We start from the raw sequence: 57,185 nt of genomic DNA, 5'->3' as shown, positions 1-57,185 counted from the left end.
CAACCTGGGTCTTTTGCCTTTTCTCACCCAGGTGAATCCGGAGCATATCCTGGGAGGACCAGGTGTAGAGGGTGTGCGGGGCAGGGATATAGATTTCCGCAAGTTCAATCTTTCCAGAGTGGATCTATTGCTGACCATCGGCCTGGAGCAGCATGCCGGGGGTCCGGGGTCGGTGGAAATCAGAGCTTTCGAGGTATTTGACCAGAGGATGATACTGGGCAGAGCCTATGACCTGCAGGACTTGGACCAGGTGCCTTTGATGCTCAGGCGCTTTTGCGCAGAACTTATGGAATACCTGACCGGCAACGGAGACTTCTTTCGTTCCAGGCTTGCTTTTGAGCGCAAAAAAAACGGAAACAAGGATATATGGTCTGTAACCCCCCAGGGCAACGACCTGACCCGACTGACGGACTTAAGAGGCATAACCCTCAGCCCTGCCTGGTCTCCAGACGGCAGCAGAATCGCCTTCACCCTTATGCGGGACAATGAGCACCACCTGGGAATATGGGACCTGGAAAAGGGTGAGGAAGAGGTTTTTTCCATGCCTGGAAATACTGTGATTTCACCTGCTTTTTCGCCGGAGGGCAGGCTGGCGCTCAGCCTGGATCCCATGGGTCGTCCGGACATATACTGGCTTGATGACGACTACGGCGTTGATGAGACTATAATGGAGCACTGGGCCATTGATGTGTCACCAAGCTTTGACGCCAGCGGCACAAAGATGGCTTTTGCTTCGGGCAGGCTGGGCAATCCGCATATCTTTGTCCATGATTTTGAAAAAGGTCAGATACAGCGGGTTTCCTACGAGGGCCGTTACAATACCAATCCCAGCATAAGTCCGGAAGGTGATTTTGTGGCCTTTACCCGGCAAACACCGGACGGGCACCGTATCTTTGTTGTCGACCTTGAGACCGGGCGAGAGAAGCAGATTTCCTCCGGTCCGGGCAATGATGAGGATCCGGCTTTTGCCCCGGATGGATACTTTGTGGCCTTTTCCTCCAACCGCAGCGGGGAGTACAGGCTGTACCTGACAACCCGCAACGGTGATGAACCAAGGGAGATATCCACCGGGGAAGGTAACGCCAAAGCCCCGGCATGGGGTCTGGAAAAGGATTTTTAGGGTTATTAAACCTTCAACATCATTTACAGGGAGAAGTGTATGAAAAACAGGACAGTCATGCTGCTGGCTCTGCTTCTGGGGCTGATCATGTTTGCCGGTACCGGATGCGGCAAGCGGGCAGTGGAGGCTCCCACGGATCCTGCCGCAGAAGAGCTCACAGAAGAGGAAAAGGCCAGGCTTGAAGAAGAAAGGCTTAAAGAAGAAATGGAAAGGCAGGCCCTGGAGGAGCGAAGGCTTCAGGAAGAGCGCATGGAGCGGGAAAGAGACGAAGTTGATGCTGAAGCCAGGATTCAAGATGCAATGGAGGAAATCACCGCAAACCGCATCCATTTTGCCTTTGATTCCTACGAGCTCGATGCTGATGCCCGTTCCGCCCTGCAGAAGATTTCCGAGCACATGAAAAGGTTTGACGAGTTGCGCCTGGTCATTGAAGGCCATACCGACGAAAGAGGTACGGCGGAATACAACCTGGCCCTGGGGGAAAGAAGGGCCAGGGCGGCTTATGAATTCCTGGTTCTGCTGGGAGTCTCCTCGGATCGCTTGCAGATCATAAGCTACGGCGAGGAGAACCCCTTAGTGGATGAGTCCAATGAGTCAGCCTGGGCTCAGAACCGCCGGGCGGAATTCAAAGTCCTGGATTAGACCGGGGCCTGAGCAATTGTTTCAGCAAGACCTGCTCCGGCGAAACAACTATGATGGGGGGTTGAAAAGACCTTCCATACGAGGGAGATTGAGCTTGGGGCAGGTCGGGGCAAGGTAGCAGACCTGACATCCGTTTTTGTAAGGATAAAAAGTCAGGGTGGAATACTTGTAATTGAGAGTCCCCTGGTTGGAAAATTCCAGCCCTACCCGGGACAGGGATCTTTTCATAATCTTGTTGGGCTTGGGCACCGGTGCGCACTGATCACGGCCTATGCTGGGGATAAGTTCCTGCAGGGCGCAAGTGATCATGGTCTGTACCAGGGCCTGGAGCTTGAACCCCTTTGAAGGCGAGTCCGGCCAGATTTCATCGATTTTTTCCTCCACTGACCTGTCCATAAACACGGCCAGATAACCTTTTTTTCTGCCGAAGATATAGATGCTCAGTGCAGGACTCCATTGTTCCCAGTAACCAAGCATCTCCGCCACTTCCGGGCCGTCAAGGTCCCCGGTCTGGGCCAGAGCCATATATGTGGGCAGGTCAAAGGATATCTGGGGGTCGATTTTCCGGGCTTCCAGTAATTTCACGTTATTCTCCCTTTAAAAATTTTATCCCGGGTAATGCAAACCCTGCCTCAGGGTCAAGGGGCAGGATATGTCAAGGACATTTTTTCTGCACCTGCAAAAGGACTTTTTGCAGGTGCATCCGGTGGATGTCTGGTGGATTTCTATCCCCGTGGATCAACTATTGCTTATGGGCATAATTAGTATTAAACATGCCTGCATCGCAGACGTTTATGATCATCAGGAAACAGGAAACGACATGAAGCAAAGGCCCATGGAAACTATTCAGGAACTGCAGGCCCTGGATAAAAAGCTTGCTTCCCTTATCGCCAGACGCAGCAGGCTTTTGGGAGATCTGTCCCGGAACAGGCAGGACAAGAACAAGAGTCTCGCCGATCCGGAACTGGAGAAGAGGCTCTGGCAGGTATGGAAAAAGGAGCTGCAGCCCAGCAATCCAAGCCTGGTGCGCCAGGCCTTCACCCTTTTAAACAGCATGGGGTATTTCGAGGCTGAAAGACCCCACGGGGACAAGCCTTTTTGCCTTTATCCCACCAGAAGGCCGCTTGATCACGAGTTTCCGGGGCCTCTGGACCTGGAGCTGGTCAGGGGCCTGGTGTCCATGGCGGCACTTACCCCCCGGCAGTGCATGCTGGAAGGGCTCAACGTCAATGATGAAATCCTGGAGCTGGTCAAGGCGGCCAATCAGTGCGGGGCAAAACTGTCATGGAGGTCCAGCACCCTTCTTGGGCAGGGAATGGGTGATGTGGACCTGGACGGACAGAGTCTTTTTCTGGGGCAAAGCTCCTTTAATTTTTATTTCTTTTTCTGCCTGGGTCTGGGGCATCCCTGCAGGATCAAATTCTCCGGATCGGCCACGCTCAAAACCTTGAACCTGCGTTTTCTGCTGAATCTGGCACCGGCTCTCGGGGCCAGGCTCAGTTCCATAGAGCCCCAGAGCTACAGTCTGCCGGCCAAGCTTGAAGCAGGCGGCAATCTTCCGGAAGAAGTGGAGATACCTGAAGATGCAGACCCGGAGTTTGTCCGGGCCTTGATGCTGGCGGCAACTACTTATTCCAGCCCACTTCGCATCAAGTATCCCCGGGCGGCTGAAGTCCAGGTCACGGACTGCCTGAAAATTTTTGCCGCCTGCAGAATCAGAGCCCAGGAGCAAGGACAAAGAACCATAACCGTGCAGCCGGGGCAGCCTGTTCTTGAGGATCATGCGGACATACCCCTGGATCCCCTTCTTTCGGGTTTTCTGCTGGCCCTGGCCAGGATGGGTAAAGGCCGGGTGCGGCTTAAAGGGAACTGGCCCAGGAAGTGCGCCAGGGCTGAAAAAATCCTGGACCTCATGCGCAGGTCAGGCCTGGATATAGAACTGGAAGAAAACGGCATTGCAGCCAGAGACGGGGAGCCCAGGCATAAACCGGTCTTTGATCTGAGTAGTTTTCCGGAAATAACCCCCCTGATCTTCCCCCTGGCCCTTACCAGGGAAGATGACGCGCCTGTAAGACTGCTCCTGCCCCGGGAGAGCATTCACCTGGAAACGGTCTTGGACCTGCTGGTCCTTCTGGGATACCAGTTCAGCCAGGATGATGAAGGCCTGAGCATTTTCAGCAGGCAGGCACATCATGATAAAAGTCCGGCATGGACAAGCCCTGGTCCCTGCTGGAGCCTGGGGTACTGCCTGCTGTCATTCAGGTTCCCCGGGATATGTCTTTGCAATCCCGGCAATCTGGCCGCCCTTTGGCCGGGTTTCTGGAAAATATTTACCAACTTGTCCCCAAAAAAAGCACAGGAAAGCGATGAACATTTTCAAAAATCAAGAAAACGGATCCGTATCCAGGGAGATTGAGCGCCTGGATGCTGAACTGGAAGAGATAAGGCAGCAAAAGGACATGTGCCTTAAGCGCAAAAAAACGCTCATGTCCGAGGAAAAACCCAGTGAAGGTGTTTTCTTTAACGATGAAATTCACTCCATGCAGATGGAAGCCCTGCGGCTGGAGGTGGAAGCTGAAACCAGGCGCAAGAAGATAAACCGCCTGCGCCTGGGATATGAATCATAGGAGGAATAAACGTGCACAAGAATCTTACCCGGAAAATTATTGAAGAGCATCTGGTGGCCGGAAGCCTGACACCGGGAGAAGAAATCCAGATTAAAATCGATCAGACACTTACCCAGGACGCTACAGGCACCATGGCTTACCTGCAGTGGGAAGCGCTGGACCTGCCCAGGGTAAAGACCGAGCTTTCAGTAAGCTACGTGGATCACAATACCCTGCAGATGGGTTTTAAAAATCCTGATGACCACAGATACCTGCGTACTGTGGCCGCCAGGTACGGAATTGTGTTTTCCCCTCCAGGCACTGGAATATGCCATCAACTGCATCTGGAGAATTTTGCCGTGCCCGGCAAGACCCTCATCGGATCGGACAGTCATACTCCCACAGCTGGAGGAGTGGGCTCCCTGGCCATGGGTGCGGGAGGGCTTTCGGTCGCTCTGGCCATGGCGGGAGAGCCCTACAGCCTTTATATGCCCAGAGTGGTCAAGGTGTACCTGGAAGGAAAGCTGACAGGTCATGCAGGAGCCAAGGATATCATTTTGCATATCCTGCAGAGACTGAGCGTCAAGGGAGGAACAGGCAGGGTCCTGGAGTATACAGGTCCTGGAGTTGCAGACCTTTCCGTGCCTGAGCGGGCCACCATTACCAATATGGGGGCGGAGCTCGGCGCGACCACCTCGATTTTTCCTGCAGACGAGACAGCCAGGCGGTTTCTGCGCAGCATGCAGCGTGAAGGGGATTTTTCCGAACTTGGTCCCGACCCGGAGGCATCATACGACCAGGAGCTTTTCGTGGACCTTTCCAGTATAGAGCCCATGGCGGCCAGGCCGCATATGCCGGATCTGGGCACTACTGTCAGGGAGCTGGAAGGCAGGAAGGTGGACCAGGTGGCCATAGGGTCCTGTACCAATTCCTCGTATGCGGATCTGAAGATTACAGCAAAAATACTTGCAGGCCGCAAGGTGTCCGAAGATACGGAACTGCTTATATCTCCGGGCTCCAAGCAGGTACTTAAAATGCTGGCTGCTGAAGGCCTGCTGGAACCACTGCTGGACTCCGGGGCCAGAATACTGGAATGCGCCTGCGGGCCATGCATCGGGATGGGCGGATCACCTGTTTCCGGCGGGGTCAGCGCTCGCACCTTCAACCGTAATTTCGAGGGCAGAAGCGGAACCCAGGATGCCGGAGTTTACCTGGTAAGCCCGGTGACAGCGGCCCATACAGCCCTGGAGGGCGCATTCACCTCCCCGGAGAAATGGGGGGAGCCGCAGCCGCGGCCGAGCCTGCCGGACAACGTGCCTTCCATCAGGGATCAGTTTATCTTCCCTGAAGACGCTGATTCACGGGAGATATACCGCGGGCCCAACATTGTCCCCCTGCCGCAGTTCGAGCCTTTGCCCCAGAACCTGGACCTGCCGGTACTCATCAAGTGCGGGGACAATATCTCCACGGACCATATCCTGCCCGGAGGGGCTCAGGTTACGGCCCTCAGGTCCAACATCCCGGCCATAAGCGAGTACATTTTTTCGCGTCTGGACGAAGATTTCGTGCCCCGGGCAATGCAGGCCGGACAGGGACTTATCCTGGGCGGGGAGAATTATGGGCAGGGTTCCAGCCGGGAACACGCGGCCCTGGCTCCAAGATATCTGGGGGTAAGGGTGGTGCTGGTGAAATCCTTTGCCCGCATCCATAGAGCAAACCTGATCAATTTCGGAATACTGCCGCTTATACTGACCAACCCACAGGATTACGACAGGCTGGAACAGGACCAGGCAATCAGGGTGAATACCACGGATCTTGTCCCCGGGGGGGAATGTTTTCTGGAAGCCGGCGCTGGAGACAAAATAAAGGCCGTAAACGATTTGACCCCGGCAGAGTTGGAGATTATAAAATATGGAGGCCTTTTGAATCTGGTGCGCGAGAGGAAAAAGGGTAAGGCCTGATTTCATGTGCGTTTATGTCTGCTGTGAAAGTTCCTGAAGTCCAGTCATAAAAAACAAGAAAATTTGAACCGCAAAGTCGCTAAGTACGCAAAGTTAAAGACGCGAAGCAGGTGTATTGTCCAAAACTGGGACACGGTTTTGGACAAGGCTGCCTTTTCATTTGCCGTACACCCGGCAAATGAAAAAAATCTTCCTGCCTTCCTTTGCGACCTTTGCGTCTTGAGTGAGTCTTCGAACGGGCGGTTAAGGTTCCTTTATTTCTTGGGTTGCGGGCATGGCCCACTTTAGTCTTAATTTAATTACATCAAATATAAGGGAGTAATGATATGCTGGATATAATGCGCCGCAATGCACAGTCATGGATTGTCAAGGTGCTGTTTGGCGTCATCGTGATAGTTTTTGTTTTCTGGGGAGTGGGCAGCTTCACCGAAGATGATCGCGAAACTCTGGCCGTGATCAATGGCGAGCCCATATCCATACAGGAATTCGCCAGGGCCTATGAAAGTACGGCTCATTCCATGCGGGAGCAGAATCCGGGGCTCAGCCGGGAGGACATGCGCTCCATGCAGCTCAGGGAACAGGTATTTAATCAGATGGTGAACTCCAAGCTGCTGGTCCAGAAGGCCAGCCAGCTGGGGCTGTCTGTCAGCCGGGAGCAACTGCAGCAGGAGATCACCAGTCTGCCGGCTTTTTTCGACGAGGAAAACAGGTTTGATCCCCAGCGCTATGAGCAGGTGCTTCGTTCCCACAGGCTGACGCCTTCACAGTTTGAGCGGGATTTCAGGCACAACCTGCTCATGGAAAAAATGGAAGAATATGTGTCTTTGCCTGCAAAACCCAATGAGCATGAAGTTCAGGAATTTTTCAATTATGTACGGTCCCAGGCAAAGATAGATTACAAGCTTTTCGAAGCAGACGAGTTCCACGACAAGGTAAGCATTACAGAGGAACAGATCAAAGAGTATTACCAGGACAACCAGGACAGGTTCATGGAACCGGAAAAAATCCGGATAGCCCACCTGGAGCTATCCCCTGACGCCCTGGCCGGGGCTCAAAGGGTTTCTAGCGAAGAAGTCGAGGCTTATTTCCAGAGTCATCAAAGTGAGTTTGAGCAGCCAGAAGAGGTTAAGGCCAGACATATACTCGTGGAGGTCGAAGAAGATGCACCAGAGTTGGAACAGGAGCAGGCCCGGGAAAGGATTGAACAGATCCTGGCAGAGCTTGAGATGGGCCAAAGTTTTGAAGAACTGGCCAGGGAACATTCCCAGTGCCCCAGTGCTGCTGAAGGAGGAGACCTGGGCAGATTCGGCCGCGGCGAGATGGTTGAGCCCTTTGAAGAAGCCGCTTTTGATCTGACCCCCGGAGAAGTCAGTTCCCCTGTACAGACCAGGTTCGGCTGGCATCTTATCAAGGTGGAAGAATACGTGGAAGCTGCAAGCCCGGATCTTGAGGAAGTAGAGGACGAGATCCGCAGAAAGATCGGCAGGGAAAAGGCCGCGGACCAGATAGGGGACTATGCAGACGATGTCCTGGAGATCGTGGTGGCCGGAGGCAGCCTGAAAGAAGCCGCCGACAGCCTGGGGCTGGAACTGAAGGAAACTGACTATTTTTCCAGGGAGCAGGGCCCTGAGGAGCTGGAACTGCCCGGGGAAGCCCTGGACAGGCTCTTTAATCTCATGGAAGGCGAGGTCACAGAATCTCCCATTATGCTGGACAATGGATATCTTTATGCCGAGAAAACCGGGGTGAGGGAAGCCAGGAGCCTGGAACTTGAAAAGGTGGAAGACGAGATAGTTGAGGAACTTACCCGGCAGAAGTCGATGGAGATGGCTGAGAAAGCAGCCGGAGACAAACTGGACAAAATACTGGACGAGGCAGTAGAGCCGGAAGAACTGGATCTGGTCACCAGCGAGCCTTTTGACAGGCAGGGTTTTATTCCTGGCCTGGGCATGAATCCGCAACTTGCGGAGCAGGCCTTTGTTCAGGACACGGGAAGCTGGTTGCCAGAGGTCAAGTCAACTGATGCAGGCTACATCGTGGCCCGGGTAAACGAGCATATAGAGCCGGACATGGAGCAGTTTGAACAGGAAAAGGATCAGTGGATGCAGTCATACGCCCAGATGCAGAGGCAGCAGGTCTTTAATTCATATATCACCATGCTGCGCTCCAGGGCGGATATAAACATGGTCCGCCCTGAGGTGCTGGACAACTGATCAACTGAGCGTCAACGGGAAAGGATGCCCTTGTCCCGGAAATACTGCATGGCTTCTTGGGCCCCGGTGAGAACCTTTTTCTCATCGGGGCCTTTTTGTACTATGGTTATCGGTACTCCCCTGAAACCCTGGACTTGGAAATAGAACCTGGCCTGGAGGATGAGTTCCTGCAGGTGGCCGGGTATTTCCACGTCCGGGGTCCCTGGGTACTGTTCCATGAGCAGGATTTCATAGAAGGGGTTTTTATCCGAGAGATCCATTTTTTTCAGGGCCGCTATTTTTTTCAGGTCGTCAGGTTCTGTATCCAGGGGGATGAAGTTCCAGGTGTAATCCAGCGGTTCTGAGCCCTCCTGGGCCAGATGCAGCATGATTTCGGTGCAGAGGGGACAGTGCATGCTGAAAAAGAAGTGAAACCTGGGCCAGTCTTGAGCCCCGGTATGGGACCACTGGATTACCGCTGTATTTTCCAGGTCCGGCCTGTCTGTTGCAGTGGTTGCAGGGGGCTGCAGGATACTCCCGGCTGCACCGCCGGCAATCCATACGCAAAGGCCCAGAAGGAACAAAAAGGCCTTTTTGCGCACCAGGGCGAAAAGGGCCAGGATGAGAAACAGGGAACAGGCCACTATTATGCACAGCAGGCAGGGTTCCTGAATCACCAGGAACTGAAAACCCATGAGGCTTCCGTCAAAGGACAAGGCGCCCATGAGCATTACTGTCGCCAGACCCCAAAGCCAGGCCCGGTTGTAACGCCGGGCAAAGAAGTACGCCAGCCAGAGAACCAGCAAAAAGACAAATCCCAGGAGGACCAGGTTCTCTTCACCGATGCGCACGTATTCTCCCACTATAAGACAACCTTCGGTGGGGCAGATGCTTACACCCATGGTCCGGCGTACAATCAGGTCCAGGCCAAGGCCCAGGGCGGCAAGAAGAAGTGCTGCATGCAGCAGGGGGGCGCTCCAGGCTGAACTTTCCGGGCTTACTGCTTCAGTGCTCTGCTGTTTTTTCTTTTTCATTTATGCACCTGTTCTAATCAGCTCCTGAAATCAAACAGTTTCAGGGTGTTTTTTCCCCATGATTCCAGACCCTTTTCCCATATCCTGTTCTGCAGATGGTAGATGTCCGGGTGTATACCGATCTTTCTGCTTCTTTGAATCATCTCGCCGGCCCTTTCCCACATCTGCAGTTTTTCAGAACAGAGCCTTTCCAGTTCCTTTTCCAGCATGGATTTGAGTAAAAAAGCAAGGTAAGGGTTGTTCTGCAGCACTTCCTGCCAGAATGCGGACCAGTCATCCGGGTCTTCTGTGGAAAAGAGATAATGCATAAGCATGCCCAGGGACAAAATGCCCCTTCCGGCAATGGGCTCTTTCTGGCCGGTTTCGAAAAAGCTTTCCCTGTGTCTGCCGAGAATGGAAGCAGCCTGTATCATGTCTGACAAAACCTTTTGTTCATGTTGCCTGTCCAGTTTCAAAAGCATCAGGTCCCGCAGTTTTTTATCCAGGTCCCTGATGCCAAGGCTCTTTCCTTCCCCGGTCTGCACCCTGCAGTCCAGGGACGCCTCCTGGTCCAGGGCAAATTTCTCCTGGCCCTGTTCCTGCAGGCAGGTCCAGCTGTAATCCAGCTGCAGGATGTTTTTTTCTTTGCGTGTGCTGAACTCAAGGCCGGGAAAGGAAAAAGATGACTCCCGGTCCTGCATGCATGCTCCCATGACAGCCATGTGGGCCGGCCTGACTCTTCTGGGCAGAACCTTTTCCTTCCAGATCGTTACTCCGTCGCCTATGGCGGGATCGTTGGATCTGGCCTCTTCCAGTACTTCCAGGACAAGGGGTTCCACGTCGGGGCCTTGCAGGTCCTTGAGCATTTCCAGGGCTCTTGAACCGTAGCTGAGGGCGTTCAAGGGCTCGATGCGTCCCAGGTCGTCAAAAAACCAGGCGCAACTGGCAAAGGATGCCAGGCTCATGCGCTGCATTTCAAGAAACTTAAGGGCTACAGCCCTCTGGTTCCGGTCCAGATCACGGGCCTGGTGTCTGCGCAGAAACTCGTCACGCTCTACTTTGCCGCTCAGGCAGTTGCCGTAATCAAGCATTGCCTGGCGCGGATCACTGAAAAGCTCTCCTGCATAATGCCGGTAATGTTCATCAACATAATAGCGGATTACGTTCAGGGATCTGCGAAGGGGCCTTCTCCACAACTGGTTCCAGCCGGGGTGGTCACCGCTGCTGCACCCGCAGTCGTCCTGCCATCTTTCTATTCCGTGTACGCAGCTCCAGGATGATTTTTCGTGAATCCTGACCTCCTGCTGCGGTGGGTGTTTATCCAGGCAGGATGAGAAATTGGTCAGGGAGAGGGGGCTGTCTTCCTGCAGAGCCCTGTTCAATACCCAGGCCAGGGCCATTTCACCGAACTTGAAGTGGTGCCCGTACGACTCCCCGTCTGTGGCCAGGCTTAGAAGCTTCTGGTCGTGGTTGGCCAGGATTCGCTGCCAGAAGCCTTCCCCGTCGGAAAGAAGATTTTCAAAGGCTACGGCCTGAGAAACAGGTCCGTCGTAAAAGAATACCGAGACTTCCCGACCTGAGGGCAATTTTACCAGATATGGCCTGTCCTTGGGCAGGGTGCCTTCGTCGACCTCGTGCCAGTTGCCCCGGGAATCGGATATGGCTTTGGCCTGCCTGGGGGCCAGCACGGTAAACCTGATGTCTGCCCTGGCCAGGGCCTCCAGGTCCGGGGTGGAGACAGCGGTTTCAGAGAGCCAGAAACCTTCAGGCCTGCGGCCGAAGCGTTGCTGGAAATCCTGGATGGACCACTGTATCTCCACTTCCCGGTCCTCGTCTGTGGTCAGGGGCATGATGATGTGATGGTATATCTGGGCCATGGCGTTGCCGCGACCGAAGCGCTCGATGCTTTTGCGGTCTCCCTCCAGCACCTTGTGATAGGTGGAGGGACTGTGCCTGGCCATCCAGCGCAGGATGGTGGGGCCGAAATTGAAGTTTATGAATTCATAACAATTGACAATACGCTCGATGCGGCCGTGTTCATCCAGGATACGCGCGGCACCCAGGGGGTCATAGCTTTCCCTGTTGATGCGCTGGTTCCAGTCCGGGAACGGGGCGGCGCTGGCCTCGGGAAGGACTTCTTCCAGCCAGGGGTCAAAACGCGGGGGTTGATAGAAATGTCCGTGAATACAGAGATATTGAGGCATTATTAATTCCTTGGTATAATTTTTAAAGTTAAGGGTTGTCAGTCAATTGTTTATAGTTGAAGAAAACAGGTCAATGATTATCAAGTATATGTTTTTTGGTGGCTGCAGGCAGTTGAGATTGTGTACAAATAAAATAAATACAGATAGTTGCACATAAAATTTTAATTGTCCAGGAGTAAGGTTGAATGATGGTCCATGGTTTCACTTCTGCCCGGTGCAGCGCTTCAAAAATAATTTGCCTTGAAGGTCGAGTCAGGGCAGTATAGGTTTCTTGCATACAGGCATAAGGCACAGTATAAAATAAGGAGCGTCTTAATTGGGTATACTCAGTTCCAGCGTCAGTCTGACCAGGTACCGCATCGTGGAGAATGTCCCGGATGAACTTGTAAGTGAAGTCCCCCAGCGGCTCAAGAGCAATGCTTTCAGGGAGATTGACCAGACCAGCGACGAAAGGAGCTTCGGCTGGGTGTGTTTTGACGACCTCCTGGACAACCAGTGGCACACTGCAAGCCCGCACAAGGGACATTATCTGGCATTCGCACTGCGTCTTGACACTCGCCGCATTCCGCCTGCGGTTATGAAAAAGTATCTCCGCCTGGCCCTGGAAGAGGCCCGCCGGGAGCAGGAGTCCAGGGGCAGGAAGATTGTCACCCGGGACCATAAAGCGGAAATCAAAGACAGAGTGAAACAGACCCTTATGGGCAAAACCCTCCCAGTACCGGCGGTTTTCGACGTGGTCTGGGATGTTTCCAGCCACCTGGTTTACCTGGGATCTGTATCGCCCAAGGTCAGACAGCTTTTTGAAGATCAGTTCACCCAGAGCTTTGATCTGAGCCTCGAGCCCCAGACCCCGTATTTTCTGGCTGCAAGCCTTGTAAAAGAACATGAGAAAAAAATGCTGGATGAAGTTGAGGCTTCCATTATGGCTTAAGGCCAGATTTTTATTTTGCTGAGCGTCTTCATACATTGGCTAAATGGGGCTGTAAACAGAAAAATCAGGGCCGGATTCCGCATCAGAAAGGCTTCCGGATTCTCCTGTTGCCTTAGTGGGTTCAAAGTTTTAAGGTGAAGTTTATGGAGCCTGTAAACAGTTTGCTTGATAGGTTTTTCCAGCGCAATGACCCGGAAGGCAGGCATTACCTTTTCACCAGAATCTGTGAAAACTGGCGCCGGATTGTTGGCGGGCAATTCGCTGATATGGCCAGTCCCGTTGGCAGGAAAAAGCACACATTGATCCTTGGGGCCCGGGATTCCATAATCATCCAGGAACTTACCTTTCAACAGGAAGAATTGCTTAAAAGAATAAATGATTTCTGCGGGGTGGTTCTTTTTGACAACCTGCGTATAGAACTGTTAATGGGCAGAACCCCGCTGGATATTCCCTTAGTGCAGAATACCAGCCAAAAACTTGAGCCCCGGCGTCCCGAGCAGCTGGGAGGTTTGCTGCATGCTTTTCCGGAGGGATCATCCATCGCCAGATGTTATGCCAAGTATGTAGAATATTTTAATAAAAAAACCTGAAACCAATAATTTTCAAGGAGGTCGCTGTGAGCGAGGAAATCAACCTGGAACTGAAAAAACCCTTGGACAAAATGACAGCCAAAGAGCTCCGCCAGCTCTGCATTGACAAGATTCCCCAGATAAGCGGGGCTTCCGGGATGAGTAAAGAGGAACTTCTGTCTTCCATCAAGGAAGTGCTGGGAATGAGCCAGGAAGAAGGCGGCAAGTCCGGGGCCTACAAGGATCAGATCAAAAGCCTCAAGGCCAGAATGAAGGAACTGCAGGAGCAGAGGCTGAATCTGCCCAAGAGCAGACGCAGGGAGCGTGATGTGCTGCGGAAAAAGATCCACGATCTGAGAAAGAATACCCGCAGGCTGTCTGCTGTATAGTCAATGTACAGTTGCCACTAACCAGGGGCGGCTTTTAGTATCAGCCCCGCCCCTTTGCAAAAAATATATCCACAATATTTTCAAATTCTTCTTCTGCGCCGGAGATTATGTTCTCCAGCTTTTCAGGGGTAAGTCCTGCTGTTTTGCAGGCCGAAGGACTGAGCGGCGGAGCAATGAGGGACCCCTTCTGGGAAAAGGCCATGGCTATGGCCAGAAAATCTGCAAGATGAACCATGGCGGTCATGGGTGAGCCCAGGCAGTCCTCCCTGTGGTGTCCCCCCAGGGGATGGGCAAGGTACTGGGGAAGCTTCCATGATTTGACCAGCGCTGCACCTATCAGGCCATGGTCAAATCCCAGAAAATCACGTTCCGCCTCCACCAGAGGCAGGAGGTTGGACTGGGCGTAGATTATGGCCTCGGTGGAAATGGCCGGCAGTCTCCTGAACATTACCAGCCGGCCTATATCGTGCAGCAGTCCGGCCACGAACAGCCTTTCCCCGGATATTTCCGGGAAATCCCTGCCTAAGTGTCTGGACAGCACACCCACAGCCACGGAATGGGTCCAGAAGGAGCGCATGTCCACCAGTTCGCCGGGAATATCCTTGAAGGCGCTGATGGCCGAGATGCCCAGGGCCAGAGTGGAGAGTTCGTTTACTCCCACCAGGGCCACTGCCCGGGTTATGGAATCCACCCTGCTCGTGAGGCCGTAAAAGGGACTGTTGACAATCCTCAAAAGCTTGGCGCTGAGGCTCGGGTCCTTGCTGATGATGCCGGCCAGGTATTCGGCGGTACTGTGGGGGGAGTTGATGGCCCGGTGAATCTTGAAGTAGATATCCGGGAAGGAGGACAGCTCCACGTCGTGGTTGACAAGGTCTTTTAAGCTGAATTCTCCTGCATAGAAACTGTCCAGGAGGTTGCCGTCGTTTACCGGGAGGTTGGGTTCTTTTCTGGGGATGGTCCAGCCCTGTTGACATTTTAAGGCCAGCCTTTTTACGGCATGTTCGTAAACAGCCCGGGTTACGGGTTCCTCGATATCGTTGCAGGCATAGAAAGGAGTCAGATAGCTTTCTATGGCGTTAATGAGGTCCTGGTCGAGTGCCGCAGGTTCTCCTTCCTGGTTCTGGACGTGCACCCTGGCTATACCCCATTTGTGCAGGAATGCTATATGTTCCCGGGTCAGGGTCATGCCTCCGGGCAGAAGCAGGCGTCCATTGGGGGTAACAACGCTGCTCTCCAGGACCTGCCCGGGATTCAACTCTGTAACATCCACCATGCCCACGATTTGCACCGATCCTGAGTTTAAAGGCTGCGGCCGGGTAGCTGGGAGCTGCTGCGTCCCGGCTGCCTGCCTGATGGGTTGTAAAACAATTAAACGCCCGCGACAGAATTATATATTGCCACCAGATTGTCTGATAGGCAAGGGTAAACAGGGGGTGACTCCATGCATTTTAAAAGCATAGGCCTGGCAAGGACCAACTATCTGGATCCGGAGGATTGTCCCAGGCAGGGACGCGGGGATATGCCTGCCTGCACCATTGAGCTTGATCCCGAATATGCTCCCGGACTGCACCGCCTGAGACAGGGACAGGAGGTGGTTGTTCTGACCTGGATGCACCTGGCCCGCAGGGACGTATACCGGTTGCGCCCCAGAAATGACCCGGCCAGGCCCCTGCACGGGGTTTTCTGCACCAGGTCCCCGCATCGTCCCAATCCCATAGGTCTGCACCAGGTAAAAATACTTAAGATTCACGACTGCCGCATAGTGGTGCATCCCCTGGAAGTGGTGGATAAGACCCCTGTAGTGGACATAAAGCCGGTGCTGGGAGAGAGATCCCCGGAAAGTGGAGTGGAACAATACTTTTCTCCGGAAGATATCCAGTCCCTGGTGCTTGCCGGCCGGCGAGGCTGGGAGCGCGGGCTTTTCAGCGGCTGTAACGGCAATCTGAGCCTCAGGCGAGGGGGGCTTGTTCTTATTACCCGTTCGGGATGCCCCAAGTCCTGCCTGGAGACAGTGGACCTGAGCGTAATGGACCTGGAGAGCGGCAGTACCCTTGCAGGCGGGCCTGCGTCCATTGAAAGCGGTATGCACCTGCAGATTTACAAGCGCCAGGAAAAGGCCGGGGCAGTGGCCCATACCCACCCGTTGAGTCTTCTGGCTTTAAGCCGGGCTGGGGAAGGCGTTCTTTTCAAAAAAAAGGACCTGTTCGAGGCCAGGGCGGCCCTGAAAGGCCTTGGCCGGGTAGAGGCAATGGATCCCGGCAGCAGGGACCTGGCCAGGGCTGTAGGGGACAAGGCCAGGGAATATGACAGCATATTCATGGACGGGCACGGGCTGACCTGTCTGGCCGGTGATATTGCCGGGGCCATGAACAGAAGCGAAGAGCTGGAGTCCCTGGCCGGGCTGGAGGTCACGACCAGACTTCTTGAAAGTCAGGCGCTCAGCCTGCAGTCATCCTGAAATTATTTACTGGCTACCAGTCCAGGGTCTTCTGCCAGGCCCGGGCCATACGGCTTACGTCCAGCCTGCAAAGTGTCCTGTCCTGCATGTTTATCTCCAGTTCAGATCCCCCGGTGGTGCAGCCTATGCGGGCCAGGAACTGGCCCTTGAACATATCCTGCAGCTCCTGCCTGTTCTGGATGGGGGCGGTGACAATAAAACGACCTGCGGATTCGCTGTAAAGGATTTTCCACCAGGGCAGATCCCTGGGTCTGGCCGGCACCAGGGAGATATCCACGCTGGCCCCGATACGCCCGCCTATGGCCATTTCCGCCAGGGCCACTCCCAGGCCGCCGTCTGAAAGGTCGTGGCAGGCGCTTACCAGGCGCTTTGATGCCGCCTGGTGAAAGGTATGGTAGCGCAGGCGGCTGGACAGCATGTCCACCTGAGGGACCTGGCCGCCCTGCATGTCCAGCTGGTAACTCAGTTCGCTTCCTCCCAGTTCGTCGCGTGTCAGTCCAAGCACATAGATATCCTGGTCCGGGGACTTGAAATCGCTGCTCAGGCACAGGTTTATATCCTGAATAACGCTTATCACCGAGAAGAGTACCGTGGGCGGGATGGATATTTTCAGATCCTGGTCCATATAGTCGTTTTTCATGGAATCCTTGCCCGAAATGCAGGGCACCCCGTACCCGCGGCAGAAATGGGCCAGGGCCTGGTTGGCCCGCACCAGCTGGGCCAGCTTGTAGTGTCCGTCCGGGGTCTTTGGGGACTGTACCGGGTCGCACCAGCAGAAGTTGTCCACGCCGGCCATATGCCTCATGTCTCCACCTGTGGCCACGTTGTTGCGCACGGCCTCGTCAATGGCATTGGCCATCATCCAGTAGGTGTCCAGATCGCTGTATTTGGGACAGATCCCGTTGGAGATCACCAGACCCTTTTCACTGGAAAGGACCGGGCGGATCACCGCAGCGTCCCCGGGGCCGTCACGGTTTACCCCCACTAAGGGCTTGATGACGCTGCCGCCCTGGACCTCGTGGTCGTACTGGCGGATAATGTATTCTCTGGAGCAGATATTGAGCCGGGAGAGCATGTCCAGCAAAAGATCCCCGGCCCGGGACTCATCCAGGTCTGCAGAGATATGACAGGGCAGGTCGGGGCGGTTCCACACGGCCTTGAGGTGCATACGGGAAAGGCCGTGATGCAGAAAATGCATGTCCAGGCAGCCCACCACCCGGTCCTCGTAGCGGACCATAAAACTGCCCTGGTCGTTGAAGCTGCCAAGTACCGTAGCCTCTACGTCCATTTCCCGGGCCAGGTCCATGAATTCCTGCAGCCTGTCCGGAGGTACGGCCAGGGTCATGCGCTCCTGGGCCTCGGACAGAAGTATTTCCCAGGGACGCAGTCCGTCGTATTTAAGGGGAGCCAGGCTCAGATCCAGATCGCACCCACCGGTGTCCTCGGCCATCTCCCCCACTGAAGATGAAAGCCCGCCGGCTCCGTTGTCGGTTATGGCATTATACAGGCCCAGGTCCCTGGCCCTGATGATAAAGTCGTACATCTTGCGCTGGGTGATGGGATCCCCGATCTGCACGGCGGTGGCCGGGGAGCCGGAGTGCAGCTCCTCGGAGGAAAAAGTGGCTCCATGGATGCCGTCCTTGCCGATACGCCCGCCAGTCATGACGATCAGGTCGCTGGGCATGGCCTTTTTTTCATAACCAGGCTTATGGTTGATCCTGGCCGGGATGCTGCCCACGGTGCCGCAGAAAACCAGGGGTTTGCCCAGGTATCTGGGTTCGAAGACCACCGCACCGTTGACAGTCGGGATGCCGGACTTGTTGCCCCCGTGCTCCACTCCCTCGCGCACGCCCTCCATGACCCGCCTGGGGTGCAGAAGCCGCGGGGGCAGGGGCTGGTCATAAAATGGCGAGGCAAAGCAGAATACATCGGTATTGCACAGAAGGTCCGCCCCCATGCCGGTACCCATGGGATCGCGGTTGACCCCGACTATGCCGGTCAGGGCCCCGCCGTAAGGGTCCAGGGCCGAGGGGCTGTTGTGGGTCTCCACTTTGATGCACACGTCCAGGTCCTGGTCAAAGGCTATGACCCCGGCGTTGTCCTTGAAAACAGAGCGGCAGAAGTCCTGGTCCTTTTTCTGCCTGCGTATGTCCCGGGTGCTCGAGGCTATGTACGTGTCAAACAGGCTGTTGATGGTGCTTCTGCTCCCGGTTTCAGCATTGTGATAGTCAATGCGGGCGTTGAAGATCTTGTGCTTGCAGTGCTCGGACCAGGTCTGGGCAAGACATTCCAGTTCCACATCCGTTGGATCCAGGGGCAGGCCCAGGTCCTGCCTTATGGTCCGGACCTGTTCACCCCGGTAATAATCCCTGATGGTATGCATCTCCTCCAGGCTCAGGGCCAGGACCATTTCCCGGCTGAGCTGCATCAGGTCTTCATCGCTCAAATTTTCAAGGGTGACTGCAGACACTTCATCGCTGGGAATACCGGTGACTTTTGCCTCCACCGGGGTAAAGCCCGGCCTGCTTGACCATTCCTGATGATCCTTTATTTCATAACGGTGGATGAGTTCGTTGGCCAGGAGATCTCTGGCGATCCTGGTGGCCTGTTCCCTGTCCAGGCGGGCATTTATGAGGTACTGCCTGCTGGTGTAGACCCGGATGTCGGGGCCTGGTTCTGTCAGGGCCTGCTCCAGGGCCCTGGCTGCGGTGCGGCCTTCGTTGTCTGTTACACCCGGCTTGAATCCCACCTCGATTATCCAGTCGAAGTCAGCGGCCAGGGGGTTAAAGGCCGGCTTATGCAGTACAGGGTCGGACAGGATATGCCTGTCCAGGATTTCCTGTTTCTGGGATTTTTGGACACCTGATATGGTATAGCAGGTGATCATGCGTACGCTGTCTACAGAAATTCCCAGGTGTTGGTTAATCCTGCGGGCAATCCCTTCGCCCTGTACGTCGCGTACATGTTCCAGCAGGTCCAGTTCCAGCTTGAGCGCCATATGTTCTCCTTATATTAAAACTTCCTGCTTCTGACCACTTCAACGATTTCCTGCAAAAGGTACTTCTCCGGTGCATCCGGGAAAGACTCAAGGGCCTGCCCGGCCAGCTGCAGGTATTTGCCTGCCTCTTCCCGGACCTTTGTGTCCAGGCCCATTTCCTGGATTTGACCGATGATCTGCTGCATCTCATGGTCGCAAAGGAGGTCATGGGCCATTTTGTGCAGAATTTCACCCTGCTGATCTTTCTGCAGGGTCTGCAGATAAAGTATCAGGGGTAAAGTAATCTTGCCTTCCCTGAGGTCGCCTCCCAGAGGTTTTCCCAGGAGTTCATGATCGGCTGCATAATCCAGGGCGTCGTCCACCAGTTGAAAGGCCATGCCTACATTAAATCCGAAACTGTCGGCATGGTCGAGTCTTTCCTGGTCGGCCCGGGCCAGCATGGCCCCGCAGCTGCAGGCGGCCCGGATAAGATCTGCTGTTTTGCCCTGGATAATCTCCAGGTAGGCTGTTCTGTCCGGCCTGGGGCTGCGGATCTGGGCTATTTCCTCCACCTCTCCGGTGGCAGTGCGCATAATGGCCTGGGCCACGCAGTAATTCATGGCCGGGATATCGTATCTGGCCACGATAAGGTTGGCCAGGGCCAGCAGGGCGTCCCCGGCCAGCACTGTGCGGTGCAGCCCGAAGGCCAGATGACAGGCGGTCTGTCCCCTGCGGGTGTCGGCACTGTCCAGGATATCGTCGTGGATAAGTGTCGCGGAATGCAAGAATTCCAGGGAGCAGGCCAGGGGATAGATATCCTGATCCTGATAGCCCAGGCATCTGGCTGTGAGTATGGTCAGCATGGGACGAAGCCGCTTGCCGCCTGATAACAGGATGTGTTCACCCACTTCCTTGACCAGAGGGTTCAGCTGAGCCAGTTCCTGCTCCAGGGTAGCGTTTATCCGGGGAAGTTCCCGGCTGAAGAAGTCGCTTAGTTTGCTCATTTATTTGAGTGTGTTGGGTTTAGGGGGTTTTGTCGGAGTTTGTCTGATGTGTCCGACTTGTCTGACTTGTCTGACGTGTCTGACCTGTCTGACGGGTCGGACATGGATGTCTTCAATTGCTGCAGCTTTTGCAGGGCCTCTTTGCCCGGTCGGCCCATATCCCGGCTGTACTGGTTGACATAGGCCCTGATGTGTCTGTCAATGACATCAGTGTCCATTTCCTGAGCCAGATGCGAGATCAGGGGCATCAGTTCAGGCTGTCTTTGCCGGGCCGTGTCCAGGCTGCAGCGGATCTGTTCCTCTACGCGGTCTTTCAGGGCCTGGCCCAGGTCTTTGCGCATGATGATGCAACCCAGGGGAAGGGGCAGATCTCCTGCTTCTTCCCCCCACCACGAGCCCAGGTCCAGAAGCAGCTCCAGGTGGTATTGCTGGTAGATCAGGGCAGTTTCGTGGATCAGGAGTCCTGCATCCACATGGCCCTGCTCCAGGCAATTAACGATTTGATCAAAAGGCATGGGCAGGGCCTCAAAATCATAATCCAGGGCAGCTTTAAGCAGACTGCAGGCAGTGGTCTGCAGTCCGGGTACGGCGATAACACCTGGTCTGGTTTTTAGGCCTCTGCGGGCCACGAGTTTTGGTCCATGGCTCAGGCCAAAGGCTGCACCGCTGGACAGTATAAAATACTCATCCTGCAGGTCCAGGGCCTGGCCGGCGGACACCTTGACAAGGCTGCAGTAGTTTTTCCGGGCCCACTGGTTTAAAAGGTCCACATCCCTCCAGGCAAATCTGCTCCTGCATCCCTCCAGGTCCGGAACAAGACCCAGAATCCAGGCCCCGAAAATAAAAGTATCATTGGGACAGGGAGATATGGCCACGTTCAAGGTTCTTATTTCAGGCATCCCGGTTCATCCATTTTTGAACATCTGTGCAGGCAGTCTGGCCAGGGAGCTGAAAGCATCCCTGAAATTCCAGTCCCGGCTGTTTCTGGAGCCGGCCAGGTTGGAGATGGTTCTTACTTCTGAAAAAGGAATTTTTTTGTTCCTGCAGACATAGGCCAGAGCAAAGCCCTCCATGTTTTCCATGCCGGCGTTGAAGGTCCCGGCAAGCTCCCGGGCGACTTCCAAAGTTCCGCTGACTCCGGCCACAGTGAGCGAGGCTGCCGCGGTCCAGCCTGCAGGCAACGTCTCATTAAAGACATCACCATAATTGGACATCTGCCGTGGATCAAGCTCAATCCTGTTCCAGACAGGGCTTGTATCCTGGCCGCTTAAAGGAAATCCCAGAAGTTCCGGGTCCGCCGGTCCGGGTCCGGTGCGGATTCCGTATTCAGGCCAGATCTCGGCTGAAGCCACGCAGACAGAACCTATGGGAAGCAGGTCCAGGTCATAGCTGCCGGCTATGCCTGTGTTTATGACCATGTCTGTTTGCGGATGCGCCGCCAGAAAACTCTGTAGACCCAGGGCTGCATTCAAAGGGCCTACGCCGCAGGTTAAAAGAAGCATGCGGGTGTGTTTTCTCCAGGTACAATGCCCTGTGCTGCCCTGAAAATCAAACCCGGACATGCTGCTGCAGAAGTGCTTGAGTTCCTTCAGGGTTGCGGCGGTAAAAAGAATCATGCGGTGCGTACCATCGTCAAGGCAGTTAAGACAGTTTCAGAATGCAGGCCTGCCTCCTCTACATAAATCCGGATCTGCCATTCCGCCAGGGTTGTCTGGTGGACTTTGCCGGACAAAAAGTATATGTTTTAACCCATGCAATTCGATCTGACTCTATTTTTAAGTGCCCTGGGTCTGGCTTTCATTCTGGAAAGCATCCCCTATTTTCTGTTTGCGGAAAGAATGCCCGGTATCCTGAGCACTCTGGCCCAGCAGAGTCCATCCAATCTTCGCCGCCTGGGCTTTACCGGACTTGTGCTTGGGGTGCTGGTTATTTTTCTGGGACAGAGTTTTTAGCCCTGCGCAACTTCAGCCACCAGCAAGTAACCTCGCAGGATCAGGGACCGGGTTTCTGGGCCACGTGAACGTATACTATCCCGGAGCACATGGGGTAGTAAAAAATCCTGGAAAATCCGGCCTGTTTAAGTTCCCGGGAGAGCCTGTCCTCATCCGGAAAACCGGCGATGGTTTGGGCCAGATAGGTGTAAGCCTCTCTATCCCTGGAGATAAGCCGGCCCAGCAGGGGCAGTACCCGGGACAGATAGAAATTGTACACCCCGCCCCAGATTCTTTTTTTTCCTGTGCCGAACTCCAGGATACAGAGCCTGCCGCCGGGCCTTAGTACTCTAAGGATTTCTTTGCAGGCCTGGATACGCGGTACAATGTTGCGGATTCCAAAGGCTATGCTGACGCAGTGTACGCTTGCATCAGGCAGGGGCAAATAACGGCCGTCAGCCTGGACAGGTAAAAAATCCTGCCTGTATTTCTCCAGCTTGTGCTGCCCTCTGACCAGCATGGGCCTGGTGTAATCCAGGGCAAGCACCTGGCTGCCGGGGTTATGGCGCAGGATTTCCTTAGTAACATCCATGGTGCCGGCGGCCAGGTCTGCAGCAGTGCCTTGGTCAGCCAGGCGAATGTGTCCTGCAAGCCTGCGACGCCAGTAAAAATCCTGCCCCAGGCTTAGAAAATGGTTCAGAAAGTCATACCAGGGGGCTATGCTGCTGAATAAGCCGGCTACTTTCCGGCTGTGCCGGGAATCGGTCATGAGGCGGACTCTTCCTCTTTCTGCCCGTTTTGTTCCTGTTTGCTCCTGATGGTGTCCAGAACTTCTTTATAGATGGGGGAGAAGAATTCATGAAAATTGCCCGGGGAAATACGCCCCACTTCTATGAATTTCACCACTATCTCCTTGGTTACCTGCACTGCCTGCTTTTCCGCCTGATCCATTCCTGCCTCGTTTTTTTAAAATGAGCTTAAAAAAACCGCCCGGCGGGGAAATGGTTTGACCAGTCAAAACACAAACCGGGCGGTGAAAAGGGGAAAAACCCGCAAAGCCCTCCCCCTTTTTGGTTGTTAAAAAATATGATTATTCCTGCTCCTGGTCCTCCTGGAGCATGGCCATTATTTCATCGCGGATTACCCGGGCGGCTGCTGCAGGGACCTGCTTCTGCACATGTTCCTCAAGTTCGTGCCTGAGCTGCGAGGCCAGGTGGCGCAGATCTTCTCTGCTCACGGAGTCCTGGTAGAGGGAATCGAGTTTTTCCTGCAGTTCAGGGTCCGGCTGTCTTTCCCTGTCCTTTAGTTCGCCTATGTCCTGGCTTAATTCGGTAAGTTTCTCCTGCATCCTGCCCCAGAAAGTCAGGGCGTTTTCAAGTTCTGCAGCCAGGGACTTTTTTTCATTCTGCCAGGTGGATACAAGTTCCTGGATGCGGCCTTCAACACTTTGCACCACTTCTTCTTTCAGTCCGGAGAGATCAGGCTGCTCTTGCTGCGGGTTATTAACAGCATCAAGGGCCTGATTTATTTTTTGTTCCAGTTCGTTTTTGATGGATTCGACATCCGGGGTGTCCAGGCTGCCCACCTGATCCTCAAGGTTTTTCATCCTTGAGTTTAGATCCTGCAGCTCATTTTGACGCAGGGAGTCCATCTCCTGCTGCAGCTGTTCAGTGTTTTTTTTGGCGGCGCTGTCTTCTGTATCCGGGAGTGATTCCTGGATTTTGTTTTCCAGTTCCTGATGCAGTTCCTGTTTCAGGGCTTCAAAGTCCTGTTCCGGACCTTCTTTTTGCTCTGACAGGGCGTTTTGAATCTTTTGGTCAATCTTCTGTTCCAGCTTGTCCTGCAGTTCCTGAATATCGGGCAGTTGTATTCCGGCTACCTTTTCTTCAAGCAGAGCAAGCCTGGAAAGTATGTCCTGAAGCTCGCCTTCCTTGAGTTCATCCAGTTTTTCCTGGATTTTTTCCTCGCCCTTTTCTACGGCCTGATTCACAATCCCGGGGATCATTTCCTGGATAAAGCCAAGCTGAGAGCCCTTTTCTTCCAGGGTCTGCAGGACCCGGCCTGCAAACTCTTCTTCTGCAAGATCCATCTGTGCCTGGAGCTTGTCCATACGTTCTTCCATGTTTTCCATCTGCTGGGCCAGATGTTCCACTCCGCTTGGAGCTGATTTGTCCACTTCACCTGTTTCCCGGGCAGGAGCGGCTTGGTCGGCGGGTTCATCTGCCGGGGATTCAGCTTCCGGCTTTTCTGCCGGCTCCAGGTCTTCCTCAGGTGGTTCAGCAGGGGGTGCTTCAGGTTCAGGCTCAAAGTCTGTTTCGGCCTGCTTTTCACTCTCCTGGGGCATATCCTCCTTAAGGGAAGGTTCTGGCTCTAAAGGAGGTTCATCTTCAGTTTGGGTCTTTTCTGCACTCTCCTGTTCAAAGTCCTCGTCTCCAAAAAGATCTTCCAGGTCGGGATCTTCCTGCCGGGAGCCGGTTTTGTCCGCATCTTTCTCAGAGGAACCGCCTGTTTCCTGCATCAGCTCTTCCAGAAAATCGTCGGCCTCGGACTCTTCTTCTCCGGCTTTTTCTTTTGAACCGGTTTCCTGTTCACTGTGTTCCTTGAACAGGTCCTCGAATTCCTTGTCCAGATCGCTGTCCTGGTCGTCCTGTTCATCATCAGAGCCCAGGCTGTCGAACAGGTCTTTTAAGTCGTCATCAAAATCATCGTCTGATTCCTGCTCCCTGTCTTTGGGAGGGGGGGCCATTTCAGGGTTACCCTCTTCGATGACTTCGGTCAGATCAATGATTTCTTCGTCCTGGGATTTTTTTTGCTTTTGAGCCATATGCACCGCCTTGGGCCGGCCTTTCGCCCTGCTTGTGGTGTGATGAAACGAAAAAATGCAGGTATCCTCTAATGGTCCAAAGGACAAGATTTTATCGTCGATTGCCTGTTTACCATACTGGACATGGCTGGTGAAGGCAAGAGTTTCAAGGTGATGAGCTGATAAAGCAGCCTGATTTTGCTTTGAGGCAGAAGGCCGCATATTTGAAGGTGAAGACAGGGAATAAAAAAAGGGGAGAGCCTGGCTCCCCCCTTTTTACAAAACGTTTTGGATCAAAAGTTAATCCTTTGGATGACACTCGGGACATGCTGTAGGCCCGGACTCTTCTCCGGCCCTGGCCAGGTCGCGGTGGCAGCCGGTCATGCACAGGTCATGATAGGCCTTGTAGAAGTACCTGATGTCTCTTCTGTCCTGGGGCTCTTCAGCCACGGCCATGTCGTGACAGCCCTCGCTCATGCATCCCTTGATTTCGTATGTGCCGTCCCAGGGTTCCCCTTCTTCGTCATGGTGGCATTCGCCGCAGTCAAAATCTCCATGAACAGTGTGGGAAAAGGGTGACGGGGCCTCTCTCATTTCGCCGTACTCCTCGGGAGCATAGAGCAGCCATTCGTCAGCATATGAGCCGAACTCGTACTCCATGTCCTGGTCCAGTCTCTCATGTCGTTCCGTCAGTCCGGCGTAGAGGCTGGGCAGCAGCACGAAGCCCACAAAAAAAGCACAGATCATACCGATCACCATGGATTTTCTCATAATTTCCAACACCTCCTTATACCTTTAACATTGTTCAAAACAGCACAACCTGGTTAAGTTAATATACTCTAACCGTTACCCTGTCAAGAAAAGTATTGGGTGTTTGTTATTTTTAGAACTTGAGGTTTTTGGCGGACTCCAGGGTCTTTTCCCACTCTTTGGGGCCGTGGGCGAATGAATTGAAAGCGCACTCATAGTTGAGAGGAGCCAGGTAAATACCCTGTTCCCGCATCCCGGTGTAGAATTTGCGGAAAAGTTCCTGATCGGATTTTTTGGCCGATGTCAGGTCCGTAACCGGATCCGGGGTGAAAAACAGTGTAAACAGGGAACCCAGAAGATTGAGCTGAACCGGCAGCCCTTTTTCTGCCAGAACCTCTTTGAGCTTTTGAGCCAGTTCACTGGTTTTCTCCTCTAAGTAGTTATAATCATGCTCTTTGAGGGCCTGCAGGGTTGTCAGTCCGGCGGTCATGGCCAGAGGGTTCCCGGCCAGGGTCCCGGCCTGATAAACCTCTCCAGCCGGGGCGATTTTGTTCATGATTTCACGCTTGCCTCCGTAGGCCCCGACAGGGAGTCCACCTCCAATGATCTTGCCCAGGCAGGTAAGGTCCGGGATCACGTTATAATAGCCCTGGGCACCGGAATAGGAGAGCCTGAAGCCGGTGATCACCTCGTCGAAGACCAAAAGCGCGCCATACTCATCCGCCAGCCTGCGCAGCCCCTCAAGAAATCCAGGCTGAGGAGGAACAAGTCCCATATTACCGGCAGCGGGCTCCACAAAAATGGCTGCAATGTCTGAGCCGTATCTGGTAAACAGCTCCTGGACCTGTTCCAGGTTGTTGTAATCCGCCAGCAGGGTCTGGGCCACCACCTCATCCGGCACCCCGGGAGTGCCGGGAATGCTCACCGCTCCTGATCCTGCGCTGGCCAGAAAGGCGTCCACGTGGCCATGGAAGCACCCGGTAAATTTTATCACCCTGGATCTGCCGGTATATCCCCGGGCCAGACGCAGGGCGGACATGGTGGCCTCGGTTCCGGAATTGACCATGCGCACCATTTCCACGCCCGGCAGGGCATCAATAATTTCTTGAGCCAGATCTATTTCGGGCTTGCAGGGGGCTCCGAAGCTGGTGCCGTTTTGCAGGGCATCCTCCAGGGCCTTGCGTACCCGGGGATGGTTGTGGCCCAGGATCATGGGACCCCAGGACATAACATAATCGATATAGGGGTCTCCTTCCTGGCTATACATGTAAGCACCCTGGGCCCTGGCAATGAACAGGGGGTGCATGCCCACACTCCCGGCGCGTACCGGGCTGTTGACGCCGCCGGGAATCAATTCTCTGGCGGTATTGAAAAGATCCTGGGAAATACTCATAAATAACCTCGATGTTGTTTGATGATTTGGTTTAAGGCCGGAAAAACTTAAAAATAGCTCATGGAGGTTTTTTTAAGCTCTTTGTAGCTGAAAAGCATTTCATACTGTTCCACACCGGTTTCCCGGGCCAGTTCATAAACCACCCGGGTGCAGTGCTCCGGGCTGCGCCCGTGGACCATGGTGTACAGGTTGTAAGGCCAGTCCATGCAGCTTGCCCGCTCGTAGCAGTGAGTTATTTCCGAGCGCCTGGACATGATTTTTCCTACATGCCGTATATCCATGGTATCGTCAACGTACCAGGCCACCATGGCGTTGTGACCGTATCCGGCCTGCTGGTGCCTCAGGGTAGCCCCGAATCTGCGGATAATGCCCCGCTCTTTGAGATTCTGCAACAGATCCAGGACCTCTTGCTCCGATATGCCTGCCATGGCGGCTATGTCGGCAAAAGGTGACTGGGTGTCGGGCAGGTCGGCCTGAACAATTCGAAGCACTTCTCTTTCCTGTTCCGAGAAATCCACTGGAGTCATGGGGTTCTGCCTTTTTATTTTTTTTGACCGTTACCGGCAGTTTCGTCCATTTAGTAATTTTCATGCCTGGAATCAAGCCTTTCTCAGCCGTCCTGATTTTTGTCTTTTTCCCGGGCCAGGGGATGGGCCTTGTCATAAGTCTGCATGACCTGGTCCAGGTTTAAATGGGTGTAGCGCTGGGTGGTGGAAATGCGGCTGTGCCCCAGAAGTTCCTGAACAATGCGCAGGTCCGCACCTGCCTGAAGCATATGCGTGGCAAAACTGTGCCGCAGAGTGTGGGGGCTTACGCCTTGGGCCCTGGCAAATATCTGTCCCAGGCGCTGGATGATCCTGACCGCCTCCCGGCGGTGCAGACGCCCCCCCCGCATGCCCAGGAAGAGGGCCTTTTCCCGGAGATCAGGCTCAAAGGCGTGGCGCAGGGCAATGTACTGGCTGAGTCTCTCCAGCCCGGGCCGGGTGAGAAAGGCCAGCCTTTCCTTGCGTCCCTTGCCCTGGACACGCACTAGGCTCTGGCCCTGGTCCACGTCGTCCAGGTCCAGGCTCAGGGCCTCGCTTACGCGCAGCCCGGAACCGTAGAGCACCTCGGCCAGGGCCAGGTCCCTTGTGTTTCTGGGGCTTGGTTCCAGTTGGGCCTGGACCATTTCCAGGGCCTGGTCCACGTTCAGAACCCCGGGCTGGGGTTTTTCCTGTTTGGGATTGCGGACCCCGGTGCAGGGGTTTTGCTGGATGATTTTCTGTTTTTGCAGGAAACGGAAAAAAGTTCGCAGGGAGGAAAGCTTTCGGGCCATGGAGGACTTGGAAAGGTTCAGTTTGTGCATTTGTACCAGAAAGGCGTGCACGTCCGCCCGGACAATATCCTGAGGGCTGGCGCAGGTCTTGTTTCTGGTCTGCAGAAATTCTTCCCACTGCAACAGGTCTTTGGAATAAGCCTGCAGGGTTGCCCCGGAGAACCCCTTTTCCACATCCAGATGGGCCAGAAATGCCGTTGCTTCATCAGGCAGGCTGTCTGCGATCCAGGACATAGGAGCTTCCAGGTTCTTTCTTGGCTATGCTTTTCAGGTTCATGGCCTTTTCCGAGGCCTCTCCGTAGTGAGTAAGTTCGCCTTTTTTGTTGAAAACCACGGCTATGGATACGGCCATCAAGGGGAAAAAACTTGCCTTGCCATCCCGGGTGGTGGAATGAATTCCTCCCTGCTTCAGGTCTTCGGGGTCGTAAAAGTTGGGCACGATGCCGTCGAAATTCTGTACCAGCATGGAGCAGACGCTTTCGGCCTTGTCCGGGGGGACAATGAAAACAAAGTCGTCGCCTCCCACGTGACCCACAAAGGACTCCATGCCGGCAAAGGCCCGGATGGTGTTTACAATCACCCGGGCGGTCATCATGAGGACTTCGTCCCCCCTGGAAAAGCCGTACTTGTCGTTGAAAGACTTGAAGTTGTCCAGGTCAGCATAGGCCAGGGCGAACTCCTGTTGCCTGTCCAGCATGTCCTGGATCTTTTGGATGATGGAGGTATTGCCCGGGAGCTTGGTCAGGGGGTTGGCATCCAGTTCCCAGGATGCCCTGGCCATGATAAGCTCCAGCCTGAGCCTGCTTTCACCGGGATCCAGCGGCTTTACCAGGAAATCGTCCACCTCCAGGGCGGCCAGGTCCGGTCCTGCGTCAACTTCTTCGCGGTCCAGGCAGAGGACCACCGGAACCTGGCGGTAGACATTTTCGCTCTTGAATATCCTGATAAGTTCCGTGCCTTGCAGGTCCGGCATCTTGTTGTCTACTATCAATAAATCAGGCGGGCTGTTGAAAAGAAGCTCGATGGCCCCCCGGCCACGTTCAAAAACCGTCCACTGGGCATGGGAGCAGATGGACTTGAGGGTGGTATAAAGTTCTGCATCCGAGGAAATAAGGAAAATATGGCTTTCAGTTTTGGGCATGGGGGTTCCTTCAGGCCTAATCCGGGATGAACCCTGTGAGTTCAACCAGTTCGCGGTCCAGGTGATCAAGTGACTTTTCCAGGTCTTCCTGGCGCAGGTTGAGCACCTTGAATATATACTTGTCCAGGTAGTTGACCTGGTCGTCTCCGCTGTTGCCCACCTGGAAAATCCTGGATAGAAAGTCTCCCAGGTGTACAACGCAGGCTACATCCGGGTAATGCTGGGCTGACTTGGGCCGGTGATGCCAGACCAGGCCTTCGCGCAGCCGCAGGGGCAGGTTCCAGTGATCCGCGAGCCAGGCGTTGATGCGGTCGTGAGCAAAACCCATGACTTCCCTTTCAGCCTGGTAATAGGTAATATCTTTTTCCAGGACCAGGGCGTCCACCTCTTCCTTTATTTCCGGCAGCTGGATAATGCTTACCAGTTTGCCCAGGTCATGCAGGAGACCGGCCACTGAATACTCTTCCGGGTCCTTGAGTCCGGCCTGCTTGGCTATCCCGGCGCAGGCCGTGGCGCACCCCAGGCTGTGTTCCCAGAGTCCCATCATGTTTTTGGCCATTATGTCGAATACCGAGGTGCTGATAATAAGTCCCCGGATCACATTGAACCCCAGAAGAACCAGGGCGTGCTGGATGGTGCCTATGCGGCGGGGAAAACCGTAAATAGGGGAGTTGACCATTTTCAGGACCTTGGCCGACAAAACCTGGTCCTTGGAAATCACTTTGGCTATCTGGTCGGTGGAGGAACTGGGGTCCTGCACCAGTTCAGTAACTTCGTCCAGAACAATAGGCAGCGTAGGCAGATCCTTGACCGAAAGGATTCTGTTCTTTTTTTCCAGATAAAGGTCCTGCATGTTGGCCCCGGCAGATCAGTTCTGCTCTGTTTCAGTGTCTTTTGCAGGCCCCTGGGAGGTCTGCTGTGCAGCCTTGCGCTTGAAGTATCCCCGCAGGAATTTTTTCATTTTCATCATCCAGGGATCCTGCTCGTGCTGCCTGAAGATCCTGTCCAGGGCCCTGATGCGGTCCTGGTACGAGCTTGTTCCCAGGCCTTCCATGTTTACTGGGTTGCCCTGCACTGTGACCCACTCCACTTCCATTCTTTCCAGCCGTTCCAGAAGGGATTCAGTCAGTTCCGTGCCGGCACCCACCAGGACCTGGCCGTTGTCCCTGACCACGGGTTTTTCCAGGACCATGCCTGCAGCGGCCATCTTGAGAGGTATTTTTTGCAATCTGATTCCCTGTTGTGCTTAAATAGCGCTTACTGGTGAAACTTTGTCATAAAAAACAAGAAATTGTTATCACTACAGCGAAACTTATAAAACTTTTCAACCTGTCTAAATCGGGGACAGGCACTTTTGCCGGTTGCTAATTTGCAAATGCTTCAAAAATTCGGCGGCAAAAGAGCCAGTCCCCGGAGGTGAATAAATAAGTTTCGCTGTAGTGTTATCAGTTAATAGTTATTTGTTAACACTACAGCGAAACTTATAAAATACAGTATGGTATCTCAGTTGGGGACAGTCCCCGGAGGTTAATCATAAGTTTCGCGTAACCCTTCAGGGGGAGATATGCCAATTTGCCTATCTGCCAGGCGGGCAATGCCCTGTGGGGATCTATGTTCTTCAAAACCGTGTGTGCGGAGCACCCGTGTGAAGCCTGAAGGCTTCCCGTGCCAGAGAAGAAGTTTTTTTTGGCACGGGCAACTTCGTTGCTCACCCCGGTGAAACCCGCTGCGCGGAGACAAAAGTTTGTTTCACAGGGCGAGCGGGCGGCTTTGCCGCTCACGGTTGGGGAGTAACGCCTGAAGTCTAGTCTCGGTGGCGATTGCCAGCAATCAATACCGAGGACCCCCTGAATGATTACAGTTTCGCTGTAGTGTTAACTGCTTAAGACCAAAAGCTTGAATTAACTGCCTTACCCCATCAACAATGAACAAATAACAGATAACCGGGCTGCGGCATAGCCCGCGTCAGTTTTGAACAAATTTATAGTACATCCCGGGCTCTCTTCTGACCATGCCCCGTATCTCAAGGTTTACCAGGATCCGGCTGATGCTGGAAGGGCTCAGATCCAGGCACTGTGAGAGGTCATCTATGTGCGTGCGCTCCCGGTTTATAAGTTCCCCGGCAACGGCCTTTTCTTCGCTGGTCAGATCACCGGGAAGAGCCGGTTCAGCAGGAACTGGTGCAGACATTTCATTATCATTTTCCTGCTGCAGGTGGTTTTTCAGTCCAAGCTGAAGGGCCTCCAGGATGTCCTGGGCGGTTCTTACCAGTATGGCCCCCTGGCGGATAAGCTGATTGCACCCGCTAAAACCGGGTAGATTCACCTGTCCGGGCAGGGCAAAGACTTCCCTGTTGTGGTCCAGGGCATAGCCGGCTGTGAGCATGCTGCCGCTTTTTATTTCCGCCTGCATTACCAGCACCCCCAGGGAGAGCCCGCTGATGATGCGGTTGCGATAGGGGAAATTATGCGCATCCGGCCTGGTTCCCCTGGGAAATTCCGAAAGTATCAGGCCGTGGTCCCTGATATGCGTCCACAGATCCTGGTTGATGGCCGGGTAGATAAGGTCTATGCCGGTGCCCAGCACGGCTACGGTGCTGCCTGGAGCGCTCAGGGCCGCCCTGTGAGCTTCGCGGTCTATGCCTTCGGCGAATCCTGAGACTATGGTTATTCCTTTTTCTGAAAGCTCCCTGCAGATTTTCGATGTCATTTCCCGGCCGTAGGCAGAGCTGTTTCTGGAACCCACTACCGCCAGAGAAGGACTTTTAGCTAAGGAGATATCACCGAGATAATACAGCAAAACAGGAGGCCCGGCAATATGCCGTAAATGTTCGGGATATTCGGAGTCAGACCATATCAGTACCTGTTCCTGTCCGGACTGGATACGTTCAAACTCACGCTGGGCCTCGGACTTCCACTGACCGGAATTAAAGATGCCGGCCTGAGATGAACTCACCAGCCCCATCTCGGCCCAGTGACTGCTGTTGGCCAGGGCCTGGGCCGGGGAGCGAAAAACCTCCAGGATTTTCTGCCAGGTCTTGCATCCCAGACTTCTGGTCTTGGAGAGTGCCAGACAGGCCCATATTTCGTCTTCTCTGGAAAATTTGAGCACTTGGCTGCCTTGGTGACTTACTCTTGAAACCCTGTCATAAAAAAACAAGAAAAATTGGAACTACGCTGATTAATCAGGATAGATAATACCCACACCACCGCCCTTAAAGGGAATCAAGTGTTTCCCTGGCCTTGTCCGCTGCGCTGCTTTCCGGGTAGTCCTCCAGTAGTACCCCCAGGTAAAACCGGGCATTTCTTTTGTCCTCGAGTCTCTTGTAGGCATAGCCTATTTTGAGCAGGGCATCCGGTGCCTTGGGATCCTCAGGGAAGTGCTCCAGCACCTGCCTGAAGGTCAGGATGGACTGGGGGTATTCTTTTTCCATGTAAAAAGTTTCAGCCAGCCAGTACCAGGCATTTGGAGCCAGGGGGTGTTCCGGATACGTGTCTATGAATTCCCTGAAGGCCTGCCTGGCCTGTTCGGCCTGTTCGTCAAAATACAGTTCCAGGGCCTGGTTGTAGAGTTGCTTAGCTTCAGACGCCGGCTTGTCAGGCTCTTTTTCATTTTTTTCTGGTGCAGGTGGTGGATCAGGTGGTTCTTCCACTGGTTCCGGCTCCAGGTTTTCAGGCCCGGGGCCCGGTACAAAATCTTCCCGTTCAAGCTGCATTTCCAGGTCCATGATTCGCAGGGCGGTCTGCCTGCGCATATTTTCAGTATCCTGTCTCAGGTTGCCAAGCCCTGTCTGCAGGTTACTTATTTCCTGGTCATGTTCCTGAACTTTTTGTTCCAGACTCGAGAGCCTGTCACTGATATCATGCATTTCCTCCGGGGGGTAGCGCTTGGCTGATGAGCACCCCGCCACCAGCAACAGGGCAGGAAAAAGCAGCAGCAGTCTGAAGGTCATTTCTTTCTCCTGATTGCAGTTTTAAGTTTCAGGATATGTAATTTACAGGTTACTTCAACCACCCGGGTTTTTCAAGGAGTTTAAAGGCCCGGATTTATATCCTTGCCAGTAAAGTACTTTTGGGGCAAAATCCGCCCGGTTGAACGCTATTGACCGTGCAATGCATTTTACTGGAGAATTTTCATGCAAATTTTCATATCCATAAACGATATTCTTCCTGCAGCAGCGCTTTTTTTTAACCTGGCTTGTTTTACCGGGGTGCCTGTTCTGTCTCTGCTTGGATACCTGAGTGGAATAGCGCGGAAGAAGGTTTTCATGTTCAAGATGGCCAGGCAGATAGCCAGACTGGGGCTTCTTTTTATTATATCCACGTCCCTGGCCTGTGCCGGGCTTCTTGGGGCCAGCTATTACTACGGGCCTGAAGCGGATATGTGGCTGGAGCACCATGTTTTCTGGGAGTCGGGTTTATATATCTGCTTTGTGGCCCTGGTTTTTTTCGGTTTTTTCACCCTGTGCTGGAACTGGCTGGCTCGCGTCAAGTGGCTGCATCTGCTGGTGGGCTCTGTTGGGGGGACAGCCTGCATGCTCTTTGCCGGAATTCTTTTATGGGCCGTGTGGAGGGAGCTTGACCCCCTGTCCCCGGTATATCCCCAGGCGGATTCCATGTTCTGGCCAGTCCTGGTCCAGGTGTACCTGCTTTCCATTGCCGCAGGATCAGCAGCGGGTCTTTTATACCTTTTATACCGGCGCAACCTGGATGACTTCGGCAGGGATTATTACCGCTTTGTCCTGGGATATGTATCCAGGTGCGGGATCTTTTTTGCGGTCGTTTCCCCATTGACCTGCATCTGGTTGTATTTTGCCGGCAGGGAGGTGTTCATGCCGGATCACCTGATAATGCCCGGAGCCCTGTTTGTAATTTTTCTGGTACTTGCGGTTCTGCTTCTGCTGCGGATAGCCCGCAGTGCACATCCCCTGCGCAACAAAGCGGCCATTATTGTCTGTCCGGGGGTCTTTTTGCTGGTGGTAGCCGTGCGCCTGGTATCCTACCTGGAAGTGGCGGATATGGCCGCCCAGGGTGAGGTCCTGAGCACATTCATGCGCGACTGGATGCAGGCGTTAGAGTCCTGGGCTTCGGGTCGGATCCGGATGTGGTAGGGGCATAGGGCATGGGGCATGGGGAAGAACGTATGGGAGTATGGGTGTGTGGGAGTATGGGAGTGGGAAGAGATGGAGACAGGGCAGGGAGCAAAGGCATTTATTGTGCCTTTCCCTGACTTAACAAGCAACCCATTTTCTAAGTGTAACCATTCAGGGGGTCCTCGGTGGTTACTCATGGCATTAGGCCAGGGGACTGTCCCCCTGGCCGGTACCTACCCCCCTGAATGGTTACTTCTAAGTGTTGTAGCAGGGCTTTTTTTCTTCAAACCGGTAGGTTGAGGTGTTCGTATGCCCTGGGAGTGGCCACTCTGCCCCTGGGGGTGCGTTTTAAAAATCCGCACTGGATGAGATACGGTTCGTAAATGTCTTCCAGGGTGCGGACTTCTTCTGAACAGGCCACAGCTACTGTCTTGACTCCCACAGGACCGCCTGCGAATTGGCGGATGATGCAGTCCAGGATCTTGCGATCCATCTGGTCCAGGCCCAGGGGATCAACATCCATGCGCTTGAGTGCCCTGGATGCCACCTGAGAGTCGATGACCTCCTGCCTGCCCACCACTGCAAAATCATGCACCCTTCGAAGCAGGCGGTTGGCTATTCGCGGGGTGCCCCTGGAACGTCTGCCGATTTCCAGGGCACCGTCAGAGGTTATGTTGATTCCAAGGATCCTTGCGGAGCGTTCCACTATGGTGGCCAGTTCCTCAGGGGCATAAAAGTCCAGCCTGCAGATGACCCCGAAGCGGTCCCGCAGGGGGGAGGTTAAAAGCCCGATCCTGGTGGTCGCCCCCACCAGGGTGAATGGTTCCAGGTCGATCTTTACCGTCCTGGCCCCGGGTCCCTGACCCAGGATAAGATCCAGCTTGAAATCCTCCAGGGCAGGGTAGAGAATTTCTTCTACTGTGGCCGGCATGCGGTGTATTTCATCGATGAACAGGACATCATTTCTGCTCAGGTTGGTCAGAATGGCAGCCAGATCAGCGCTTCTCTCCAGAACCGGTCCGGTGGTGCAGACAATATTCACCCCCAGTTCTCCGGCCAGAATCCTGGCCATGGTGGTCTTGCCCAGTCCGGGGTTGCCGTAAAGCAGGGTGTGATCCAGATGCAGCCCTCTTTCCAGGGCAGCTCCGAGGTAGACCTTGAGGTTGGAGCGTACATCCTCCTGGCCTACAAACTGGTCAAGAGTGTGAGGCCTTACGTGCTCGTCGTTGGTACTGCTGTTCATAGTAATAATGGTCACAGGTGCGGGTATTTAGGCCTGCCTGGCAGAACCGCCAGGCCCGGGGCAAACTGATAATTTTTAAAGTACCATTACTTGCTGCCCTGGTCAATGCGGGCTTTTGCGGCAATGAAACAGGCCTTGCAGGTTTTTGGGTCCAAGCACTTTACAGGAGGATGCTCTTGAGGCAGGAAATTCTTGCCAGGCAGGCAATTTTCAGGTGCTGCTGAAGATTTGGCAGGACTGATGTATTCAGAAATGTAACTCGGGGCGATTATTATGCGTAAACAGGTTCCACTGGAAAGACTTCTTTATTTCAAGGAACAGATAGGTTTTGATGCCAAGACTCAAGAGCTTCTCAAAAAGCACGGTCATGTAATTGCAGAGCACAAAGAGGATTTTGCCGTGTATTTCGAGGAGTTTTTCAGGGGGGTTGAAGAGACCAGGCCTTATCTTGAGGTTCAGGAATATCCAGGACAGCTGCAGGGAATATGGAAGAGGTGGTTTGAGAGCATACTGACCAGGGATTTTGATGAACACCTGGTGGGCTGGATGTGGAACAGTGGGATAACCCATGTGCGCATCAACCTGGATCACAGGTTTGTAAACCTTGGATACTGCCTTGCCAGGAGATTCTGCAATCAGGCCATCAGCAGAAGCATCGCACAGGAGGATATGGCGGAAGCCATGGAGGCGGTAGAAAAGGCCCTGGATCTGTGTCTGCTCATTGAAACCGAGGCTTTTTTAGCCAACACCTTTCAGTGCGACAGCGAAGTTATAAGGGGTATCGCCCACCAGATCAGAAATCCCATTACCGTCATCGGGGGCAGCATCATGCGCCTCAAGCGCAGCAAGGAAGTCACTGCCGGGGCGGCCCATGAAACCTACGACACCATTCTGGCCGAGTCCAGGCGCATGGAGAAGATGGTTCGGGATGTAAGCAGCTACAACGAAGTTTTTCACCGCCAGTCGGAATGGAGCCCTGTTTTCCTGCAGGAAATGCTGCAACAAGTCCTGGATGAGTGCAGTAATCGCTATCCGGTGGACAACCTGGACCTGCAGACCGGTTTTGCTCCCATGGCCAAACAGGTGCTGGGCAACCCTGATGAGTACCGCCTCATGTTCAGGCACCTGCTGGCCAACGCCTTTGAGGCAGTAGATACAGAGAATCCGGTCATAAGCGTGCAGACCTCACTGGATCCGGGAACCTCCATGTATGTTCTGGTGGAGATATTCAATACAGGTAAACTCTCTGGTACAGATGAAATGGAGACCCTGTTTACGCCCTTTTTTTCCACCCGGGCCATGGGCACCGGACTGGGCCTGCCCATATCCAGGGTGGTGGCCCAGAAGGTCAAGGGAAATATAATGCTCTACCCAGTCTCCAAAGGCGGCGTGGCTTGCCTGGCCAGTCTGCCTCGGGGAGATTTGGATTGAGGGATTGGGGAATTGAGGGATTGGGGAATTGAGGGATTGGGGTATTGGGGAATTGGGGAATTGGGGGGTTGGGGGATTGGGGGATTGAGGGATTGAGGGATTGGGGAATTGAGGGATTGGGGGATTGGGGGGTGACCTGGCTGTAAAGCAAAGAGAGTCAGGGCGGCCAGGAACAGGGCTGAACATCAACTTATAAAGGATAGATTCATATGGGATATAAGGCTGTAAACCCTGCCACTGGAGAAGAGCTGCAAAGTGTAGCCTGCATAGGTTCCCGGGAACTTGAGAGTGCCCTGGAGGAAAGTTTCCAGGCGTACCTTCAGTGGCGGGAGACGGGGTATGAATGCCGTGCAGGGCTTGTAGGTGCTGTTGGGGAGATATTGAGACAGAACAGTAAGAAATATGCAGATATTATTACCAGGGAAATGGGCAAGCCCATAGCCGCGGCCAGGGGAGAAATAGACAAGTGTGCCCGGCTCTGTGATTTTTATGCAGAACATGGCGCAGGTTATTTATCAGATGAAGAGATAAAAGTGGATAGCGGCAGAAGCTTTGTGACTTACAATCCCCTGGGGCCTGTGCTTGCTGTGATGCCCTGGAATTTTCCTTTCTGGCAGGTTCTGCGTTTCGCTGTACCCGCGCTCATGGCCGGCAATACCTGCCTGCTCAAGCATGCGGCCAACGTACCCGGATGCGCTGCCGAGGTTGAAAAGGTCCTTTTGCAGGCGGGTCTACCCAGGGGAGTTTTCTCAAACCTGTTCATCAACAAGGAGCAGGCCCTGGAAATCCTGGGAGACGGGCGCGTCAGAGGGGCCACCCTTACAGGAAGCGTGAGCGCCGGCAGGGCAATAGCAGAGCGCGCCGGAAGCATGCTCAAGAAGACCGTGCTGGAGCTCGGAGGCAGTGATCCTTACTTGGTCCTGGAGGACGCGGACCTGGAGCTTGCAGCCCGGACATGCGCCGCAAGCAGGCTCATGAACAACGGGCAGACATGTATAGCAGCCAAGAGGATCATTGTGGTGCAAAAGGTCTACGACGATTTTATGGATCTGTTTCTGCAGGAAATGGCCCGGGCGAACATGGCAGATCCCATGCATGATGACTGCACCCTTGGGCCCATGGCCAGGGAAGACCTGCGCCGGGAACTGCACGGCCAGGTGGAACGTTCCATGGGGCAGGGAGCAAGGCTTGAGCTTGGGGGATATATTCCCGAAGGTCCCGGATTCTGGTATCCAGGTACTGTTCTTTCCGGTGTAAAGCCTGGCATGCCGGCTTTTGAGGAGGAACTTTTCGGGCCTGCAGCGGCCGTCATAAGCGCTAATGATGAAAAAGAAGCCATAGAGCTGGCCAACAGGACCAGGTTCGGCCTGGGTTCTGCGGTTTTTACCCGGGATATAGAGCGTGGCACCAGGATCGCTTCCAGTGAGATCGAGGCTGGCTCCTGTTTTGTAAATTCCATGGTCCAGTCGGATCCCAGGCTGCCCTTTGGAGGGATTAAAGACAGCGGGTACGGCCGTGAACTTTCCGTTCAGGGCATAAGAGAATTTACCAACATCAAGACGGTATTCGTCAGGTAGAATTTTTTATGCCGGAAGACACGGGATAATTTATGGAAGCCTTGTGGCAATACTTTCTGGTTTTTATCCTGTCGGCAACCCCCTGGATAGAGATTCTGCTGGTGATACCCGCAGCTCTGGCCATGAGCCTTGATCCCTGGCTGGTGGGCATCCTGGCCTTTGCCGGAAATACCGCACCGATATTTATCATGGTGTACGGCTATGAGCTGTGGCGCAAATGGAGGGCGGGCAAGGCAAAAGGCTATGCAAGACCGGCCTCCAGGCGCAGAAGGAGGGCTTTAAGAATCTGGAACAGGTACGGTCTTCCGGGGCTGTCTTTGCTGGCACCGGCTCTTACCGGGGTCCACCTGGCCGTACTCATTGCTTTGACCTTCAGAACTTCAAAAAAAGATCTTCTGGTGTGGATGAACATCAGCCTGGTGGTCTGGACCACTGGCCTGACTCTGGGAGTTTATTACGGTATCGAAGGCCTGCGGTTTTTAACCGGCTGAGTATACTTTTAATGTAACCATTCAGGGGGCACAGGAAACGTCCCGGGGACAGTCCCCGCGACACCTTTTTCGCACAAAAATTGTAGACACTAAGTTTGTGAACCTGCTCAGTTAGTACTTAGCGGGGACAGTCCCCAGGCCTGGTGCCAGTAGCCACCACCGAGAACCCCCTGAATGGTTACCTTTTAATTATGCAAGGAGAAACACTTGAAAATTGGAATTAGTACATGCCTTCTGGGCGAAAACGTGCGCTATGACGGAGGGCACAAGCTGGACAGGTACCTGCGGGACCTGCTGGGCAAGTATGTGAGCTATGTACCGGTATGCCCGGAAACCGAATCGGGAATGCCCATACCCAGAGAAGCCCTGCGGTTGGTAGGGGATATAGACTCTCCAAGGCTGGTCACCCAGAAGTCCGGAGAGGACTATACCAGTGTCATGCAAAGCTGGGCATCAAAAAGGCTGGATGCACTGGAAAAAGAAAAGCTGTGCGGTTTCATTTTTAAGAGCAAGTCTCCCAGCAGCGGCATGGAGAGGGTAAAAGTCTACAATGACAAGGGTCACCCGGTTCCCAAGGGGCGGGGGATATTCGCGGGAATGTTCATGGAGCGCTTTCCCCTGCTGCCCGTGGAAGAAGAGGGCAGGCTGCATGATCCCATGCTCAGGGAGAATTTTATCACCAGGATATTTGTCTACGGCAGGTGGCTGGAACTGATGGAGCAGGGGCTGACCACCGCCCGTCTCATTGATTTTCATACCCGGCACAAGCTGCTCCTTATGGCCCACAATGTAAATGCCTACAGGGAGCTGGGCAGGCTGGTGGCCGGGGCCAGGGAGCTGCCTCCTGATGAGCTCGCAGATCAATATATAAGCAAACTCATGACAGCCCTGAAACTTTCTTCCACCATCAAGAAAAACGTCAACGTGCTGCAGCATGTCATGGGGTACTTCAAGAAGGACCTGAGCAGCGATGAAAAGCAGGAGCTGCTGGAAGTCATCGGCAACTACAAAGATTCGCTGGTGCCACTTATCGTGCCTGTAACCCTTCTTAATCACTACGTGCGCAAATACGACCAGCCATATCTCAAGGAGCAGGTGTATCTAAATCCCCACCCCATGGAGCTCAAGCTTAGAAACCATGTGTGATGGGTGGATTCGGGAATTCAGGGATTGGGGGATTGAGGGATTCGGGAATTTTGGGATTGGGGAATTGAGGGATTAAGAAATTAAGGGATTGAGGGATTGGTGAATTCAGGGATTGGGGGGCAATCCTGCAATCAACTATGATTTTTAAGTTCAATTATTGCAGCATGTTGCTGTCAAACAGGGTTAGTATTATATCCAGCACGGTCTACTCCCCTCCTTGGTTAAGGAGGGGCTGGGGGTGGTTCGTGTTGAAGGTCCACTTCCTTACAAATCAAGCAGTTGAGAAGTTTATCAGACAAAGATGCTTTTCAGCGCTGTGAGGACTTTTTTCTTCTTTTTGATGTTGGGGGTCATGCGCACGTAGGTACTGGACTCCTTGCGGCTCAAAACGTCTATGGCGCGCTGGACAGACATCTGGTGGTACTTGTCGAAGTCTTCGTGGTAATAACTGGTTATGCGGCGGCGGTTTAACCCGGACATGCTCAGATAGGCCCGGTACACCCCCTGAAAGCCCTTGGACCGGCAATCCTTGGGGTCTATCACCTTTCTGGCCAGCCGGTCATTTGACTTCAGCCGGCTTTTGTCCATGCGGGCTACAGCCGGCCAGCACTTTCTGGTCACCAGGCTGTCGGACTCCATCTCCACCCAGGCATGGCCCAGTTTGCCCCTGGAACCCAGGTCCATTTTACCGTGGGCCACTGTGTCAGCAGCCAGATGGCTTAAAAAACCACAGGCAAAAGCCTGATCCGTGCGTTTGCCTGCAGCCTGCAACAACATAAACCCGGTTTCCCAGTCATGGGGGTTTTTCTGTCCCGGCTTGCCCAGAAAATAGTCCGCCACCACCGAACCGTAAATGAAATTGGTGGAATAGGCTGTTAGAAGAGAGTACACTGCTACCGGCAGCAAACTGGCCGCCCGCAGTATCTCAAAGGCGAAATGTGTATGGGTCATGGGACCCCAGGCAAATGCATTTTCAGCGGAAACAAAAAATATGATCAGGAAAAGTATAAATATTTTTTTCATAAGTCAGTAGTTCTTTGCGGAAATATTGGAGTGCATCCCTGCCCTGATTGGTTGTTGAGTTGCCCTGTATGGACAAGCCATTATATTTTGGTGACAGACTCCGGAAGTACAAAAAAAGACAGGGGCAGTAGCCCCGAAACTTCTTGCACATATATCATCGATTTAGATTACGTCAATAGCGGAGCAGAAAAAATCGGGGAAAATATTTGATTTCGGCAGAACTGATAAACAACTCAGGCTGCTTTGCTGCTTAGAAAGCTGAATATGCTCTGCAGAAGCTTTTCCTTGTCCAGCTTGATCTGGTAGTCGTCTATGCCTACCTTCTTGCCCCGGGCCACGTCCTCCTCCCCGGCCAGGGAGGTCAGGGCCAGGACCGGCAGGTGATTAAAGCGGTCATCACTTTTTATATGTTCAGTAAGCTCAAAGCCGTCCATGTTGGGCATCTCCAGGTCCGTGACCACAAGCTGTACCTCGCCCGGGTTGTCCTGCATGTACTGCCAGGCCACTGCCCCGTCCTCGGCTGTGGCTACTTCATAGCCTTCATCCTGGATAAACTTTTTGACCTGACTGCGGAAAAAGTCCGAGTCCTCCACCAGGAGTATCTGAGTGCCCCCTTCCTGTTCCAGGGGCTGGACCTTTTCGCGGCTTTCAAACCACTGCGGGTTCAGGGTCTCCATAAATTCGTAGATATCAACGATCAGAGTGGTATAGCCGTCCAGCACTGCAGAACCGGAAATACCGTTTTGCTTCAGGGTGAAATCGTCTATCTCCACGCGCACTTCCCTGGCATCCACAGGCGGAGAGGCCAGAAGACCCACCTCGTGCCCGGCCATATAAAAGACAATCACCACCAGTTCGCCTTCCAGTTCCAGATGTTCCACGCTGGCGGCCTCATGCAGGGCAAAGACCGGTAAAACCCCGCCGCGGTACTGGATGACCTTTTTGCCCCCGGTGATTTCTATGTCCTCGGCCTTGATAAGCTCCACCCGGGCCACCAGGTCCAGGGGCACGGCGCAGTGTTCTCTGGGTCCGTTGTTGAACAGAAACAGGCTGTGCAGGTCCTTCTCCTTTTCGGTCTCCTGCTCCCGGGCCATTTCCTGGGCCTTTTCCGTGCCGGCCATGGAGGAAAGCTCGGCCAGCCTGGCCATGCCCACCACATCCAGGATCAGGGCCACATGACCGTCGCCCATGATGGTGGCCCCGGCATATCCGTCGCAGGCCTTGAGATGGCGGCCCAGGGGCTTGACCACGATTTCCACGGAGTCGTGCAGCTCATCCACCACCAGGCCGTACTTGAAGGTCCCGGAATAGACCACAACAATATTTATATCTTCCTCGCCGGAAATGGACCATTTGCTGGCTTCGATGACCTCTTTTTCCAGGCCGGCGTCCTCTGACCGGCTCTTCTCAGATGTCTGAGCGCTGGTTTCGGCCTTTTTATCCTGCCTGTCCTTTCTGGACCTGGCCTCTTCTATTGAGGTCACCCTGGCTTTGGACCGGGTGTTTTTCTGGTCCAGCCTGAGAATTTCATTGAGTCCCACCAGGGGGATAAGCTCTCCCCTTAATATGAGCACCTGGGCATCCCCCACCACCTCGATCTTTTCCTGCACCTGCTGGGCCGGGATCTGGATAAGCTCGTCCACGTTGATCTGGGGGATGGCAAAACGCTCCTGGCTCACGGAAATAAGCAGGCTGGGAATAATGGCCAGGGTCAGGGGCAGCTTGATCCGGATGGATGTCCCCTTGCCCTCCTCAGTGTCGATGTCCACCTGGCCGCCCAGGCGGTCCAGGTTGCTCTTGACCACGTCCATGCCCACACCGCGGCCGGAGACATCGGTGATCTGATCCGCGGTGGACAGGCCGGGCAAAAATATGAGCTGGGCCTTGTCCTTGTCGGACATGGTCCGGACCTGCTCTTCGGTAATGAGCCCCTTGTCCAGGGCCTTTTCCACGATCCTCTCCACCGGTATGCCCTTGCCGTCGTCGATAATCTCAATATTGACCTGGCCTGCAGCGTGAAAGGCCTTGAGTACTATCTTGCCCTGGGGCTTCTTGCCCTTGGCCACCCGCTCGTCGGGCTTTTCTATGGCGTGGTCCGCGGAATTGCGCACTAAGTGGGTCAGGGGGTCGGACAGACCCTCGATAATGGTCTTGTCCAGCTCCACCTCCTTGCCTTCCAGGTAGAGCTCAATGTCCTTGCCCAGGCTCTGGGACATGTCCCGCACCACCCTGGGAAACTTGTTGAAGACGTTGCTCACCGGCTGCATGCGGGTGAGCATGATGGCCTCCTGCAGCTCCGAGGTCACCAGGTCGATGCGCTGCCCGGCCAGGTTTATAGTCTGATCATCCTGGGTGGAAATGGCCTGCATGAGCTGATTGCGGCTTAAAACCAGCTCTCCAGCCAGGTTCATGAGGTTTTCCAGAAGGCCTACGTTGACCCGCAGGGAATCAGGCATGGACGAGGTCTGAGCCTGAGCAGCCTGCTTGTCCTGTGGCTTTTTATCCTTGTCCGGCTGGGTCTTTTGCGGCCTGGCCTGGCTTTTTTCTTTTTGTTCAGCTTGGGGTGGTGCTGGCTTTTCCTCCTGAGGATCTGGCGGTGGCGGGGCCTTTGTCTCCGGCTCAACTTCAGGCTCCCGGGCCTTGTCTTCCTCCTCATCCTCCTGGTAAACCTGTTCATGTTCAGGTTCTTTTTCAGGTTGGGGACTATTCTGTGCATCCAGGGTGCTGCTATCTGAAGGGGTGAATGTTTTTTCCCAGATTGTCTGCAGGTTTTCTTCGCCGGCATCACCAGGATGCTCCAGAACCTCGATGCTTAGCTCGCTGTCTTCATCCACAAAGATGAAAACATCATCTATTGCACCTCTGCCCATGTTTGAAGCAAGTAATATATCCCACCATACATAGCATTTTTCAGGGTCAATGGACTCCAGGTCAGGGATTTCTTCATGATGAGCTGCAACAAAGATGGGGCCGAGTTCTCTTAGTTCATCCACAAGCATCAGGGGGTCGGTTCCAGTGGCGAAGATGTCTCTTTCGGGCTTGAACCGGATATGATAAACTTCTGTTTCTCCCTGTGGGTCCTCTTCCTGGACATGCTGCGCCGGGTCTTCAGAGGATTTAGATCCCTGCTCCGGCAAAATTTCTTCGATGGATTTTAAAATCTGATCCAGGCTCTCCCGGCTTACGGTTTCGGGATGGTAAAGCAGGGCGTGGATCTTGTCCTTGGCCTGCAATGTCAGGTCCAGAAGTCTTTTTGAGACCTGCATTTTTCCGCTGCGGACAAGGTCGAAGGCATTTTCTATCTCATGGGTGAACTCGGACAGTTGGTCAAAGCCGAATATGGCCCCTGATCCCTTTATGGTGTGCAGCGCCCTGAAAGCACGGTTGATCAGTTCGGAATCATCCGGGTTCTCCTCCAGTTCCAGAAGGGTGGTTTCAAGTTCCGGCAGGATATCCCCGGCTTCTTCCCTGAAAGCCTGCTGCATTTGTTCATTTTCTTTTTGTTTGTTCTGGTTCATTTTTTTATCCGTGAGCCTGCATGGGGTGTTGAGGCGGGTTCCTGTATCCCGCCGGGCTGCCGTTTTTTTGCTTCTATTTTTAAGATGATAATCCGGGCGGGGTTAGCTGCTATCAAGCATGGAGACAGGACCAGCCTGAAGCATCCGGTGGTTTTATGTAAGGCTATCAGGCAAGATGTTTTAAGGCAACAAATTTATTGGCCCTGACACGGCCTGCCCGTAACAACCATGCAGGGGGCAGGTAACGGCCAGGGGGACAGTCCCCTGGCCTTATGGTATTAGTTACCACCGAGGACCCTCTGACATGGTTAAGCCTGCCTTAATCGGGGATTTGAATGGTGAGGTGTTTTATGTTGGAATTTTTTCTAAGTTTGACCTTTTCAAAATGTGTTGATAGCCATCACTATTATGCATGGAAACAGCAATCTGCTGGAAACCGCAGCAAGGATTCTCGGGGTAGAGGTGTGGGCTGCTGGCAGTGAAATACGCTACAGTTATTACCGTTTAATGAGCATGTATCATCCTGATAAAAATCCTGGGGATCCCGAGGCTCAGAGGCTTTCCGCCCTGATAAATGAGGCCAGGGACATACTGCTGGGCAAAGAAACCAGGGCCAGTCTGATAAAGGACCCTGTGCTTGTCTCGCAGTTTTTAAATACTCCCGTGGAGGAAGGCGAAGTCCTTAGTTATAATGAGTGGCTCAAAAGCAGGTTTTATGACATCAAGGGCTGTTCCATCTGGCCTGGTTGAGCCGGGGTGAGAGGTTGTGGCATTGGATAAACTGGAAATATATCTGCCGTATATGGCCTGTGCATGTACACCGGGCAGTCCGGCAGGGGATAGAAAGACTCAAAGGCTGCAGGACGCCCTGCTGGAGCTGCAGAATGATTTCAATGTCAGCTGCATGGTTTACGCCCTGAATATGCACCTGCAACAGTTCAGATCCAGGCCTGAACTGGCCGGAATCCTGCAGAACCAGGGCAAGAAAGGCTTGCCTGTAATTTTTATCAATGACAGGCTGTGTTTTCAGGGTGAATATCCTGACCGGGCTCAACTGGAAGAGGCCCTGAAAAAGTATGGTGATAATTTTTAAAGCCGTCAGGCCGGCAGCTCCGGATTGACAGTATAAATGTTTGTAAAGTAACAAAGATGTTCCTGTGTGGATGACTGTGCTTCAATTCTTTAAGGTGCTTATTTCTTTTTAATCAAGGGAGGATTATGGCATGAAAGAGCCCGCAACTCTCCAGGAAAAATGGGACGCCCTGCCCGAATGGGTGCGCAAGCTGGTGGGAAAATACAAGTATGAATGGGAAGACCTGCCCGACGAGGCCAGGCAGGCTTTCAGCTCGGAAGAAGGCCAGGCAAAGATTGAAAGGGCCTTCAGCGAATACTCCAAGGATGTCCACGGAGAATTCAGATAGATTCTGTCCGGGGAAGGGGCCTGGGGCTTTTTCCCCGGAAAACTTCAGGTCATCTGGTCAAATATTCTCCCTGAATACCTGAGCAGCAGGTTTACCAGTATTTCCTCCAGGGACATCTCAGGGGTCTGCTTCCTGGCCTCCACAGCCTCGTCCATTATGTCCGCCTGAGACTCCAGGCGGGAAGCCTGAAACTCCAGGCTGGATTTTCGTCCGCTGTAGATATCCTCGATGGTGGTCACGTCCCCGATAAGTTCGGATAATAGATCCAGTTGGCCCTCTCTGTCGGCTTCAGTCTCCAGATCAGTTCCCTCCAGTCCCTTCCAGTCTCTATCATCCAGGGGATAAAATTTGATAGTAGTAAGCCCGTCACGGCCCAGCAAAGATTTTATCTGCACCTTGCCGTCTTCGTCTATCAGACTGCTGCCTCCCCATTTTTCGCTGTCCAGCAGGTGCATGGTGTTGTACTGGGTATGACTGATTATGCTTTCAATTTTTTCCCGCATTTCATTGTAATCATCTGCAACCTCCTGCCTGTATTCCAGATCACCCTCGTCTATCTTTTGCGCCAGATCCTGCATTTGTTTCAAAGTATCCCTTATACTGTCCACCGCTTCCGAGGCGATGCCCATGATCTGGGCGGCCTCCTGTACATTGCGTGAATGCTGGCGGATGGCGGCGCTGTCTGAGCGCAGCCTGCCGGTGATGGCCTGGTCAAAGGGGCTGGTCAGAGGCTGTATCGGCTGCTCGCCGATCATCATGCGGCGCAGGTTGGCACCTACCTGCGAATCGCGGAAGTAGGCGCTCATGAGCATGTCCATCTGCACGTTGGGGGATAAAGACAGTATTTGAGCCAGATTGCTTAAGGCCATGTGCTGCTCCAGAAATAATGGTGGTATTCAAAAAAATATATCGGACGGAACAGCATTAATCTTTAGTGAAAACAGCTGAGAGCTAAACATTTGAGGCTGTAGAAAAAAGCAGAGATTCCGGCAGCCGCCCAGGACTTTCTATGCGGCCGGGGCGTTGGAGTAGAAGCAGTAGGGATCGCGGTCCTTGTGCGGGTCCAGTCCCAGGCTGTAAATGACCGCCTGGCATCCGCCGCAGGCAGGCAGCAGCCTGCAGTCTCTGCAGGCCTCGCTGCCGGCCCTGTATTTCCGGCCGGCCTCAGACTCATAGGATTGTATAAGCCCGTTTTGAAAGATATTTCCGAGAGGTGATGGAAATTTTCGGCAGGCATGCAGTTCGCCATCAGACAGCAGGGTGGCGAAATTAAAGCCTGCACCGCAGCCGAACCCTGTGCAGCCGCCAAAGGGCTTGTGCCCGTTTTCATCCCTGATGCTGTTGATGAGGTTGTCCTTGAGGCCCAGTACTGGATTATCCCGGGTTGCCCGAATGTATTCATGCAAAAAGGATTCGTATCCGGCGTAAGAGGGCATCAAGAGGGAAGCGCCCTCGCCCACGGCGGAAAGCCTGTTGAAGGTGAAAAGGTCGGTCATATCCCGCAGGTGCTCGCCCAGGGGCAGAACCTGGTCCATATTGTCCCTGGTCAGGGTCAGCATGACCTGGGAGGAGATGCCCAGTTCCCGGAGAAGGGGCAGAAATTCCATGATCCGGTCAAAGTATCCGGGCTGGCGGACGAAATCGTTGTGTTCCCGCAGACCTTCCAGGCTTACCTGGTACATGGACGGAGTCTGAATCTCCAGAAGTTGTTCCAGTCGCTGCCTGGATGCTGGATTGCCCAGGATATTCACCGGAAAGCCCCGTCTGACTGTTTCCAGGTAAAGCTGGTCAAAATGTGGATAAAGCAGGGGGTTGCCTCCGGTAAAGGTGACTTTGGCCCGGACATTGTTGTGGGTGCAGAATTTCTCCAGTTCATCCAGGACATAATATGCGCTTTCCAGGGACATGGGGCTGCGGGAGGAGCGGTCGTAGCAGTGCTTGCAGTTCAGATCGCAGACCTGGGTTATGTGCCATTGCAGGGTAAACACCCTGGGGTGCATAAAGCGTTCGAAAGATTTGTCATGGGGCTGAAATATTGCCGGGTCCCTGCCAAGCCGGGTGCGCGGTGCCAGGATCAGGCCTCTGGATGCGGACTGGTCCACTGCCCGGTGCAGTTCTGCCAGATTGACTTTATACTCCAGGGCGGTGCTGCCCATGGGCTGATCTTCACTGACTATCTTCAGTGCTGTCAGAGTCCGGTGGTCTGCTGGTTGAGCTCTGGAGCAGCCGCTGGCCGGATCGAACCAGACAAGCATAAGCTCCGGCTGTGAGGCAGGCTGGATCTTTGGATCACCGGCCCTCTCCAGGGCCTTGTCCAGTCCTTTCCAATGCAGTTCCAGCATTTTCAGGGAGGGGTTGATCATTTTCTGGTGGACACTGGAAGGTACCTGGTCCGCAAGCTGAAGGCAGCTGTATAGGGCTGTTTCCAGCTCAGCCAGTTCCGCCAGGTATTCTGGAAGCTCCAGTTTGTGAGACAGGGATGAAATCATTGCCGGGAATTTTTCCGGGCCAGGCTTCGTGTCCATTCTGGCGACCAGAGCGGACCAGGCCTGCCGGGTGACAAGACTTTTACATGCCGGGAATATATTTTCCAGATTTGTTTCATTTGGTTGCATGACAGCTCGTGCTCAGGGGATAGAAGATTATTGGCTGGAGTATGAATCAGTATTGTGGCGAACAGTTACAGTTTTTTCAGGCAAAGTTCAATACCTGCGCCGACAACCTGCCGGCGCAGGAAGTTAGATAGTTTCCATCCGGAAATTCTTTATTTCCGGATGCTGAAACTGATGGTTTTCTTTCCGGAAACGAGGAGTTTTTTCTTTTGGCAAGGAAATCAAGCAATTATGAGGAGGCGTATCTTAATACGTTGACGAATAATTGTGCAGATTGACGCCGCCAAAAGGAACAAGAACCGTTTCCGGATGAAAACTAGATAAAGGACGCGACCTGCGTCCAGGACAGCCTTATCAGCTGCCGTTTCCTTCTCAGGCCCCGTTTCCATCGGGTTCATCATCAATGTCGTCGTCGTTGTCGTCACCATTGTTGGTGTCTGTTGCGGCTCCGTTGGTGGAGCATCCGCTCTGTCCCATGCCGAATGCAGGTCCCGGAGCGGCAAATCCTCCGCCTGTGAGCAGGGCGGCCAGGCACAGGCTGGTCAGGTATGTTTTTGCATCTTTTGCGTCCATTTTGTCCTCCAGAAAGTTTTAAAATGGTCAAGGCCTATACTTCCCTGTTTTTCAGGCTTTCGCAGGTCGCTCCGGAAAGCTTCCCCGAAAGCCGGTAATCATATGCACATAGCTGCCTCCCTTGTTTTTTAGTTTTGTTCTGTCTGGCCGTCTGAATACATTAATCAGGCAGCCATAACTTTAGTCAAACAAAAAAAGAAGTAATGAGGGTGATAATCTCAGGATATATTTGACTACGGCCTGGTCGTTGTCAAGAATAATTTTCATTAGCACTTATATCAGGAGATAAGAATTTCAGGCTGTGCTGTTTTGTTTTTTTTGCAAAAAAGTAAATTTATCGTGAAGGGTTGTCCGGTCCTGAAGGCTAAAACAGTGGATATGTATTTGAAACAGCCAGGAACGGTATCCAGGCTTTTTTCACATCCCTGCGCGGAAAATGCAGTCTGTCCAGGACAGTTCAAGGTAATGGTTACATTTCAGGCAGGCATGGTCACGGCTCAGATTGTGGCCCAGGTATTATGCTGATGCCTTGAAAGCATGCCTGAGGTGGTAATAAATTTTGGCCAGAGTTTCTATTACAATCTTGACAAATTATTTTTAAAGATGTCTACTTTTCTGTAGGCCTGCCAGCAAGGTGTTTCCCGCCCAAAACATGTCTGAGACCCGGCCTCCGGGGATCGGCATCCGTTAAAGGCTCTTTGCCGGTGCGCATGGCTGACTGTATACGGCCTGGTCAGGCCGGGAAGCAGTTGCTGCAACTGTTCCTGTTACCTTCAACCCGAGAGTAAATTAAAATGTGCCGCTTGTTTTCCCTTACCAGCACCTCCTGTGTTTCGCCCATGAAGGCCATTGAGGCCCTGGACATGATGAAGGAGGGCCACGACGGTTCAGGAGTAGGGCTTTTTCTCAGTTCCTTAGAAGGCCCTTTCAGCAGGTATAAAGGACTGCCTATTCTGTCCGGGATTTTTACCCGCAACGGCTTTAAACGCATGGAGGAATACATGGCAGAACTGGGGTTTATTCCCCGGTTTCAGCTCACCCTGGACACCACAGGCAATCCTCCCCCGGGTACTCCCAGACGCGAGATATATCTCATACAGGTCTTTGATCCGCCGGAAGAATTTAAAAGCCTGGAGCCTGTTTTACAAGAACGTAAATTGACCGAGACCCGTCTGAATCTCAGGCATATGGGCCAGGAAAAGGAGGACATGGTGGTCTTCAGCTTCTGGCCGGATGTCATTACCATCAAGGAAGTGGGTGATCCTCTGGAGACCGGTCAGTACCTGGGCCTGGACCGGGAAGAGCTCTGTGCCCGTCAGATTCTGGCCCAGGGCAGGCAGAACACCAATTACGGCATCAACCTGTATGCCTGTCACCCGTTTTTTATCCAGGGCGTTTCCAGTATGACCAACGGCGAGAACACCGCATTTGTACCCATTAAAGAATACCTTAGCACCCAGGGTGTTGTGGGCTACGAGGGTTACCAGTCGGATTCCGAGGTCTTTACCCATATCCTGCACTTTACCCTGAAGGAAATGGGCCTGGGTATCGAAGCCTACAAGCACGTCATTACGCCCCTGCAGGGCAGCGACCTGGAAGCTCATCCGGACCGGGAGTTTCTGCAGAGGTTAAAGCAGGCCTGCAGACGTCTGATTATCGACGGCCCCAACTGTGTCATCGGATGCCTGCCGGATAAAACCATGTTTATGGTTCAGGACCGCAAGAAGCTCCGCCCGGGCATAGTGGGCGGCAGGCCCGGGCTTTATGCCTTTTCATCAGAGGCCTGCGGCCTGGACGCAGTAATACCGGACCGGGACAAGTCCCTGGATTTTCAACCCATGCACTTAGATACAGCCATAGTCTCCCCTGAATGCAAGGAGGTCAGGATATGCCGGCAGACGCAGCCATTACCCCTTCAACATTAAGCCAGCGCGATCTTCCATGGCAGATACACTGGGACGTGCATACCTGCACCCTTTGCGGGCGCTGTACCGCGGTATGTCCGGTCAATGCCATTGAACTGGGGACTTTTCGCAAAAGAAATATAGTGGTGCCCTTTGTGGGAGGTCAGGAAAAGCCCGCTTCCAACTTCGGAGTCTACCACGGTATCCGGCAGAGGACTGATCCGGGATATGCCTGCATCGGATGCTCCATGTGCAACCTGGTCTGCCCCAACAATTCCATTTCGGCCATAAAGTCCGAGTCCACGGATATGCTCAGGTTTCACCGGGACCGTGGAGGGCAGCCCAGGACCAGGGGCGGCCGGCGCAATCACGGGGACAGTGTCCTGGATCAGATGAAATTCATGCGCATATCCATGCTCACAGACCCGGCCCTGGATGCCGGCCGTCATGAATTTGAGCTGCGTACCCTGATAGGCAGGGTGCTGCCCCCGGCCAAAGCCCTTGCAAGCTGGAAGGAAAACGGCTGGACCCCTCCGGTGCGGGAAATTCATCCTTTGATGATAGGCAGCATGAGTTTCGGAGCCCTGTCTCCCAATATGTGGGAAGGCCTGCAGATGGGGGTGGCCTACCTCAATGAAGAACTGGGCATGCCCGTGCGCATCTGTACCGGGGAGGGGGGATGTCCCCCAAGGCTTCTTCGCTCCAGGTTTCTCAAATACGTAATCCTGCAGATCGCCAGCGGCTATTTTGGATGGGACGAGATAATCCATGCCCTGCCGGAAATGAAGGAGGACCCCTGCGCCGTTGAGATCAAGTACGGCCAGGGAGCCAAGCCCGGGGACGGAGGCCTTTTGCAGTGGCACAAGGTCAACAAACTCATAGCCGCCATTCGCGGCGTACCTCCGGGGGTGAGCCTGCCCAGTCCCCCCACGCACCAGACCAAGTATTCCATCGAGGAAGCCGTGGCCAAGATGATCCAGTCCATGAGCATGGCCTGGGGATTCAGGGTTCCGGTTTATCCCAAGATTTCGGCATCCAGCACTTCCCTGGCGGTGCTGAATAATCTCACCCGCAATCCTTATGCCTCAGGACTGGCCATTGACGGGGAAGACGGAGGTACAGGCGCGGCCTACAATGTTTCCATGGATCACATGGGCCATCCCATAGCCTCCAACCTGCGGGACTGTTACCTGAATCTGGTCAAACTGGGCCAGCAGAACGAACTGCCCCTGATAGCCGGGGGTGGGGCCGGTAAAAACGGCAACCTGGCCGCCAATGCCGCAGCACTGATTATGCTGGGTGCAAGCGCGGTGCAGATAGGCAAGTACATTATGCAGGCCGGGGCAGGATGTCTGGGAACCGAGGGGGATCGCTGCAACATCTGCAATATCGGCCGGTGTCCCAAGGGCATCACCTCACAGGATCCAAGGCTGTATCGCCGCCTGGACCCGGAAAAGGTGGCTGAGCGGGTGGTGGATGTTTACGTGGGCTTTGATACCGAGATTAAAAAGATACTGGCACCCCTGGGCCGCTCCACCTCTCTGCCCATAGGCATGTCCGACGCCCTGGGTATTGCGGACTGGGCGGTGGCGGACAGGCTGGCCATCAAGTATGCAGTGTAATTGTCAGGAGAAAAAGATGCAGGAAGCGGAAACCATAAGGCTCAAGGGCCGGGATGATTCCGGCAGGGTGTCTTCGCGGGTGCTGGAGGAGAGAATCCAGGAGGCAGTCAGGCAGGGGGCGTCAACCATAGAAATTGAGGCCTTTGGCCAGCATGGTCTCGGGGGCAGGATATTCAAACCCGGCGGTGAAAATACCAGGGTATTGATTACCGGGTCATCCGGTCAGCGGGCTGGTTCCATGGGTTTTTCGGGTACGGAAATCCAGATAATGGGGCCGGCCTCGGATGATATCGGTTGGCTGAATGCCGGGGCGGATATCGTGGTGCACGGTCACGCCACCAACGGGACCTGCAATGCCATGGCCCAGGGCCGGGTGTTTGTTGCCGGCAATATCGGTTCCAGGGGCATGACCATGACCAAGTTCAACCCCAGGTTTGAGCCCCCGGAGCTCTGGGTGCTGGGTTCCGCCGGGGACTATTTTGCCGAGTTCATGGCCGGGGGAGTGGCCGTCATCTGCGGGCATAATCCTCAGGACCCGGCCAGTGTCCTGGGGTATCGTCCCTGCGTAGGGATGGTCGGGGGCAAGATATTCTTTAGAGGTCCCGTTGAGGGCTACAGCCAGGCCGATGCCAGGCTGGAGCCCATTTCTGATGAAATGTGGGAGTGGTTTGCCGCGAGTCTGCGCATTTTTCTGCAAAAAATCAACAGGGAAAGCCTGTATGACAAGCTTTGTGTGCGTCAGGACTGGCAGTGCCTGGTGGCCCGGACTCCCATGGAAAAGGTCGGTGCCAGGAGGCGTTCCATGGCACAGTTCCGTGCTCAGATCTGGGATGAAGAGCTGGGCAGGGGAGGTCTCATTGGAGACCTGACAGATCTGGACCGCAGCCAGATTCCTCTTATTACCACCGGGGACCTGCGCCGCTACGTTCCTGTATGGGAACACAGAAAGTACATGGCCCCCTGTCAGTGGGCCTGTCCCACAGGCATGCCCGTTCAGGAGCGCTGGAGGCTCATCCGGGAGGGCAAGGTGGACGAGGCCGTAGACGTAGCCCTGGCCTTTACTCCTTTTCCGGCGTCAATCTGCGGGTATCTGTGCCCCAACCTGTGCATGCAGGGCTGCACCAAGACCACAAGCAATCTGCAGCCGGTGGATATCACCTGCCTGGGCAGGGAGGGCACCAGGTCCAGGGTGCCGGATCTGCCTGATCTGAGCGGTTCCAGGGTGGCCGTAATCGGCGGAGGGGCTGCAGGCATATCCGTTGCCTGGCAATTGCGCCTCAAGGGCCACGATGCAGTGATATTCGATCTGGAAAAGGTCCTGGGGGGCAAAATGTCCACCGCCATTCCGGAAAACCGCATTCCAGCAGAAATCCTGGATGCAGAGCTGGAGAGGGTGCGCAAGGTCCTGGCGCATGTGCATCTGCAGCAAAAGCTCACCAGAAGCGAATTTGAACAGCTTAAATCCGATTTTGATTACGTAGTTGTGGCGGTGGGGGCCAGAACACCCAGGACCATCCCCATTCCGGGTTCCGACAGAATTATCCCGGCTTTGACCTTTCTTAAAAATGCCAGGCAGGGGACCCAGGAAGTAGGGGAGAGACTGGTGATAATCGGTGCGGGCAATGTCGGATGCGACGTGGCCACCGAGGCCCACCGGCTGGGAGCCCGGGAAATTACCCTGATAGACATCCAGGAGCCGGCTTCTTTCGGCAAGGAGCGCCGGGAGGCCGAACACGCAGGGGCCAAGTTCAGGTATCCCTGCTTCACCAAAGAGGTGACTGCGCAAGGGGTGGTTTTGACCTCCGGGGAAGTCATACCGGCAGATACTGTGGTCATTTCCATAGGGGATATGCCGGACCTTGAGTTCCTGCCGGAATCCATAAGCACCAGGCAGGGGTTTGTACTGGTTGACGAGGAAAACCGCACCTCTGACCCGCAGGTATTTGCCATCGGCGATATTGTAAAGCCCGGCCTTTTAACCGATGCCATCGGGGCCGGGCGCAAGGCTGCTCAAACCATTGATGCCCTGCTAACGGGCAAACGCCCGGACCAGGGCAAGTCATGGCTGGAAAGATTTGATGTGGAATACAGCGAGAGTTCGGAGCGCATCGATTATTCCCGCATGACCCAGGAATACTATGACCCAAGAATTACACAGTTTGAAGGCCTGAACGGCTGTGCAGAGCAGTGCTCGTCATGTGGATCGTGCATGGATTGCGGGCTTTGTGATGCGGTCTGTCCCACCGGGGCCATTGAGCGGACTGATCTGCCCCAGGGAAAATTTCAGCGGGCAGCGGATCCGGAAAAATGCATCGGATGCGGTTTCTGCGGCAAATGCTGCCCCTGCGGTATCTGGGACCTGGTGGAGAATTTTCCCATGGGGTGAGGTTTATTTTCATCGTTATTGCAAATGAGCAGGCTTTATTTGCATTGACAGCCTGAGTTTTCAGGGTTATTGATATGCTATGGATGAACATACCTACAGGGTCCTTCTTGGGCTTAATCCCTGGATCCGGGACGCTTCAGCATGGCCGGGCTGTGCCGGCAAATATATTCCAACCGATTATATCCCCCGCAGCAAAAAGATAAATCCGGTTGAGGACCGGGTATGCCTGCTCACCGGCCCCAGGCAGGCCGGTAAATCCACACTGATCTGGAAAACCATCCAGGAGGACTCCAAGCCCTGGATGTACATAAATTGTGAAGAACAGAGCCTCAAAGAACTTTGTTCTTCGCCAGCCCTGTTTTTCCAGGAAATGGAGCACCTGGCCTCTCAGGCCCGGGGTTGGTTTTTCGATGAAATCCAGCACTTGCAGGAAGCCGGACTGTTTTTAAAAGGTCTTGCAGATTTGAGAACCAGAAAGGCCATCATTGCAACCGGTTCTTCGAGTTTTCATCTGCATGCCCGGACCAGGGAGTCCCTGGCCGGCAGGGCCGAGCGTCACCTGCTTCTGCCTTTAAGCCTGTCGGAAGTTTTGCCTGGCCATGTTCCTGAAACTGTTCGCCTCATGGAGGGCAAAAGTTTATGGGAAAAACTCCTTGTCTGGGGAGGATATCCGGAAGTCTTTCGCAGTACTGAGCGGGAAAGCGTGCTGGCCCGCCTCGTGGAGGCTTTTGTCCTGCGGGATGCATCGGATATTTACAGAATACGCAATCCAGAGGCGTTCAGAAAGCTTCTGGGTCTGGCAGCATCCATGAGCGGCAACTCGGTGAACTATTCCAACCTGGCGGATTCCCTGGGAGTCAGTGTAAATACAGTAAGTCAGTATCTGAATATCCTGGAAGAAAACCATATAATCAGACTGCTTCCACCTTATATTGGAGGCAAGCGAGCCGAAATCACTTCCAGACCCAAGATTTTTTTTCTGGACAACGGATTGCGTAATTTTTTGTTCGGGGGCTTTCAGTCCCTGCACAACAGGTCTGATGCCGGAGCAGTCATGGAAAACATGGTTTTTTGCGAGTTGTCCAAGTACATGCATCCTATTCTGGACGGGCTCAATTTCTGGAGAAGTTCTTCAGGTGCAGAAGTTGATTTTGTTCTGCAAAAAGGGCAGAAGATCATTGCAGTTGAGGTCAAGTCTTCAAATATAAAAAAGCCAAAGATTAGCCGTTCACTGCGAAGCTTTATCCAGGCCTACAGACCGGATCAGGTTCTGGTGGTCAACCAGGGGCTTACACATTCAACCAGGGTGGACGGGGTAAATGTAAGTTTTCTGGTTCCGCCTGAATTTCCCCTGGTTTTAAGCGGTTAACTTCGTTTTAAATGTGACTGCGCATCGCCTGCTTCCCAGTGCCCGGCGAGGACAACATAATCTTGACCCGTCTTTACGCGGTCGCCCGAAAAAAATAAAAACTCCGATTAGTTAAGCGTTTTACGCTCAAAATGTTGTTTCATTTTCAAAGAAAGCCAAGAAGTTTTGCCCACGGAACACACGGAAGGACACGGAAGCTTTTTTTTTCTTATTGCTCCCACGCTCTGCGTGGGAGCGTATCTGGATCCAGCACTCACTTTTGGCAATGGAGAAATACCAGAAATAAATAGTATTCAAAAGTGAGTGCTGGATCATTGGTGGACGCGGAGCGTCCGGAAGATGTTCCCACGCAGAGCTTGGAAACAATAAAGGAATGAT

General features: G+C 53.9%; 52 protein-coding genes (1 of these 52 cut by a window edge). 24 read left to right on the top strand and 28 right to left on the bottom strand.

Annotated features, from left to right (window positions below):
- Together DTHIO_RS12380 and pal are read left to right on the top strand one after the other, a co-directional pair.
- Positions 1 to 1,120 carry the 3' portion of a PD40 domain-containing protein gene (locus DTHIO_RS12380; protein WP_008870614.1) on the top strand. 215 nt of this gene lie to the left of the window's left edge, so the window shows 1,120 of its 1,335 coding nt (coding positions 216-1,335); its start codon lies off the left edge, out of view; the stop codon is at positions 1,118 to 1,120.
- A gap of 39 nt (positions 1,121 to 1,159) precedes the next feature.
- Positions 1,160 to 1,762 carry a peptidoglycan-associated lipoprotein Pal gene (pal, locus tag DTHIO_RS12375; RefSeq protein WP_008870613.1) on the top strand — a complete coding sequence of 201 codons (603 nt, stop codon included), beginning with the start codon at positions 1,160 to 1,162 and terminating at the stop codon, positions 1,760 to 1,762.
- 48 nt (positions 1,763 to 1,810) lie between these two features.
- Here the strand turns inward: pal and DTHIO_RS12370 are convergent, their stop codons facing one another.
- Positions 1,811 to 2,347: a hypothetical protein gene (locus DTHIO_RS12370; protein WP_008870612.1), complete on the bottom strand. Its 537-nt coding sequence runs from the start codon at positions 2,345 to 2,347 to the stop codon at positions 1,811 to 1,813.
- A gap of 67 nt (positions 2,348 to 2,414) precedes the next feature.
- Between DTHIO_RS12370 and DTHIO_RS12365 the strand changes: the two genes are divergently transcribed.
- The 4 genes from DTHIO_RS12365 to DTHIO_RS12350 all read left to right on the top strand — a co-directional run bounded on the left by DTHIO_RS12365 (position 2,415) and on the right by DTHIO_RS12350 (position 8,542).
- Positions 2,415 to 4,178 (top strand): carboxyvinyltransferase, encoded by a 1,764-nt coding sequence (locus tag DTHIO_RS12365; protein WP_008870611.1) that lies wholly within the window; start codon positions 2,415 to 2,417, stop codon positions 4,176 to 4,178.
- Positions 4,129 to 4,389 (top strand): hypothetical protein, encoded by a 261-nt coding sequence (locus DTHIO_RS12360; protein WP_008870610.1) that lies wholly within the window; start codon positions 4,129 to 4,131, stop codon positions 4,387 to 4,389. Before DTHIO_RS12365 ends, DTHIO_RS12360 begins: the two co-directional genes overlap by 50 nt.
- An 11-nt stretch (positions 4,390 to 4,400) precedes the next feature.
- On the top strand, positions 4,401 to 6,329 hold the full coding sequence (locus DTHIO_RS12355; RefSeq protein WP_008870609.1) for an aconitate hydratase: 1,929 nt from the start codon (positions 4,401 to 4,403) through the stop codon (positions 6,327 to 6,329).
- A gap of 326 nt (positions 6,330 to 6,655) precedes the next feature.
- A complete protein-coding gene (locus DTHIO_RS12350; RefSeq protein WP_008870608.1) occupies positions 6,656 to 8,542 on the top strand; it encodes a SurA N-terminal domain-containing protein in 1,887 nt (628 codons plus the stop codon).
- 11 nt (positions 8,543 to 8,553) lie between these two features.
- Here DTHIO_RS12350 and DTHIO_RS12345 read toward each other — a convergent pair whose 3' ends face one another.
- Complete coding sequence (locus DTHIO_RS12345) at positions 8,554 to 9,555, bottom strand: hypothetical protein (RefSeq protein ID WP_008870607.1); 1,002 nt, start codon at positions 9,553 to 9,555, stop codon at positions 8,554 to 8,556.
- 17 nt (positions 9,556 to 9,572) lie between these two features.
- Positions 9,573 to 11,738: a DUF3536 domain-containing protein gene (locus tag DTHIO_RS12340; RefSeq protein WP_008870606.1), complete on the bottom strand. Its 2,166-nt coding sequence runs from the start codon at positions 11,736 to 11,738 to the stop codon at positions 9,573 to 9,575.
- A gap of 316 nt (positions 11,739 to 12,054) precedes the next feature.
- Here DTHIO_RS12340 and rdgC point away from each other — a divergent pair, with 316 nt between their 5' ends.
- Entirely contained in the window at positions 12,055 to 12,669 is a 615-nt protein-coding gene (gene rdgC / locus DTHIO_RS12335) for a recombination-associated protein RdgC (protein WP_008870605.1), read from the top strand.
- Here rdgC and DTHIO_RS22080 read toward each other — a convergent pair.
- Entirely contained in the window at positions 12,666 to 12,926 is a 261-nt protein-coding gene (locus DTHIO_RS22080; protein ID WP_208596440.1) for a hypothetical protein, read from the bottom strand. The genes rdgC and DTHIO_RS22080 overlap by 4 nt on opposite strands.
- Here DTHIO_RS22080 and DTHIO_RS12330 point away from each other — a divergent pair.
- Entirely contained in the window at positions 12,813 to 13,259 is a 447-nt protein-coding gene (locus tag DTHIO_RS12330; protein ID WP_008870604.1) for a DciA family protein, read from the top strand. The genes DTHIO_RS22080 and DTHIO_RS12330 overlap by 114 nt on opposite strands.
- Before the next feature lie 26 nt (positions 13,260 to 13,285).
- Positions 13,286 to 13,627 (top strand): hypothetical protein, encoded by a 342-nt coding sequence (locus DTHIO_RS12325; RefSeq protein WP_008870603.1) that lies wholly within the window; start codon positions 13,286 to 13,288, stop codon positions 13,625 to 13,627.
- 40 nt (positions 13,628 to 13,667) lie between these two features.
- On the opposite strand, the gene DTHIO_RS12320 is transcribed toward DTHIO_RS12325, so the two are convergent.
- Positions 13,668 to 14,900, bottom strand: coding sequence for an HDOD domain-containing protein (locus DTHIO_RS12320; protein WP_008870602.1), 1,233 nt, complete (start codon positions 14,898 to 14,900; stop codon positions 13,668 to 13,670).
- Between the two features lie 168 nt (positions 14,901 to 15,068).
- Between DTHIO_RS12320 and tsaA the strand changes: the two genes are divergently transcribed.
- A complete protein-coding gene (gene tsaA / locus DTHIO_RS12315; protein ID WP_008870601.1) occupies positions 15,069 to 16,085 on the top strand; it encodes a tRNA (N6-threonylcarbamoyladenosine(37)-N6)-methyltransferase TrmO in 1,017 nt (338 codons plus the stop codon).
- A gap of 13 nt (positions 16,086 to 16,098) precedes the next feature.
- Here tsaA and DTHIO_RS12310 read toward each other — a convergent pair whose 3' ends face one another.
- Genes DTHIO_RS12310 through mqnB form a run of 4 tightly spaced genes read right to left on the bottom strand, consistent with a single transcriptional unit; the run spans position 16,099 to position 21,682 of the window.
- Positions 16,099 to 19,083 carry a phosphoribosylformylglycinamidine synthase subunit PurS gene (locus tag DTHIO_RS12310; protein ID WP_008870600.1) on the bottom strand — a complete coding sequence of 995 codons (2,985 nt, stop codon included), beginning with the start codon at positions 19,081 to 19,083 and terminating at the stop codon, positions 16,099 to 16,101.
- 14 nt (positions 19,084 to 19,097) lie between these two features.
- Positions 19,098 to 20,066: a polyprenyl synthetase family protein gene (locus DTHIO_RS12305; RefSeq protein WP_008870599.1), complete on the bottom strand. Its 969-nt coding sequence runs from the start codon at positions 20,064 to 20,066 to the stop codon at positions 19,098 to 19,100.
- Positions 20,063 to 20,965 carry a 1,4-dihydroxy-6-naphtoate synthase gene (locus DTHIO_RS12300; protein WP_008870598.1) on the bottom strand — a complete coding sequence of 301 codons (903 nt, stop codon included), beginning with the start codon at positions 20,963 to 20,965 and terminating at the stop codon, positions 20,063 to 20,065. Before DTHIO_RS12300 ends, DTHIO_RS12305 begins: the two co-directional genes overlap by 4 nt.
- A 6-nt stretch (positions 20,966 to 20,971) precedes the next feature.
- On the bottom strand, positions 20,972 to 21,682 hold the full coding sequence (gene mqnB, locus DTHIO_RS12295) for a futalosine hydrolase (RefSeq protein ID WP_008870597.1): 711 nt from the start codon (positions 21,680 to 21,682) through the stop codon (positions 20,972 to 20,974).
- A gap of 135 nt (positions 21,683 to 21,817) precedes the next feature.
- Between mqnB and DTHIO_RS12290 the strand changes: the two genes are divergently transcribed.
- Positions 21,818 to 22,018, top strand: a complete 201-nt coding sequence (locus DTHIO_RS12290; protein WP_008870596.1) for a DUF2065 domain-containing protein — start codon at positions 21,818 to 21,820, stop codon at positions 22,016 to 22,018.
- Positions 22,019 to 22,058: 40 nt separating this feature from the next.
- Here the strand turns inward: DTHIO_RS12290 and DTHIO_RS12285 are convergent, their stop codons facing one another.
- The 12 genes from DTHIO_RS12285 to ybgF form a co-directional block, all read right to left on the bottom strand.
- A complete protein-coding gene (locus DTHIO_RS12285) occupies positions 22,059 to 22,766 on the bottom strand; it encodes a ubiquinone/menaquinone biosynthesis methyltransferase (RefSeq protein ID WP_008870595.1) in 708 nt (235 codons plus the stop codon).
- On the bottom strand, positions 22,763 to 22,948 hold the full coding sequence (locus DTHIO_RS12280; RefSeq protein WP_008870594.1) for a hypothetical protein: 186 nt from the start codon (positions 22,946 to 22,948) through the stop codon (positions 22,763 to 22,765). Before DTHIO_RS12280 ends, DTHIO_RS12285 begins: the two co-directional genes overlap by 4 nt.
- A 139-nt stretch (positions 22,949 to 23,087) precedes the next feature.
- Positions 23,088 to 24,821, bottom strand: coding sequence for a coiled-coil domain-containing protein (locus tag DTHIO_RS12275; RefSeq protein ID WP_008870593.1), 1,734 nt, complete (start codon positions 24,819 to 24,821; stop codon positions 23,088 to 23,090).
- 279 nt (positions 24,822 to 25,100) lie between these two features.
- Entirely contained in the window at positions 25,101 to 25,571 is a 471-nt protein-coding gene (locus DTHIO_RS12270) for a cytochrome c3 family protein (protein WP_008870592.1), read from the bottom strand.
- A gap of 112 nt (positions 25,572 to 25,683) precedes the next feature.
- Entirely contained in the window at positions 25,684 to 26,943 is a 1,260-nt protein-coding gene (hemL, locus tag DTHIO_RS12265; protein ID WP_008870591.1) for a glutamate-1-semialdehyde 2,1-aminomutase, read from the bottom strand.
- Positions 26,944 to 26,990: 47 nt separating this feature from the next.
- Positions 26,991 to 27,470, bottom strand: a complete 480-nt coding sequence (gene ahbB / locus DTHIO_RS12260) for a siroheme decarboxylase subunit beta (protein WP_008870590.1) — start codon at positions 27,468 to 27,470, stop codon at positions 26,991 to 26,993.
- Between the two features lie 83 nt (positions 27,471 to 27,553).
- On the bottom strand, positions 27,554 to 28,492 hold the full coding sequence (locus DTHIO_RS12255; protein ID WP_008870589.1) for a tyrosine recombinase XerC: 939 nt from the start codon (positions 28,490 to 28,492) through the stop codon (positions 27,554 to 27,556).
- Positions 28,464 to 29,399 carry a GGDEF domain-containing protein gene (locus DTHIO_RS12250; RefSeq protein ID WP_008870588.1) on the bottom strand — a complete coding sequence of 312 codons (936 nt, stop codon included), beginning with the start codon at positions 29,397 to 29,399 and terminating at the stop codon, positions 28,464 to 28,466. Before DTHIO_RS12250 ends, DTHIO_RS12255 begins: the two co-directional genes overlap by 29 nt.
- Positions 29,400 to 29,415: 16 nt before the next feature.
- Complete coding sequence (locus DTHIO_RS12245) at positions 29,416 to 30,252, bottom strand: HDOD domain-containing protein (RefSeq protein WP_008870587.1); 837 nt, start codon at positions 30,250 to 30,252, stop codon at positions 29,416 to 29,418.
- 15 nt (positions 30,253 to 30,267) lie between these two features.
- Positions 30,268 to 30,627: a hypothetical protein gene (locus tag DTHIO_RS12240; RefSeq protein WP_008870586.1), complete on the bottom strand. Its 360-nt coding sequence runs from the start codon at positions 30,625 to 30,627 to the stop codon at positions 30,268 to 30,270.
- Between the two features lie 737 nt (positions 30,628 to 31,364).
- On the bottom strand, positions 31,365 to 32,510 hold the full coding sequence (gene dprA / locus DTHIO_RS12235; RefSeq protein ID WP_008870585.1) for a DNA-processing protein DprA: 1,146 nt from the start codon (positions 32,508 to 32,510) through the stop codon (positions 31,365 to 31,367).
- A gap of 103 nt (positions 32,511 to 32,613) precedes the next feature.
- Positions 32,614 to 33,351, bottom strand: coding sequence for a tol-pal system protein YbgF (gene ybgF / locus DTHIO_RS19885; protein ID WP_008870584.1), 738 nt, complete (start codon positions 33,349 to 33,351; stop codon positions 32,614 to 32,616).
- A 183-nt stretch (positions 33,352 to 33,534) separates the two neighbouring features.
- On the opposite strand from ybgF, the gene DTHIO_RS12225 reads away from it, so the two are divergent.
- Entirely contained in the window at positions 33,535 to 34,509 is a 975-nt protein-coding gene (locus tag DTHIO_RS12225; RefSeq protein ID WP_008870583.1) for a hypothetical protein, read from the top strand.
- A 265-nt stretch (positions 34,510 to 34,774) separates the two neighbouring features.
- Here the strand turns inward: DTHIO_RS12225 and ruvB are convergent, their stop codons facing one another.
- Complete coding sequence (ruvB, locus tag DTHIO_RS12220; RefSeq protein WP_008870582.1) at positions 34,775 to 35,734, bottom strand: Holliday junction branch migration DNA helicase RuvB; 960 nt, start codon at positions 35,732 to 35,734, stop codon at positions 34,775 to 34,777.
- A gap of 273 nt (positions 35,735 to 36,007) precedes the next feature.
- Between ruvB and DTHIO_RS12210 the strand changes: the two genes are divergently transcribed.
- From DTHIO_RS12210 to DTHIO_RS12195, 4 genes are all read left to right on the top strand, one after another.
- Positions 36,008 to 37,165: a protoglobin domain-containing protein gene (locus tag DTHIO_RS12210; RefSeq protein ID WP_008870581.1), complete on the top strand. Its 1,158-nt coding sequence runs from the start codon at positions 36,008 to 36,010 to the stop codon at positions 37,163 to 37,165.
- A gap of 209 nt (positions 37,166 to 37,374) precedes the next feature.
- Positions 37,375 to 38,742, top strand: coding sequence for an NAD-dependent succinate-semialdehyde dehydrogenase (locus DTHIO_RS12205; protein ID WP_008870580.1), 1,368 nt, complete (start codon positions 37,375 to 37,377; stop codon positions 38,740 to 38,742).
- A gap of 32 nt (positions 38,743 to 38,774) precedes the next feature.
- A complete protein-coding gene (locus DTHIO_RS12200) occupies positions 38,775 to 39,233 on the top strand; it encodes a small multi-drug export protein (protein WP_008870579.1) in 459 nt (152 codons plus the stop codon).
- 207 nt (positions 39,234 to 39,440) lie between these two features.
- On the top strand, positions 39,441 to 40,379 hold the full coding sequence (locus tag DTHIO_RS12195; RefSeq protein ID WP_008870578.1) for a YbgA family protein: 939 nt from the start codon (positions 39,441 to 39,443) through the stop codon (positions 40,377 to 40,379).
- Positions 40,380 to 40,670: 291 nt separating this feature from the next.
- Here DTHIO_RS12195 and DTHIO_RS19880 read toward each other — a convergent pair whose 3' ends face one another.
- On the bottom strand, positions 40,671 to 41,330 hold the full coding sequence (locus DTHIO_RS19880; protein WP_161598672.1) for a zinc dependent phospholipase C family protein: 660 nt from the start codon (positions 41,328 to 41,330) through the stop codon (positions 40,671 to 40,673).
- Positions 41,331 to 41,635: 305 nt separating this feature from the next.
- A complete protein-coding gene (locus DTHIO_RS12185) occupies positions 41,636 to 44,920 on the bottom strand; it encodes a hybrid sensor histidine kinase/response regulator (RefSeq protein WP_008870576.1) in 3,285 nt (1,094 codons plus the stop codon).
- A 408-nt stretch (positions 44,921 to 45,328) separates the two neighbouring features.
- On the opposite strand from DTHIO_RS12185, the gene DTHIO_RS19875 reads away from it, so the two are divergent.
- The 3 genes from DTHIO_RS19875 to DTHIO_RS12170 all read left to right on the top strand — a co-directional run bounded on the left by DTHIO_RS19875 (position 45,329) and on the right by DTHIO_RS12170 (position 46,341).
- Positions 45,329 to 45,670 carry a J domain-containing protein gene (locus DTHIO_RS19875; protein ID WP_008870575.1) on the top strand — a complete coding sequence of 114 codons (342 nt, stop codon included), beginning with the start codon at positions 45,329 to 45,331 and terminating at the stop codon, positions 45,668 to 45,670.
- A 16-nt stretch (positions 45,671 to 45,686) separates the two neighbouring features.
- Positions 45,687 to 46,013: an arsenic metallochaperone ArsD family protein gene (locus DTHIO_RS12175; protein ID WP_040418660.1), complete on the top strand. Its 327-nt coding sequence runs from the start codon at positions 45,687 to 45,689 to the stop codon at positions 46,011 to 46,013.
- Between the two features lie 130 nt (positions 46,014 to 46,143).
- Positions 46,144 to 46,341, top strand: a complete 198-nt coding sequence (locus tag DTHIO_RS12170) for a hypothetical protein (RefSeq protein ID WP_008870573.1) — start codon at positions 46,144 to 46,146, stop codon at positions 46,339 to 46,341.
- A 44-nt stretch (positions 46,342 to 46,385) separates the two neighbouring features.
- On the opposite strand, the gene DTHIO_RS12165 is transcribed toward DTHIO_RS12170, so the two are convergent.
- The 3 genes from DTHIO_RS12165 to sbtA all read right to left on the bottom strand — a co-directional run bounded on the left by DTHIO_RS12165 (position 46,386) and on the right by sbtA (position 49,526).
- Complete coding sequence (locus DTHIO_RS12165) at positions 46,386 to 47,210, bottom strand: flagellin N-terminal helical domain-containing protein (RefSeq protein WP_008870572.1); 825 nt, start codon at positions 47,208 to 47,210, stop codon at positions 46,386 to 46,388.
- A 138-nt stretch (positions 47,211 to 47,348) separates the two neighbouring features.
- The gene (gene sbtM, locus DTHIO_RS12160) at positions 47,349 to 48,956 is read right to left on the bottom strand and encodes a thio(seleno)oxazole modification radical SAM maturase SbtM (RefSeq protein WP_008870571.1); all 1,608 of its coding nucleotides are present in this window, start codon (positions 48,954 to 48,956) and stop codon (positions 47,349 to 47,351) included.
- Positions 48,957 to 49,325: 369 nt separating this feature from the next.
- The gene (sbtA, locus tag DTHIO_RS12155) at positions 49,326 to 49,526 is read right to left on the bottom strand and encodes an SbtA family thio(seleno)oxazole RiPP natural product precursor (protein WP_008870570.1); all 201 of its coding nucleotides are present in this window, start codon (positions 49,524 to 49,526) and stop codon (positions 49,326 to 49,328) included.
- A gap of 378 nt (positions 49,527 to 49,904) precedes the next feature.
- On the opposite strand from sbtA, the gene DTHIO_RS22075 reads away from it, so the two are divergent.
- The 5 genes from DTHIO_RS22075 (at position 49,905) to DTHIO_RS12130 (ending at position 56,807) form a co-directional block, all read left to right on the top strand.
- Positions 49,905 to 50,051 (top strand): hypothetical protein, encoded by a 147-nt coding sequence (locus DTHIO_RS22075; RefSeq protein ID WP_208596413.1) that lies wholly within the window; start codon positions 49,905 to 49,907, stop codon positions 50,049 to 50,051.
- Between the two features lie 269 nt (positions 50,052 to 50,320).
- The gene (locus DTHIO_RS12145) at positions 50,321 to 51,451 is read left to right on the top strand and encodes a class II glutamine amidotransferase domain-containing protein (RefSeq protein ID WP_008870569.1); all 1,131 of its coding nucleotides are present in this window, start codon (positions 50,321 to 50,323) and stop codon (positions 51,449 to 51,451) included.
- Positions 51,415 to 53,052 (top strand): glutamate synthase-related protein, encoded by a 1,638-nt coding sequence (locus DTHIO_RS12140; protein ID WP_008870568.1) that lies wholly within the window; start codon positions 51,415 to 51,417, stop codon positions 53,050 to 53,052. The genes DTHIO_RS12145 and DTHIO_RS12140 overlap by 37 nt, the downstream gene beginning before the upstream one ends.
- Before the next feature lie 16 nt (positions 53,053 to 53,068).
- Positions 53,069 to 55,438: an FAD-dependent oxidoreductase gene (locus DTHIO_RS12135; protein WP_008870567.1), complete on the top strand. Its 2,370-nt coding sequence runs from the start codon at positions 53,069 to 53,071 to the stop codon at positions 55,436 to 55,438.
- 79 nt (positions 55,439 to 55,517) lie between these two features.
- Complete coding sequence (locus DTHIO_RS12130; protein ID WP_008870566.1) at positions 55,518 to 56,807, top strand: ATP-binding protein; 1,290 nt, start codon at positions 55,518 to 55,520, stop codon at positions 56,805 to 56,807.
- Between the two features lie 126 nt (positions 56,808 to 56,933).
- On the opposite strand, the gene DTHIO_RS22070 is transcribed toward DTHIO_RS12130, so the two are convergent.
- A partial coding sequence (locus DTHIO_RS22070; protein ID WP_208596412.1) for a hypothetical protein occupies positions 56,934 to 57,185 on the bottom strand: 252 nt, incomplete at its 5' end.

It is taken from the genome of Desulfonatronospira thiodismutans ASO3-1, assembly GCF_000174435.1.
Classification (GTDB): domain Bacteria; phylum Desulfobacterota; class Desulfovibrionia; order Desulfovibrionales; family Desulfonatronovibrionaceae; genus Desulfonatronospira; species Desulfonatronospira thiodismutans.
Note: the sequence above shows the minus strand (reverse complement) of the source record. Positions and strands in the feature narration are given on the sequence as shown.

Coding starts and splice junctions, on each gene's coding strand:
- pal (WP_008870613.1), top strand. CDS start 1,160: ATGAAAAACAGGACAGTCATGCTGCTGGCTCTGCTTCTGGGGCTGATC.
- DTHIO_RS12365 (WP_008870611.1), top strand. CDS start 2,415: ATGTCAAGGACATTTTTTCTGCACCTGCAAAAGGACTTTTTGCAGGTG.
- DTHIO_RS12360 (WP_008870610.1), top strand. CDS start 4,129: ATGAACATTTTCAAAAATCAAGAAAACGGATCCGTATCCAGGGAGATT.
- DTHIO_RS12350 (WP_008870608.1), top strand. CDS start 6,656: ATGCTGGATATAATGCGCCGCAATGCACAGTCATGGATTGTCAAGGTG.
- DTHIO_RS12345 (WP_008870607.1), bottom strand. CDS start 9,555: ATGAAAAAGAAAAAACAGCAGAGCACTGAAGCAGTAAGCCCGGAAAGT.
- DTHIO_RS12340 (WP_008870606.1), bottom strand. CDS start 11,738: ATGCCTCAATATCTCTGTATTCACGGACATTTCTATCAACCCCCGCGT.
- DTHIO_RS12330 (WP_008870604.1), top strand. CDS start 12,813: ATGGAGCCTGTAAACAGTTTGCTTGATAGGTTTTTCCAGCGCAATGAC.
- DTHIO_RS12320 (WP_008870602.1), bottom strand. CDS start 14,900: ATGGTGGATGTTACAGAGTTGAATCCCGGGCAGGTCCTGGAGAGCAGC.
- tsaA (WP_008870601.1), top strand. CDS start 15,069: ATGCATTTTAAAAGCATAGGCCTGGCAAGGACCAACTATCTGGATCCG.
- DTHIO_RS12310 (WP_008870600.1), bottom strand. CDS start 19,083: ATGGCGCTCAAGCTGGAACTGGACCTGCTGGAACATGTACGCGACGTA.
- DTHIO_RS12305 (WP_008870599.1), bottom strand. CDS start 20,066: ATGAGCAAACTAAGCGACTTCTTCAGCCGGGAACTTCCCCGGATAAAC.
- DTHIO_RS12300 (WP_008870598.1), bottom strand. CDS start 20,965: ATGCCTGAAATAAGAACCTTGAACGTGGCCATATCTCCCTGTCCCAAT.
- mqnB (WP_008870597.1), bottom strand. CDS start 21,682: ATGATTCTTTTTACCGCCGCAACCCTGAAGGAACTCAAGCACTTCTGC.
- DTHIO_RS12290 (WP_008870596.1), top strand. CDS start 21,818: ATGCAATTCGATCTGACTCTATTTTTAAGTGCCCTGGGTCTGGCTTTC.
- DTHIO_RS12285 (WP_008870595.1), bottom strand. CDS start 22,766: ATGACCGATTCCCGGCACAGCCGGAAAGTAGCCGGCTTATTCAGCAGC.
- DTHIO_RS12280 (WP_008870594.1), bottom strand. CDS start 22,948: ATGGATCAGGCGGAAAAGCAGGCAGTGCAGGTAACCAAGGAGATAGTG.
- DTHIO_RS12275 (WP_008870593.1), bottom strand. CDS start 24,821: ATGGCTCAAAAGCAAAAAAAATCCCAGGACGAAGAAATCATTGATCTG.
- DTHIO_RS12270 (WP_008870592.1), bottom strand. CDS start 25,571: ATGAGAAAATCCATGGTGATCGGTATGATCTGTGCTTTTTTTGTGGGC.
- hemL (WP_008870591.1), bottom strand. CDS start 26,943: ATGAGTATTTCCCAGGATCTTTTCAATACCGCCAGAGAATTGATTCCC.
- ahbB (WP_008870590.1), bottom strand. CDS start 27,470: ATGACTCCAGTGGATTTCTCGGAACAGGAAAGAGAAGTGCTTCGAATT.
- DTHIO_RS12255 (WP_008870589.1), bottom strand. CDS start 28,492: ATGTCCTGGATCGCAGACAGCCTGCCTGATGAAGCAACGGCATTTCTG.
- DTHIO_RS12250 (WP_008870588.1), bottom strand. CDS start 29,399: ATGCCCAAAACTGAAAGCCATATTTTCCTTATTTCCTCGGATGCAGAA.
- DTHIO_RS12245 (WP_008870587.1), bottom strand. CDS start 30,252: ATGCAGGACCTTTATCTGGAAAAAAAGAACAGAATCCTTTCGGTCAAG.
- ybgF (WP_008870584.1), bottom strand. CDS start 33,351: ATGACCTTCAGACTGCTGCTGCTTTTTCCTGCCCTGTTGCTGGTGGCG.
- DTHIO_RS12225 (WP_008870583.1), top strand. CDS start 33,535: ATGCAAATTTTCATATCCATAAACGATATTCTTCCTGCAGCAGCGCTT.
- ruvB (WP_008870582.1), bottom strand. CDS start 35,734: ATGAACAGCAGTACCAACGACGAGCACGTAAGGCCTCACACTCTTGAC.
- DTHIO_RS12210 (WP_008870581.1), top strand. CDS start 36,008: ATGCGTAAACAGGTTCCACTGGAAAGACTTCTTTATTTCAAGGAACAG.
- DTHIO_RS12205 (WP_008870580.1), top strand. CDS start 37,375: ATGGGATATAAGGCTGTAAACCCTGCCACTGGAGAAGAGCTGCAAAGT.
- DTHIO_RS12200 (WP_008870579.1), top strand. CDS start 38,775: ATGGAAGCCTTGTGGCAATACTTTCTGGTTTTTATCCTGTCGGCAACC.
- DTHIO_RS19880 (WP_161598672.1), bottom strand. CDS start 41,330: ATGACCCATACACATTTCGCCTTTGAGATACTGCGGGCGGCCAGTTTG.
- DTHIO_RS12185 (WP_008870576.1), bottom strand. CDS start 44,920: ATGAACCAGAACAAACAAAAAGAAAATGAACAAATGCAGCAGGCTTTC.
- DTHIO_RS19875 (WP_008870575.1), top strand. CDS start 45,329: ATGCATGGAAACAGCAATCTGCTGGAAACCGCAGCAAGGATTCTCGGG.
- DTHIO_RS12170 (WP_008870573.1), top strand. CDS start 46,144: ATGAAAGAGCCCGCAACTCTCCAGGAAAAATGGGACGCCCTGCCCGAA.
- DTHIO_RS12165 (WP_008870572.1), bottom strand. CDS start 47,210: ATGGCCTTAAGCAATCTGGCTCAAATACTGTCTTTATCCCCCAACGTG.
- sbtM (WP_008870571.1), bottom strand. CDS start 48,956: ATGCAACCAAATGAAACAAATCTGGAAAATATATTCCCGGCATGTAAA.
- sbtA (WP_008870570.1), bottom strand. CDS start 49,526: ATGGACGCAAAAGATGCAAAAACATACCTGACCAGCCTGTGCCTGGCC.
- DTHIO_RS22075 (WP_208596413.1), top strand. CDS start 49,905: ATGTATTTGAAACAGCCAGGAACGGTATCCAGGCTTTTTTCACATCCC.
- DTHIO_RS12145 (WP_008870569.1), top strand. CDS start 50,321: ATGTGCCGCTTGTTTTCCCTTACCAGCACCTCCTGTGTTTCGCCCATG.
- DTHIO_RS12140 (WP_008870568.1), top strand. CDS start 51,415: ATGCCGGCAGACGCAGCCATTACCCCTTCAACATTAAGCCAGCGCGAT.
- DTHIO_RS12135 (WP_008870567.1), top strand. CDS start 53,069: ATGCAGGAAGCGGAAACCATAAGGCTCAAGGGCCGGGATGATTCCGGC.
- DTHIO_RS12130 (WP_008870566.1), top strand. CDS start 55,518: ATGGATGAACATACCTACAGGGTCCTTCTTGGGCTTAATCCCTGGATC.